Consider the following 55,575-nt stretch of genomic DNA (forward strand, 5'->3'; position numbering starts at 1 on the left):
CACCCTCTCCTCAAACCTACCCGAAGGCCGGAATGACGGAGCACGGCAATGGCGCATGTAATCACGCAGCCACGCCGTCGTTTCGCCTACGTCACCCTCGTCACCAACGCCGACTACGCCATGGGCGCCACCGCCCTGGCGCACTCGCTTCGCCGTACCGGAACCGATGCCGACATCGTCGTTCTCCACACCGGCGTCGTCGATGTGGACGCCCTCGCCCGCCTCAAAGCCCTCGATTGCCGCCTGATCGAGGTCGAGCACCTGCCTCTGTCTGCCGCCTTCAACGAACGCCATGCGCGCGGTCAGCTCCATTCGGTAGCCCCGTTCACCAAGGGCCGCAAGCCGGAGTTTCATTCGCCGCTCGACAATTTCTGCAAGCTCAGGCTGTGGCAGCTCGTCGAATACGAACGCTGCGTCTTCATCGACGCCGATGCCCTGGTGCTGAAGAACGTCGACAGGCTCTTCCTCTATCCCGAATTCTCCGCCGCCCCCAATGTCTACGAAAACCTCGCCGACTTCCGCCGCATGAATTCCGGCGTCTTCGTCGCCACGCCGTCGCATGACACATTCCAACACATGCTTAAACGTCTCGATAGGCCGGACGTTTTCTGGCGGCGCACCGATCAGACCTTTCTCGAGACTTTCTTCCCGGATTGGCACGGCCTGCCTGTTTATTTCAACATGCTGCAATATGTATGGTTCACCATGCCCGAGCTTTGGGACTGGAAGAGCATTTCGATCCTGCATTACCAATATGAAAAACCGTGGGAAAAGGATCATCCCAAGGCAGCGCGGCTACAACCTTTGATCGATCTGTGGCACCGTTTCCACGATGACGGCGATGTGCCCGAGATCACGGCGCTGGATAATCCGGAAGGGGCAGCATGAAAGTACTGGTATCTGGCGGAACGGGTCTCGTCGGCCGGTATGTCGTCGAGGAGCTGCTGGCTGCCGGATATCAGGTGATCGTCGGCGGGCGCCGTGCGCCCCTGCCCCGCCTCTTCTCTCGCCCGGTCGAGTTCGCAGCGCTTTCGCTCGATCCCGACAAGGATCAGATCGACGTCTTCGACGATGCCTATTTCTTCGTCCACGCCGCCTTCAGCCATGTCCCGGGCAAATATCGCGGCGGCGAGGGCAACGATCCGAAAACCTTCCACCGGCTGAACCTCGACGGCACCGTCCGGCTTTTCGAAGCCGCCAAACGCGCTGGCACACGCCGCTGCGTCTTCCTGTCCAGCCGCGCCGCCTATGGCGAACATCCCGCGGGAACCGAGCTTACGGAAACGATGCTGGCCAAGCCCGAAACGCTCTACGGCCAGATCAAGCTTGATGCCGAACGCGCGCTTGCCCACCTTTCCACGCCAGGTTTTGCCGGCGTGAGCCTGAGGGCGACCGGCATCTACGGCGATCTCTCGCCGAACAAATGGGACGGCCTCATCACCGATTACCTCGCCGGCCGGCCGGTTGTTTCGCGTGTAGGAACGGAAGTTCACGGCCGCGACCTCGGGCGTGCGGTACGGCTGCTGCTGGAGACGGAAAGCACCCGCATATCCGGCGAGGTCTTCAACGTCTCAGACATATCGGCCGACACCCGCGATATCCTTTCACCTATCCAGCGCGAGACCAGGTGTCGACACGCCCTGCCGCCCCCCGCCGACGAGGTGCCGCTCAATCCCATGAGCACGGCGAAAATCCGCGCGCTCGGCTGGATGCCGGGCGGAGCGTCGCTGTTTGAGGAAACGATGCACCGGCTCGCCACAGCGCTGCCGACACCTCCGGAACACAGGTCCACGCAAGTCTGACGTTGCAGGATGCGCCAAATTGCAATCGGGGACCCGAATCGTCGGGGGATTGTCCATGCAGGTCGCAACCACATCTGCCTCTATCATCTTGCGCGGTACGTCTTCAGCAGCGGTCATATCTGCCGCCGGAAACGAGACCGACTTGGGTGTGCTGAAGCTGCAGCGCAGCACCCAGACGCTGCAGCAGATGCGGCAGACCTTGGCGAATTCCGGGGACGAAGCCAAGACGAAGGCACAACGCAAGCTCGACGAGGCAAAGCAGCAGCTGGAGATGTTGAAGAACTCCAACATGCCGCCTGAAGTGGTCGCCCGGCTGGCCGCCGAACTGGCGCGCAAGCTCGGCACCGCCGCTTCCGAATTCGCATCATCAGTCGCGACTGGCAGCCCCGCAGCAGCCGCTCCAATGGATGCGACCACGGATGCAACGGCCGCCACGACGAGTGGGACCGAGGCTGCTCTGACGGATGCCTCAGCAAAAACCGCGACCGAAGCGACCGGATCGCAGGAACCGGTCGACGCCGCCCAGGCCCGCGAGGCCTATCAGAGCATAGCCGAGGACGCCCCAAAATCCTCGGGCATCTCGGCCGATGACCGGGAAACGATGGAAGAGTTCAAGGCGGTCGTGCGCGAACTCAAGCAATTGCTCGAAAAGGCGATGCACGACCTGCGGCAGCAGAGCCGGCAGCCCGGGGCCAATGCCGTTCCTGATATGGCAGGCTTCTCCATCGGCACTGCAACAAGACCGACAAGCATCGTCGTCTGACCATCGGTCGCATCCCGCCGATAGGACGTGAAACGGGCTCAGTCTTGTCGCATCCGGTATTTGCATCGGACATCCAGCCGTCTATGCTCGGTCAATCTCTCATGCCGGCAGATCGAATGACCGCGAAAGAACTGAAAGCGCAGCTGCGCAATGAACGATTGTCGGCACGCGACGCCATCCCCGGCGACAAACGCGCCTCCAAAAGTCTCGCAATGGCTGACCATGCAGGCGAGGCGGTTGGTTTTGCGTTGGGCACGATTGTCTCCGGCTTCCTGCCCATCCGTTCGGAAGCTGATCTCAGGCCGCTGATGGCGCGCTTTGCCGTGCGCGGTGCGCGGCTCTGCGTGCCGGCGATCCTCGACCGCCAAACCATCGTCTTTCGCGAGCTGGCGGAGGGTGCGCCGCTTGTCGATACCGGTTTCGGCACGGTCGGCCCTGGCGCGGATGCCGCCATTCTTGACCCGGAAATCATGCTGGTGCCGCTTTCGGCCTTCGATGCCCGCGGCCACCGCATCGGTTATGGCGCCGGCCACTACGACCGCGCCATCAGCCGGCTGAGGCAAAAAGGCCTGCATCCGAAGCTGATCGGCATTGCATTCGACTGCCAGGAAGTGGCACATGTGCCCGCTGAGCCGCACGACATAAGCCTGGATGCCATCCTGACAGAAAGCGGCCTTCGCTTTTTTGCTTCTTGGATTGGATAGGGAATGCGGCTGCTTTTTTTGGGTGACATGGTCGGCAAGACGGGACGCACGGCGGTCTGGGAGCGCCTACCCGGCCTGATCTCCGACCTCAAGCTCGATTTCGTCGTCGTCAACGGCGAGAATGCCGCCGGCGGCTTCGGCATCACCGAGGACATCTTTCTGGAGACGATCAATGCTGGCGCCGATGTGGTGACCACAGGCAATCACGTCTGGGACCAGAAGGAGGCCGTGGCTTTCGCCGGGCGGCACGATCAGTTCCTGCGGCCGGCCAACTATCCGCAAGGCACCCCCGGCCGAGGCTCCGGCCTGTTCTATGCCAGGAACGGCGCGCGCGTGCTCGTCGCCAACGTCATGGGCCGGGTCTTCATGCATCCGGAACTCGACGACCCATTCAAATCAGCGGAAGTGATCCTTGCCGCCTGCCCGCTCACGGAGCAGGCCGATGCGATCATCTTCGATTTTCATGCGGAGGCGACCAGCGAGAAGCAATGTTTCGGACATTTCGTCGACGGTCGCGCCAGTTTCGTCGTTGGCACCCACACGCATGTGCCGACCGCCGACGCACAGATCCTGAACGGCGGAACTGCCTACATGTCTGATGCCGGCATGTGCGGCGACTACGACTCCTCCCTCGGCATGGATAAGGAAGAGCCGCTCAACCGCTTCATCTCCAAGATGCCGAAAGGCCGCATGGAAGCCGCAAATGGCCCGGCGACGATCTGCGGCGTCGGCGTGGAGATTTCCGATAGAACGGGCCTGGCCGAAAAAATCGCGCCGCTCCGGCTCGGGCCGCGGCTGGCCGAGACGGTGCCGGAGTTCTGGCGCTAGAGTAATTCCAGCAAAATACGCAGCGGTTTGCGTCCTAAATCGTGTAAAAACAAAGAGATATAGCATGTCCGCGGTTCGGAGAAAAACGGAAATGCGCTAAACCCGACCCGCGCTCCCCAACACACAATCGTGAGCATCTCTAGTCTGGACCGCTGCGACCTCATACCGCATCCTTCCGCCGCCAATTCAAAGTGATAGAGCGCCGGAGGGCTGGCATGAAGCCGCAATATCTCGTCCTCGCTATCGCATGCGCGGGCGTCGCCGCGCCAGCGCCTGCCAGGGCACAGGATGATCGACCGCCCGTCAGCCAGTGCCAGGCGATCGCCCAGAATGTCCCGAAGGCAACCTTCGCAAGCTTTTCCGGCGCCGCGCCGCTGACACCTGCCGTCTCCGAGGGCGAAGACGTCAAATTCACCTTCCTCGGCCATTCCACCTTCGAGATCGAAACGCCCGGCGGCATCGTCATCGCGACAGACTATAATGGCTGGTATCGGCCGGCGACGACGCCCGATGTCGTGACCATGAACAAGGCGCATCCGACTCACTACACCCTAACGCCCGATCCTGAGATCAAGCATGTGCTGCATGGCTGGAGCGATGTTCCGGGCGAGAAGGCCAAAATCAATCTCGTCATTGGCGATGCCTACATCCGCAATGTCCCGACGGATATCCGCTTCAGCTATGGCCTCGGCGGCTCGCAGGAAAACGGCAATTCCGTTTTTATCTTCGAGATCGCCGGCCTCTGCATCGGCCATCTCGGCCACCTGCACTATGAGCTGACGGATGCCCATTACACCGAGATCGGTCGCCTCGACATCGTCATGGTTCCTGTCGACGGCGGCCTGACCATGGGCGCCGATAGCATGAGCCGCGTCATCAAGCGGCTACGCTCGTCGTTGATTTTGCCGATGCACCGCCGCGGCCCGCCGGTCGAAGCCTTCGTCTCGATGTTCGGCCAGGATTTCGACGTTGCCAATGCGCCTGGGGACAGTATCGCCGTCTCCATGCGCACTCTGCCGAAAAAACCGCTGATCTATGTCCTGAAGGGTGTGCAGTAAAAAGGCCCGGACGCTTCCGGGCCTTGCGCAATCAAGCGAACTGCAGATGCCGCTTGATGCCGACATCAGGCGTCTTGTCGTCATCAAGATTGGCCTTGGCGATCTCCCAGCCGAATTTCAGCTTGTTGCCTGTCGAAACCCAGATCTCGGCATCGTCCACATGGAGGGAAAGCATGGTGAGCTTCGGATCCTTCTTGCCGCCGTCATACCAGGCAGCGACGATCGAACTCCAATACTCCTCAATCTTGGAAGGGTCGGGGCGCACTTCGATCACACCGGCAAGGCAGGCGTGATAGTCGTGATCCTTACCAATGACGCAGAAATGCGCGCGGCTGCCGGGCTTGATGGCGCGCACGATATCGGCGTCGGTCTTGGTGTAGAACCAGATCGTATTGGTGGTGGGATCGGCATGCGGCGCCATTGGCTGCATGTGCATGTCGAGCCCGGAAATTCCGAGCATGCCGGCATGAACATCGTTGACTTGATCCCAGAGCTGACGTGCTGGCTGTTCCTGCGCATCGCTGAGACTTGCCATGACCGTTCCTTTCCGTTGGATGGAGTTCTTGAAACGTCATCCCCTCGCCTTTGTTCCAAACTGCTTTTTCCTTGAACGGGTGCCGTTTCGCTCTTATAAGGCGGCCCATTCCGAACAATATGACGTGGACAGGGGTGCCATGGCTGGCCATTCACAGTTTAAAAACATCATGCACCGCAAGGGCCGTCAGGATTCCGTGCGGTCGAAAATGTTCTCCAAGCTTGCACGCGAAATCACCGTTGCCGCCAAGGCCGGCCTGCCCGACCCGACGATGAATGCCCGCCTTCGCCTGGCGATCCAGAACGCCAAGGCTCAGTCAATGCCGAAGGACAATATCGACCGCGCCATCAAGAAGGCAGCCGGCGCCGACGGCGAAAACTACGATGAAGTCCGTTATGAGGGTTATGGCCCCGGCGGCACGGCGATCATCGTCGAAGCTCTGACCGATAACCGCAACCGCACCGCCTCCAACGTCCGTTCGATCTTCACCAAGGCTGGCGGAGCGCTTGGCGAAACCGGTTCCGTTTCCTTCTCCTTCGACCATGTCGGCGAAATCACCTACAAGCTTTCCGTCGGCGATGCCGACAAGGTGATGGAAGCCGCGATCGAAGCCGGCGCCGACGATGTCGAAACCGACGAAGACGGCCACTATATCACCTGCGGCTTCGAAACCCTTGGTGAAGTGGCAAAAGCACTGGAAGCAAGCCTCGGCGAAGCCGAGACTGTCAAAGCCGTCTGGCGCGCCCAGAACAACGTGCCGGTGGACGAAGAAAAGGCGCAGTCGTTGCTGAAGCTCATCGACAGCCTGGAAGACGATGACGACGTGCAGAACGTCTATTCGAACTTCGAGGTCTCGGAAGAAGTGCTGGCGAAACTCTCGGCCTGAATTTCCTCAGAATGATCGTCAATGAAAAACCCGGCTGCGATGCCGGGTTTTTGCTGCCGATGGGCGGTCAGCGCTCGCGATGTTCCGGCCTCGAGGGGCTGCTTGCCCAGCCTACGCGGCGGCCCGCATGAAATTTCCCAAGCCCGCAAACAGCTCCACCGACGTTAACCGCGCTTCGATGTCGTGGATCGGCATCGAGATGATCACCTCGTCGGCCTGTGTTTCCTTGAGAAACGCCCCCAGTTTCGCCTCCGCCGTCCTCGGCGATCCGACCACGGCGTAACGCAGCGTGTGTTCGACGTTCATCTTCTCCATCTGCGACCAGAAACTTTCCATATCGGCCAACGGGCGCGGGAACGGGCCGCGGACATTGCGGCGCAGGTTGACGAACTGCTGCTCAGCGGAGGTGAAATGGTACCGCGCCTCTTCGTCGGTCGCAGCCACCGCACCCATGACGCCGACCATCACATAAGGTTTGTCGAGCGTCGCCGAGGGTTGGAAGCGATCGCGGTAGATCGCAATCGCATCGAGCAGCATGTCGGGCGCAAAATGCGAAGCGAAGGCATAGGGAAGTCCGAGCATGGCAGCAAGCTGGGCACTGTAGAGGCTGGAGCCGAGCAGCCAGATCGGGATATGTGATGAATTGCCGGGGACCGCAAGGATCGCCTGGTTTTCGACCGGCGTATCGAGGAGCTGCTGCAGTTCAACCACGTCGTTCGGGAAGCTGTTGGCGCCAGCCTCGAGATTGCGCCGCAGCGCCTGGGCCGTGCGCATGTCCGTTCCCGGCGCGCGCCCGAGGCCGAGATCGATGCGGCCGGGGAAGAGCGCCTCGAGCGTGCCGAACTGCTCGGCAATGACGAGCGGCGAATGATTGGGCAGCATGATGCCGCCGGAGCCGATGCGGATGCGCGTTGTTGCGGCCCCGACATGGCCGATGACGACTGATGTGGCGGCGCTGGCGATCCCCGGCATGCCGTGATGCTCGGCGAGCCAGAAGCGCTTGTAGCCGAATTGTTCGGCCTTCCCGGCCATCCGCGCCGAGCTCTCGAGAGACTGGCGAATACTGCTGCCTTCGGCAACGGGGGAAAGGTCGAGTATGGAGAAGGGAACCATGGGAAACCTGCCGGGCAGTTGAACGATGCCGTCTATGTAGGTTGTCGCCCCAGCCATTCCAAACCATGCACCCAAACAAAAGGGCCGCGCGAGCGCGACCCCGTGTCAGCTCTCAGAAGCCACGGCTTACCGGTGACGGCGCAGCACATGCACCTCGGCGCTTGGGTGGTGGTTTCCGTGCGGCAGCGTGAAATTACCGAGCTGGCGGTCCATTTCCACGGCTTCCGTCGCCAGCCTGTGGATCGCCGCCGTCGTCTCCTCGACCATCGAGGCGTTCTGCTGCGTCATCGAGTCGAGTTCGGCGACGGCGCTGTTGATCTCGCGTAGCGTATTGGCTTCCTCACGGGTCGCACCCATGATCTCGTTGATCTGTCCGTTAATCGCCTCGACATGGGCGCCGATGCCGGTCAGCGCAACGCCGGCCTTTTCCACAAGCGCCACGCCGCTTTCGACTTCATGCGTCGATTTCTGCAGCAGGCTGGAGATTTCCTTTGCCGCACTCGACGAGCGCTGTGCCAGCTCGCGCACTTCCATGGCGACGACGGCGAAGCCCTTGCCCGATTCACCGGCGCGCGCCGCCTCGACGCCGGCATTGAGCGCCAGGAGGTTGGTCTGGAAAGCGATGTCGTCGATAACCGAGATGATCGTGTTGATCTGACGCGAAGACGTCTGGATTGCCTCCATCGCTGCAATCGTCTCGCGCATGATCTGTCCGGAGCCGGTCGTCTCCTTCTTGGCGTCGCGGGCGATGCGCTCGGCCTGTTCGGCTCGCTCGATCTGCCGGCGGACGGACTGGGTGATGGCGCTGATCGCATTCGCCGTCTCGGTGATCGAGCCGGCCTGACGCTCGGTGCGCCCGGCAAGCTCGTCGGCGCCGGTGCGCATCTCCTCGGAGCCGGCGCGCACCGCCATCGAGTTGCCGCCGATGGCCGTCATTGTTTCACTCAACGTCGCGAGCGCCTCGTTGAAATTGACGCGCAGGCTTTCGAGCTCGTTCGGGAAACGGGTATCGATCTGGTAGGCGAGATCGCCAGTCGCCAGATGGTGCAGACCGTCATCGATCGCTTCGACGACGTGCTGCAGGCTCTTCGCCTCGGCTTCGCGCTCGGCCAGGTTCTGCTGGCGGTCGTGATCGGCCTGCAGGCGCGTTTCTTCGCTGGCGGCTTCGAGTTCGCGGCTTTCGATCAGCGACTGCCGGAAGCGGGCGAGCGCATTCGCCATCGTGCCGATCTCGTCCTTGCGGTTCAGGCTGCCGATCTCGCTGTCGAGCTTGCCGTCGGCAACATCACGGGTGACGCCGGCAAGCCGCGCAAGCGGCGAAAACAGGAAATTGGTGACGAGGCCGGTCGCCACCGCCATGACGACAAGCACGCCGATGCCGATCATCGTCAGCAGCGTGGCGATCTCGATCGAGCCGGCATTGAGCTCGCTCAAAAGCACGCTCTCGACAACGAGGAAGCGGTCGCCGCGATAGTCGATGCCGCCGACATAGGCGCGGGCCGTGCCGTCCGCCCGGCTGAAGTCGGCCACCGTCATCGCCGAACTGGCAAGCGCGCCCTTGATGAAGGTGAAAGGAGCGGTATCGAGCGTCGCAAGCTTGCCGCTTGCGTCGAGGCCGACGGCGGAGCCATCGCTGGAGACGATCGCTGCCCGCGCTGTGCTGCCCTGGACGATCCCCTTGCCAAGGATCCCGGTGACGATGTCTTCGCGCACCTTGAAGAGAATGATGCCTTTGGCCGCCCCGAGTTTGATGATCGGCACGGCATAGAAGATCGCCGATCTGCCGCTGACGGTATCGACGCGAAGACCGGAAAAACCTGTCGGCGCGGCGTCATCGGTCGCCTTGGCGGTATTCTCGATCGCCTTGGCGAAGGCGATACCGGCGCCGGTGGTCTTCCAAGCGTCCGACTTCAGGTTTTCGGCGAAGTCGTCGTCCTTCTTGTAGGAATAGAGGACATTACCATCGAGGTCGGTGATCAACAGATCGCTGAAGGCGGTATCTTCGAGGTCGCGGGCAACTTCGCCCTGGGTCGTCTCGTGGTTCGAATAATAGAAGCCGCTCGGCCCTTCCGGCTTCATTAGTTTTTCACGCTGGTCTGCCGGATTGGGATTGCTCGATATGAATACCTTCTTCAATTCGGCGCGGGCATCGCCGGAGGTCTTCTCGATCGTCTTCCAACCGCTTTTCAGGCTGGTGATCGACATCTGCAGCGCTTCGATGCGCGCAATCGAATTCGCCTGGTTTTCAAGCTGCGTCAGCTGGTCCTGCAGCATGTCGCCGCGAAAGATCAGCACGCTTTCCTTGGCCTTCAGCGCCTGCTCGTCGGAGATCCGGCTGCTGGCGAAATAGGCAAGCACGTCGATCACGGCGATCGACAGCACGGTCAGCAGAATGAATGTGGCAATGACCTTGAAGGACAGGGATTGAAATCTCTGTGCCATGTACAACGAACCCCTTCTGAACGCGCCTGCAGCCTCGCCAGGCAGCGGATGCCTGATCGACTGACCTGTAAACAGAACGTCGGAGGCTTAATCTTCACGAGAAGACGCCCCTCTGGTATTTGCTGACTAGAATTCAGGCATCTGTTTTAATTCGCGGTAAATGGAGCGGCTTAAATCCGACAATGTTTTTGTTTTGTTCACATATCGATGGCAGTTATTTCGTAGTCGCTATAGGTTGAACCATGCAAAATACGATTCGCATCGTCGGCATCGACCCCGGCCTTCGCCGCACCGGCTGGGGAGTCATCGACACGCTGGGCAATTCCCTGCGGTTTGTGGCCTCCGGAACCGTGACCTCCGATGGAGACATGGACCTTGCCTCCCGCCTTTGCCAATTGCACGACGGCCTGGCGGAGGTCGTCCACGCTTACAAGCCGGATGAAGCCGCCGTCGAACAGACCTTCGTCAACAAGGATGCGGTAGCGACCCTGAAGCTTGGCCAGGCCCGCGGCATCGCCATGCTGGTGCCGGCCCGCGCCGGACTGGCGGTCTCCGAATATGCCCCGAACGCCGTGAAGAAGGCGGTCATCGGCGTCGGCCATGGCGAAAAACGCCAGATCCACATGATGTTGAAGATCCTGATGCCGAAAGCCGAATTCAAGGGCGATGACGCCGCCGACGCCCTGGCGATCGCCATTTGCCATGCCCACAACCGCGGCAGCAACCGGATGCGGCAGGCACTGGCTGGCTAACCTGTTCTTGACTTGTTCCGGTGGTAAGGATAATTCTTACTTCGAAGGAGCAGCACGATGCGCGTCACGTCCAAAGGCCAGGTCACCATTCCTCGCGATCTCAGGGAGCTTGCCGGCATCGAGGCCAACAGCGAGGTCATCTTCTCGATCGAGAACGGCAAGCTCGTTCTCTCGCCGAAGAACGGCAAGCAGGAGATCGAGGATCGGGGCCGGCTGGACCGTTTCATCCAGACGATCCGTCGTCTCGAAGGAACCGGCGATCAGGCGGTCGATGCCGAAGACCTCATGTCGATGACCCGTGATCGCTGATGGCGACGCTTGTCGATACAAACATCCTCGTCGATCTGGCTGTGGCCAGTTCGGACTGGCATGGGTGGTCGCGTCGGAAAATGCTCGACGTCTTCAAAGATGGGCCAGTGCTGATAAACCCGATCATCTATGCCGAATTTTCCGTTCGCTACGACGATATGGATGAAGTTGAGCAACTGCTTCCGCAGGATGAATTCCGCCGCGAGAACCTGCCTTGGCCGGCTGTATTTGCCGCGGCTCAAGCTTTCCGGCTTTACCGTCGCGCCGGCGGAGGACGCGAACGGATATTGCCCGACTTCCTTATCGGCGCCCATGCGACGATAAGGGGTTACAAAATTTTGACCCGCGATCCCGGCGGATACCAGTCTTATTTTCCCGCCGTTGAACTTATCACACCCGAAACGCACCCTTGAAAGACCGCGACCCATGATCGGCAAGCTGAAAGGCACCATAGACGAGATCGGCGAAGACTATGTGCTCGTCGATGTGCACGGCGTCTGCTACGTCGCCCATTGCTCGGCCCGCACCCTGTCCAAGCTCGGCTCGGCCGGCGAGGCCTGCGTGCTGTTCATCGAGACCTATGTGCGCGAGGATCAATTGAAGCTCTTCGGCTTCATGACCGCGCTGGAGCGAGAATGGTTCAATTTGCTCCAGAGCGTCCAGGGCGTCGGCGCCAAGGTGGCGCTTGCCGTGCTCTCGACCCTGACGCCGGGTGAACTCGCCAATGCAATAGCCCTGCAGGACCGCACCGCCGTCTCCCGCGCGCCGGGCGTCGGCCCGAAAGTGGCGATGCGTCTCGTCACCGAACTCAAAAATCGGGCGCCGGCTTTCGCCGGGGAAGCGATCAATATCGCCCTCAAGCAGGAACTTGGCGAAGGTGTCGCGGCCGCGCCGGTTGCCGACGCGGTTTCTGCACTGACAAACCTCGGCTATAGCAGAGACCAGGCGGCAAATGCGGTTGCCGCGGCGATGAAGGTGGCAGGCGACGGCGCTGACAGCGCCAAGCTGATTAGGCTGGGACTGAAGGAACTGGCGCGGTGAAGGCCGGAAAACCGTTGATTGGATGTCGAGACGGCCGACTTTTGGTGTATTGCTGTGACAGGTTTCAAAACGGAATGAGAGCATGAGCGAACCCGCCCGCCTGATATCGCCGGAAAAGCGGGGCGAAGATCTCGATATCACCCTGCGCCCGCAATCGCTGGACGAGTTCACCGGCCAGGCGGAAGCACGCGCCAATCTCAAGGTTTTCATCGAGGCGGCGAAGAATCGCGGCGAGGCGCTGGACCATGTTCTCTTCGTCGGCCCGCCCGGCCTCGGCAAGACGACGCTGGCGCAGATCATGGCGAAGGAGCTCGGCGTCAATTTCCGCTCGACATCCGGCCCTGTGATCGCCAAAGCCGGCGATCTCGCCGCCCTGCTTACCAATCTCGAGGAGCGCGATGTGCTCTTCATCGACGAGATCCATCGCCTCAATCCCGCCGTCGAGGAAATCCTCTATCCGGCCATGGAAGATTTCCAGCTCGACCTCATCATCGGCGAAGGCCCTGCCGCTCGCTCGGTGAAGATCGATCTCTCGAAATTCACCCTGGTGGCGGCCACCACTCGCCTCGGCCTGTTGACCACGCCGCTCCGCGACCGCTTTGGCATTCCGGTGCGTCTGAGCTTCTACACCGTCGAGGAGCTGGAGCTGATCGTGCGCCGCGGCGCGCGGCTGATGAACCTGCCGATTACCGAGGAAGGCGCCCGCGAGATTGCAAGACGCGCCCGCGGCACCCCGCGCATCGCCGGCCGGTTGCTGCGGCGCGTGCGCGACTTCGCCGAAGTGGCAAGGGCCGAAGCCGTCACCCGCGAGATTGCCGACGAGGCGCTGACCCGCCTGTCGGTCGACAATGTCGGCTTCGACCAACTCGACAAACGCTACCTCAACATGATCGCCGTCAATTTCGGCGGCGGCCCGGTCGGCATCGAGACCATCGCCGCCGGGCTTTCCGAGCCGCGCGACGCGATCGAAGACATCATCGAGCCCTACATGATCCAGCAGGGTTTCATTCAGCGCACGCCACGCGGCCGTGTTCTGACCGCAATCGCGTGGAAACATCTGGGAATGCAACCGCCAAAGGATATGGAGGCTGCGCAGTTCCGGCTGTTCCAGGAGGACAACTGAGTGATCACCCGCCGCGGATTTTTCAAGGTTCTTGGCGGCAGTGTCGCAGGCGTCATGTCTCTCGGCGGTTACGCCTTTGCCTATGAACCGCTGGCAAGGCTTGCCATCACCCGCTACCGGCTGACCCCGCCCGGATGGACGCCAGGGCTCAAGCTCCGCATCGTCGCACTCGCCGATCTTCATGCCTGCGAACCGTGGATGTCGGCAAACCGCATCACCGCGATCTGCCACAGAGCAAATGAACTCGAAGGCGATGTCACCGTCCTGCTCGGTGATTATGCTGCCGGCATGAACATGGTGACGCAATATGTGCATTCGAGCCAATGGTCGAAAGCGCTCGCCATCTTGCAGGCCCCTCTCGGCGTCCATGCGGTGATGGGCAATCACGACTGGTGGGAAGACAGGACCGCTCAAAAGAACGGCGGGATGGAAACATTCGGACACCGGGCCCTTACCGATGTGGGAATTCCAGTTTACGCCAACCGCGCCGCTCGGCTCGAAAAGGATGGCCGCGGCTTCTGGCTCGCGGGTCTCGAAGACCAACTGGCGCTGCTGCCCGGCAAAAAATGGGGCCGCACCCATATGCTCGGCCTCGACGATCTCGATGGAACGATGGCCGAGGTGACCGACGACGCACCCGTCATCCTGCTCGCCCATGAGCCCGATATCTTTCCGCGCGTGCCCGAGCGGGTCTCGCTGACGCTGTCCGGCCATACGCATGGCGGACAGATCCGGTTCCTTGGCCGTTCGCCGATCGTCCCTTCGCGTTACGGCAATCGTTACGCCTATGGCCATATGGTCGAGGAGGGTCGTAATATCATCGTGTCCGGCGGCCTCGGCTGCTCCATCGCACCGGTGCGCTTCGGGGTCCCGCCGGAAATTGTCGTCATCGATCTCGGATAAGAACAGCATGACCAAGCGCACTCTCATCCGCCTGAATGCGGGCGCCGAGCGCTTCAATTATCGCATCGCCGGCCTCGGCTTTCGCGATGGCCACGTCCTCGTCCATCGCGCCGTGCATGAACCCTTCTGGACCTTCCCAGGCGGCAGGGCGGAAATCGGCGAGACCTCGGAAGAAACCCTGGAACGGGAGATGGTGGAGGAGCTGGGCGTCGAAGTCAGCGTTTCCCGCCTGCTCTGGATCGTCGAGAACTTCTTCCGTTACGAAAAGCGCGACTGGCATGAACTCGGCTTCTATTATCTGATGGACATCCCGCCGGAATTCCCGTTTCAGCCACACGAAATCATTCACCGCGTCGACGACGGCGACAATCATCTCGAATTCAAATGGGTGGCAGCAACGCGCACGGCCCTGACGGCGCTGGACATTCCGCCCTATTTCATCGCCAATGAAATCGAGAACCTGCCCCCGGCGCCCCGTCATCTCGTCTGGCGCGACGGCAACCTCGACGACTGAGACTGAGGCAAATATTCAGAAGCGCTTGAAGAGGAAAGCTGCCGATGCCGACCTTCGATCCCGTCAGGGCATTTCGCAAACTTGCCTATAACAACGCCCTTGCCAATCACCGTCTGCTTCAGGCCTGCGCGGCACTGAAGCCCGGCGAATTCGAAGCGCCGCGCACGAGCTTCTTCCCCTCGATCAAGGCAACCTTGAACCATATCCTCACGGTCGACTGGTTCTATGTCGATGGCCTGGAGGGCGGCACGCTCGGACTCAAGGCCTTCGAGACAGACGAACCCTTCGGCGACATCTCATCGCTGGCAGAAGCGCAGGCGAAGGTTGATCGGCGCCTGACCGCACTTTGCGAGGCTCTGACGCCGGAGAGGCTGGTCTCAACCGCCAGCCTCCATCGCGGCGCCCGCATCCAGGAAGAGCGGCTGGACGACGTGCTCGGGCACCTTTTCCAGCACCAGACGCATCATCGCGGCCAAGTGCATGCGATGCTCTCCGGCACCAGCGTCGCTCCGCCGCAGCTCAACGAATTCATCGTCGCCGACGACGCGCGGTTTCGCGGCAGGGAACTCGCCGAGCTCGGCTGGAGCGAAAAGAAGCTGATGCGTTAATCCTGCAGGCGTCTTTTCAGCCCGTCGATGATCGTCTTGGTAAGAAGGTCGTAATTCTCGTCGAAATGGTGGTCGCCGGGCAGTTCGATGACCTCGGCGCCGCTATCCTTCAATGCCGGACAGGCGACATCGTCATCGTCGTCCTTGCCGTAAATGCATTGCACGAGTTTTGGATCGATGTTCTTCAGATCGCCGACGGGATCGCCGCCGGCCCCATCCGTCTTCTGGCCGAGCCAGCCGAGAACGGAGATGACGTAGTCGACTTGGTGCGAGAGCGACAGTAGCGACAATTGCGCCACCGCCGATTTTTCGGCTGGCTTGAGAAGCTGGTAGGTCGCAGGCACGACATCGGCGCCGAAGGAATATCCGACGAGCAGCACATGCTTGACCTTCCACTGCTTACGGTAGAAGTCGATGATCTTCGAAAGATCGGCGGCAGTTTCCTCCGGCTTGCGCTCCGACCAGAAATAGTGGAGCGAATCGACGCCGACGACCGGAATGCCTTCCTTCTGCAGCGTGCCGCCGACCTCCTTGTCGATGTCGCGCCAGCCGCCGTCGCCGGAATAGATCACCGCCATCGTATCGAGGGCGGGGGTAGCCTCAAGGATCGCCAGCGGCAGGCCGAGCGGATTACCGAAGGCGCCGGAAGCGGTGACGAGATCGTCGAGCGTATCGGCAAACACCGTCTGCGCATCATCGGTGGAATCGCGGATCTCGATCGCGGCATGGGCCTTTTTCAGCGCTTCGGCATGCGCCCTGCCATCCTTGGCGGCATTGGGCGTGAAGACGGTGACGATTGGATCCGGCAGGGCACCGACGCTGAGCCCATACATGGTGCGCTGGCCGACGACCTGCTTGGGAGCTGGCGTGCAAAGCTCCTTGGCAAGCGGAATGCCGGCGACCGGATCGACGGCAAGTGTCTGGCCGATCGTCGCATCCGGCGTCTGCGCGGCAATCGCCAGCGCTAAGGCCCCGCCCTCGCCGATGCCGGCGACGATCGGCAAGTGATAGGCATTGTTGCCGGTCGCGCGCTGGACCTGCTGGCTCAGAGATTCGATGTCCGAAACCATGTAGATGCAGCCGTCGTTGAGGCTGACATCATATTGGTTGAGCGCCTGGATATAGGAGGGAAAGTCGACGCCGATGACGACGGCGCCTTCGGCGACCAGCCTGTCGGCCTCCGCCTTCTCATAGTCGCCCCAACCGGCGGCATCCGAGATCAGCATCACCGTGCCCTTTACCTCCCCTTCCGGAAGGAAGATGTGCGGTGACGGGATGAGCCCGGTTTCAAAGCTCTGCGTGGTCTCCTCGGCGGCATCAGCCGGTGCGGCCGCAAGCATGCAGGCGCATGCTGCGGCAAGAAGCAATGTCCTGATCATTTTCTCACTACCCCTTTCAATCCGCCCCCGATCAGAAACGTCGCGTCCATCAACGCGATCATCGGATTGCCCCCTCCGGATACCGCAAGATAGCGCGGTTGCCAGTGCGGATGAAACTTTGATTTGAATGCCCGAAGGCCTTTGAAGTTGTAGAAGCGCTCGCCATGTTCGAAGACCGTGCTGCCGATGCGGTCCCAGACGGGCGCCGCCTCGCGTTTCGACATGCCGGAGAGAGGCGCCATGCCAAGATTGAAATGGGTGAAACCCTCGCCGCGCAGATATTCCATGATCTGCACGAAGAGAAAGTCCATCGAACCCTTCGGCGCATCCGGCGAGAAGCGCATGAGATCGATCGTGCCTTCCTGTCTGGATTCGGTGACGAGGATATTGGCGAAAGCGACGATCATGCCATCCTTTTTCAGGATGCCGACCGGCTGGGAGGCGACGTAGTCAGGGTCGAAGGCGCCGAGCGAAAAGCCCTTTTCCTTGGCGTTGTGATGCTCGAGCCAGGCCGTGGAAACGGCGGAGAGGTCATCGATGACCGAGGGCACATCCTCAGGTACGACGACGGCAAATTCCAATCCGTCGCGCTGGGCGCGGCTTGCCGTCTGGCGAAGATTTGCCCATTTGCCGCCCTTCATCTCGAAGGCCCTCAGATCGGTCACTGCCAGTTCGCCGAGCTTGAAGGCGCGAAGGCCGGCATCGGCGCAAGGAGAAAGCAGCGACGGCGAAATCTGATAGAACACGGCCCGGCAGCCGGCGGCGCGCGCCGCTTCGACGAAACGCCAGACGAGTTCCTGCACGGCGCGATGTTCGCCGACCGGATCGAACAGCGCGATCCAGGACCGGCCCTGCCGGCCATACATGATGAAGGCATCACCCTTTTCCGAGAACATGATGCTCTTGTCGCCCATGCGCACCAGATTGGCGTCGGCATTGCCCTGCTTGCCGACAATCTCGACGGCACGCGCCAGCGCCTCCTCCGTCGCCGGTTCCGGCCGGAAGGTCGCCGGCCGAAGCAGGCTGAAGACGGCGATCGCCGACGAGATGATGGTGATGCCGAGAACAGCGCGCAGTCCGCGCGGCGCTTCGGCTGTGAATTCGAACTGCCACCAGAGCTGGTTGCTGTATTCGACATCGCGATAGACGAAGAGCAGAATGACGACGGCGCCGACGACAATGACGGCAATCGCCATCAGCCAGGACGCCGTCAGCGCCTGGTTGAGCAGCGAGGCATGGCGGGTAAAAAGCCGCCGGCTGACGAACAACCCGAAGATGAGAAAGGCGAGAAACGCCGCTTCGACCAGCGCGATCGCCTTCAGCAGCGACAAGGTCAGTGCGGCAAGGGCGGAGAACACCGCGACCCACCAGGCGCCGTCGAGCCGCTGGCCGAGGCCGCGCGCAGCGACGACGAGCGCGAGCCCCAGCAGGCTGGAAAGGAAATGCGCGCCTTCCACCATCGGCAGCGGCAGATAGTTGGAGAGGAATTCGAGGTTCTGGTCCGGCGTCGGCGTGACACTCGAAAAGATCAGCATGACGCCGAGCAGCAGGGCGAGAGCCGACAGCAGCTGCGGCATCAGCCTTCCGCCGATGCGCCGCACGCTGGAGGCGGCCGGATGGTCGACGAAACGGCGCAGCTCCGTCGCCGACACCGCGAGCACGGCGATCAGCAGCGGCAGCACATGATAGATCAGCCGGTAGAGCACCAGCGATCCGAGCACAGCATCGATGTTCACCGCGCTGCCGAGCGACGCGATAATCACGGTCTCGAACACGCCGAGCCCGGCCGGAACATGGCTGAGCACCCCGAGACCGACGGCGATCGCATAGACGGCCAGGAAGACCGGCCAGCCGATTGCCGTCTGCGGCAGCAGCACGTAGAGCACCGACGCCGAGGCGGCGATATCGAAGGCGGTGACGAGGAACTGCCGTGACCAGGTGCGCGAATCCGGCAGGCGGATTGCCACGGGGCCGAGATCGAGCACGCGCCCATCACGGCCGATGATCATCACTGCGCCCAGAATGGCGACGATCGAACCGGCCATCAACCGCAACAGGAAGGCGCTGACGCCTATGAGCGGGCCGATCTCATCGGCGATGATGATGAGAGCGATCGCCCCGACGCCCGCAAGCCCGAGACCGAAGGAAAGCGTGACGAAGGCGATGATGCGGCCGATATCTTCGGGCGAAAGCCCCAGGCGTGTATAGGCGCGATAGCGAATCGCGCCACCGGAAAGCGCGCCGAAGCCGGCGGTATTGCCGACGGCATAGGCGCTGAACGCCGTCAGCGCCACATGCGGGAAAGGCAGCTTCTTGCCGATATATTCTATCGCATTGAGATCGTAGAAGATCAGCGAGAGGAAGCTTAGGGCCGTGAAGAAAAACGCCAGCATGATAGCGCTCGGTCTGGTCGCCGCCAGCGCATCGACAACGTCGTCATAGCGCACCTCGTTGGTGAGTTGCATGATCGCATAACCGACGAGGCAGAAGACCACGAGTGTCGCCGCTGCCGTCAGCGGTGTCCTATAACGTCTAAATAACCCGCGAAAAGAAAATCCGTCCGCGTCTTCCATCTCTTTCAAATTGTCGTGACCCGACATCTCTTATCCTGCTGCAATTGCCAGCTCGGCGGGAATCATTTTTGGAAGACGTAACATGACAGGCATATAAGCTCCATGAAGCCATGCCGCCGCTACCCCAGCCCGCCGCCTGGGCCTCCATCACCCTCAATTGGGGCGAATTTGCGCAGGCAAGCGTAACGGCACATTGCATTTTCGTAAGCTTTGGACAAGCTTGGCCTTTGCCGGAGATTTGAGACGCGGGAGAACAATTCGATATGCTGGATGGCCCGGCACTGATGATGATCGCCCTCGGCCGTCTGTTGCTGGGCGGCCTCTATGTCGCTGGCGGCATTCATCATTTTTTCGTCATCGTGCCGCTGACCGACGCGATCGAGGCCCGCGGCGTCCCTTTTGCGAAGTGGGTGCTGCTCTCGGGCAGCGTGTTCCAGATCGTCGCCGGCCTGCTGCTGATGCTGGGCCTCTTCGTCACGGCAGCGGCATTCGGTCTCATCCTCTTCACTCTGGCCGCCACGGTCATGCTGCTGAATTTCTGGGATATGCAGGGAACCGCCCGCGAAAGCGCGATCAACACCTGGAAAACCAATATGGCGATCATCGGCGGCCTGCTGATTGCAGCCGCCGGCGCGATGTGAGGCAGCTAGGCCGCCGGTTCCCCATTCGCTCGCGCGTGGGCGGCGTAGCGGGCGACGGCAGCATCGACCTCCGCGTCGCGATCACCCGCCACCTGCACCGTCGGCACGGCGAATTCGATGCCATTTTCCTTGAAGGCGTTGCGGATCATCGCCAGCGCATTGCGGCGGATGACGAATTGTTCGCCGGGTTTCGTCATCATCGACAGCCGGATTTCGATCGCGAATTCGCCGAACTGCTCGACACCCTTCATCTTCAGCGTCTCGATGATATGCGGGCCGAATTCCGGATTTTCGAGCAGCGTCTGGCCGATCTGCTTGATCACTTTCTTCGCCTTGACCAGATCGGTGTCGTATTTGACGTTGAGGCTGATCTTGTCGATCGTCCAGTCGCGGTTGAGGTTCTTCACTGCGCCGAGTTCGCCGAATGGCACCGTCGTCAGCGGCCCGCGATGATGTCTGAGTTTCACCGAGCGCAGGCTGAAAGCCTCGACCACGCCCTTGTGGCTGCCGCTTTCGATATATTCGCCGATACGGAAGGCATCGTCCCAGAGATAGAACATACCGCTGATGACGTCCTTGACGATCGTCTGCGCACCGAAGCCCACCGCGACGCCGACGACGCCGGCGCCGGCGATCAGCGGCCCGATCTCGATGCCGAGGCCGGAGAGCACCATCAAAACGGCGATGACGGCAATGACGACGGCAAGGATATTGCGGAAGATCGGCAACAGCGTCAATATCCGTGCGCGTTTGGCCTTCTCCTCATCCGAGGCTGCACCATCCACGGATGACTCGAGCAGCTTGCCGTCGATATAGGCCTTGATGACGTGCCAGAGCAGATCGGCGGCAAGCAGGATGACGATGCCGCCGATCACCCCGCGCGCGATCTTGTCGACCATGGTGTCGCCGGCGGCCATCGTATCGGCGCCGACGCCGAGCATATGCCCAAGCCAGATGGCGGCAACGGCAATGATCAGTGCCCGCACGCCGCGGTCGAGCAGCACGGCTGCAATGCGGCGCGCCGCCAGGAAGCTCGCTTCCGTCTGCTGCAGCGATTTTACCGCAAGCGTCGAGACGGCGAGCACGCGCGGCAGCAGCAGCACATAGATGCCGAGCCAGAGCAGCCAATTGAAGCCTGCGACCCACAGGCTCCAGAGCAACAGGAAATAAACAGTGAGCGCCCAAGAGGTCCCGTGACCGCGCCTCTCGTCCTTGTGCGGCCGCGACCAGACCGCTTCAATCGCAATGAACAGCAAGCCGATGCCGAGGATGTAGCCGACGAGAAGCCGCGCACTCGGGGAATAGCCGAGCGGTTCCATCGACTGGATCGCCGCCCAGCCAAGCATGAAATAGATGACGAAAGTCGCGCAACGGCGGTACCAGAAGAGCGCCACGGCGCGCCCCGGCATGGTCGGAGCGGTGATGCCTTGCCGTTCCTCCTCGGCCCGCGCCAACCCGATGAGATCGACCAACACGCCGCCGAGACAGATCGTAAAGCGTTGGACGATGAGCGCGACGACGCAGACGATCGCGATGCTCTGGCTGAGCGGTGGCCAGCTGAGGCTGAGAAGCGCAAGCATCGTTGCCGCCGCAAAGATCAGCGCTGGGATGACCCGCGGCGCCAAATGCATGCCGGCCATCTCGGCCAGCCGACGCCGGCGGCGGCGGAAGGCATAACGGGCAATGCTCTCGACAACCGCGCCGAGCAGGAAGATCGCCAGGAACTGCGCCACCATGCGCGGCCAGCCGTTTGCGGCGATTTCGCCGAAGAACAGCGAGGATGCATTGCCGATCTGAAAAGGTAGCGTCATCGCCGCATCGGAGACCATCGAGACGTGCCGGCGGACGTGCTGCAACAGGCCAGACAGCACCGACATCTGATCCGCAGCCGCGGAACCGCCCGCAGGTGCTGTCGCCATCTGCATCGACATCCACTGCTTGACCTCGGGCGTCTGCATGAGCTGCATCATCTCACGCACTTGCGCCGGCGGGGCGGACGTGGCCGGCGCTTGCGCCTGAGCTGCCCGGGCGAAGCTTGGCGAAACCACTCCCAAAAGCACGATGAACGCCAGCGCGCCTGATCTGACGGCCCTCAAGAGCCCTGCCCTGTCACGTTCCATAGCTGCCCTCAATGGAGTGTCGTCGCCCGGATGAACAGCCCCGACATTCCTCTTTCAGCCATGGATACGCGCGAGCGTGGCCGCCAGCAAGCAGTAGGAAAGCCATACCGATGGCTAGGAGAGGCCGATGTTGCCGCCGCCCTGGAGCCAAGCGTGCGCCCGCTATTTCAGGATGACGGCCTTGTCGTGCGGGTGGAAACCCGCTGGCCTTCAGGATTTCGGTGCGGGCTTCTCCACGTGGCCGCCGAAACCTGCACGCATTGCCGACAGCACCTTGTTGGCGAATTCGTCGTTGTCGCGCGAGGAAAAGCGGCCGTAGAGCGCCGCACTCAGCACCGGGGTCGGCACGCTTTCGTCGATCGCCGCCATGATCGTCCAGCGGCCTTCGCCGCTGTCGGAGACTCGACCGGCATATTTCGACAGCGCCGGATCGGCATGCAGCGCATCGGCTGTGAGGTCGAGCAGCCAGGAGGTGATGACGCTGCCGCGGCGCCAGACTTCGGCGACGTCCTGCAGGTTGAAGTCGTATTGAAAATGTTCGGGATGGGCGAGCGGCGCGGTTTCCGCGTCAGCCTCATGCGAGGCGGCGCCGATATTGGCGTGTTGCAGGATGTTGAGGCCCTCGGCATAGGCGGCCATCAGACCATATTCGATGCCGTTATGCACCATCTTGACGAAATGGCCGGCGCCATGCGGGCCGCAATGCAGGTAGCCCTGTTCGGCCGTGCTCACCGCAGCCGCTTCGGCGGTACGGTTCGGCGAGGCTTCCGTTTTGCCGGCGCCAGGCGCCAGCGTCGCGAAGATTGGGGAAAGATGCTGGACGGTGCTCTTCTCGCCGCCGATCATCAGGCAATAACCGCGCTCCAAGCCGAACACGCCGCCGCTGGTGCCGACATCGACATAGTGGATGCCCTTGGTGATGAGTTCGGCGCCGCGGCGGATATCGTCGTGGTAGTAGGAGTTGCCGCCGTCGATGACGATATCGCCATTCTCAAGCAGCGGCACCAGGCTCGCCAGCACCTTGTCGACGATCGCCGCCGGCAGCATCAGCCAGATCGCCCGCGGATGGGTGAGCTTCGAGACGAACTCTTCGAGCGAGGCACTGCCGGTCGCACCGAGGCCTGCGAGTTCGGCGACGCTTTCCGGCCTGGCGTCGTAAACGACGCATTCATGACCGCCCCGCATCAACCGCTGAACCATGTAATTGCCCATGCGGCCTAAACCGACCATACCAAGCTGCATAATGAATCTCCTGAAAATCGAGATGACGTATCGAATCCGGAAATTAGCACCCGCAGTGTGACAGGCAAGCGAAGTCTCGCCCCAATTGGCGAATGCGACGATTGCGCCGCCTGATCTCCTTGAGGTTCGTCAGACATCCGGCGCGCTGGCCGGCTCTCCCTTCATTTCGCTGAGGAACATGCCCTCGCGCAGATTGATGCCGTATTCGACAAACGCCTTCATGCAGCAGAGCATCTGCGTCCAGCCTTCGCAATTGAGGTAGGTGCCGCGTCGGCCGGCCTCATCCTCGCGCCAGCCGGTCTCGGCGATGGTCACCAAGGTGCCGCCATCCTCCAGCGGCTTGAAGTTCATCTCCACCGACGTCTTATAGGTTGTCTTGTCGTGGCCGGTGCCGCCGTCCCAGCGGAGCACGATGCGGCTTTCCGGCACGAGTTCGACCACCTCCACTTGGGCGTCCTTCCACCAGGTCACCGTCGTACCTTGCACCAGCGGCGCGCTCGCCCCGCCGATCGTGGTGAAATAGCTGCTGAGCTTCTTCGGGTTGACGACGGCGTCAAACACCTCTGCGACGGGGCGGGCGATGCGCCCCGAAACACGGATTCCGAGAGACATGATACTTCTCCTCTTCACCATTGTGCTCTTATTCGATTGTACGCAGGCCCATTATGTTATAAAAACATAACATGTCAAGCGAATCGACCGACGACCCCGTTTTCAAAGCGCTGGCGCATCATCGCCGCCGCGAAATCCTCGACCTGCTCAAGGATGCCCCCCGCACCACAGGGACGCTCTGCGAGATGTTTCCACAGATGGACCGCTGCACGGTGATGCAGCATCTGAAAGTGCTCGAAGAAGCCGATCTGGTCATTGCCAGGAAGGAGGGCCGCGAACGTTGGAACCACCTGAACAGCCTGCCGATAAAGCACATCCATGACCGTTGGATCAGCGCCTATGCCGGGCATGCTCTGTCGATCCTCGACCGGTTGAGAAGCGATCTCGAAGGCCAGTCGGAATAATGATCCGGCGGTCGAACCGCTTTGCCTCTTGGGCCACTCATCAGAGCATTTCTGCATGCCCATGCATCATTTATGCGTTGTCCGCAAACGTCAGTCTTTATAGCCTCCGTCGCCGAAGAACCTTATCCGGTTGGATTGAGCAGCAAGCGGGAGTGCGGACACGCAAGAGCCCGACATTCTCTCGCACGGCCTTTTCGCTGCAAAGCGTCATCCAGATATCATGATCCCATCATAGACCGTCTGACGGGGAGATGGGTGACGAAATCCAGGGCGCGTTTGCCATCGGGAAATCGAATCCCACTGCATAATTCCTTAGATCGGCATCGATTGAAGGACAAATTATGCAGCAGCTCAACGTGCTACAGCGTCCTTTGCGCGTCTGAACGGAGGCGCGGCGCTGTAGGCCGGGGGTTTCATTTGAAGCGGTGTCCGGCCTCACGGCGGAAGCCGTTTCGAGAGCGATTTTGATCGAGAGGGTATTTTCATGAAGCACGTCAGACCATATGCATCGCGGCTGCTCGCCGCGGTTCTTGCTGCATCCGCCGCTATTCCGACGGTCGCAATGGCCGAGAATTCCGCCACCGCCGGCGGCCTCACCTTCATCAACAAAGGCCTGGTCGGCATCGGCCGCATCCCGGCCAACCTGCGCGATAAATTCGGTGAGACCTTCGGTTCCGGCTCTGGCATGGCAATCGATCCCGCCGCCTGGAGCCGCGACGGCGCCGGCTACAAGGGCACGCTCTACCTGTTGCCCGACCGGGGTTACAATGCCGCCGGCACAGTCGACTATCGTCCGCGCCTCAACACCATCGCAATCGGCCTGACGCCGACCGCTCCGGGTACGGCGCCCGAGGCCGGCAAGGAGCAGTCCGGCGTCGACGCAAAGCTTGTCGATTCCACGCTCTTTGTCGATGACAAGGGCGCTGACATGACCGGTCTCGACCCGGAATCCGGCGTGCGTGCTGCTGCCGGCAATTTTCCGCCACTGCCGCAGGCGGTGAACGGCAAGATCGCGCTCGACAATGAAGCCGTCATCCGCATGGCCGACGGCAGCATGTTCGTCAGCGACGAATACGGCCCCTATATCTACCGCTTCGCAGCCGACGGCCACCTGCTCTCGGCGACCCAGCCGCCGAAGGCGCTTCTGCCGATGCGTAAAGGCGCGTTGAGCTTCGCCTCCAACAATCCCGGCCCCGGCGCATCCGCTCCTGATCCGAAGGATCCGGAGACCGGACGCCAGAACAACCAGGGTCTCGAAGGCATGGCGATGACGCCGGACGGCAAGTTCATCATATCGGTGCTGCAGTCGGCGGCCCGCCAGGACGGCGGCGATTCCAGCTCGACCCGTCAGAATACCCGCGCCATGATCTATGACGCCGCCGATCCCGATCATCTGAAGCTGGTGCACGAATATGTCGTACCGCTGTCGGTCTTCAAGGATGCCAAGGACAAGACGGTGATCGCCGCCGAGAGCGAAATCGTCGCCCTTTCCGACAAGACATTCCTGATGCTCGCCCGCGACAGCGGCAACGGTCAGGGCATGAAGGGCGACACCTCGCTCTACCGCAAGATCAATATCGTCGACGTTTCCAATGCGACCGATATTGCCGACACCGATTTCGATGCCGACAAGCCGATCGCGCCGAAGGGCGTTGTCGATCCTTCGCTGACGCCGGCGACGCTGACACCCTTCATCGACATCAACGACAAGGCCGAGCTTGCCCGCTTCGGCCTGCACAACGGCGCACCGAACGACAAGAACAATCTGTCGGAAAAATGGGAAGCCATGGGTCTTGCAAGCGTACTCGACCCGAACCTGCCGGACGACTACTTCCTGTTCGTCGCCAATGACAACGACTTCCTGACGCAGGACGGTTTCCAGGTGGGTGCGGTCTACAAGGCGGACGGCGGCGCCGACGTCGACACGCTGTTCCAGGTCTTCCAGCTCACCCTTCCGGGTCTGAAAAAGTAACGAACACACTGAAAGAGGCGGACGCAAAACCGCGCTCGCCCGCCAAGCCCGCGTCTTCGTCCATGATGAAAGGGAATTGCGATCCACGACGAAAGATGGATGTTTACGATCCTAGGCGCGCGCAAACTCAGAGTATAATTATTTGTTTTGACTGCAATTTATCTTAGAACCTGGATAAAAGCGCCGTAAATTCCAACCGCCGACAAAGCCTTCGTCCTCGTAAAAACTTGAAGTAGGCATCTTGGAAGCTACCGGCTTTCTTACTCGAACGGCATCAGATAAAGATGGTTGAAGAGCACAAATTGAATACGTGACGCAGCGATGAAAACTTATGACTGAAATTGTATGGGGTTCCACCAGGAAGCCGGTAGCTAGCCAAAGTCTTGCGGCTCACATCGAAGCGTCATTCGGTGAAGAAGGCGTGCTTTACGTCGGCTATCCCGTGCTGTCTGCCGCAGAGGGCGTGAACTCAATCGATGCACTTTGGGTCAGCCCGGCGCACGGCATCGTCATCTTCCATCTGGTCGAAGGCAGAGATGCAAGCGGCTTCGAAGACATTCAGGACGAATTCGCAAACAATCTTGAAACGAAGCTACGCCCGCACAAGACCTTGATGAAAGGCCGCTTGCTTCTAGCCCCACCTACGGTCGTGACCTATGGTCCTTCGATAAAAGCCGCTTCGAATGATGAGGCTTATTTGATTGCTGGTGATGCGAATCTGGTTGAGGTTTTATCGAATATTCATTGGGACAACCCGGAACTTTATTCTGCTGTTCATTCTGTAATTCAGTCAATCTCTTCCATTAGAAAAGGTAAGCGCCGCCGTCAGATTACAAACGTAACTTCGAGAGGCGCACGCCTCAAAGAACTCGAGGATTCGATCGCTACGCTAGATTCGCTCCAGAGCAGAGCGGTGATTGAAACCGTCTCAGGTGTGCAGCGGATTCGCGGACTCGCCGGTTCAGGCAAGACAATTATTTTAGCACTTAAAGCTGCTTATCTACATGCGCAACATCCCGAATGGAAAATTGCGGTCACGTTCAACACTCGGTCCCTGAAGGACCAGTTTCACAGGCTGATTGAAACGTTCGTTGTAGAACAAACTGGCGAGATGCCTGTCTGGGAAAACATCCAAGTTCTTAACGCATGGGGCGCACCCGGCGGAAATACCCGGACTGGGGTTTACTATCAGTTTTGCCAAGCGAATGGACTTGAATTTTTCGATTTCCAAACTGCGAAAGATCGCTTCTCGCTCGCACGTGCCTTCGAAGGTGTGGTGGACCTCGCCCTGAATTCTGTCACGAACGCAAAACCGATCTTTGACGTCGTCTTGGTTGACGAAGCTCAAGATTTCAATCCTAACTTCCTAAGATTGTGCTATTTGGCTCTCGGTGAGACGAAGCGTTTAGTTTATGCTTATGATGAATTGCAGTCACTTACCGAAAGTAGCCTACCACCTCCCGAAGAGATGTTTGGGCTCAAGCCGGACGGCACACCGAATGTGGTTTTTCAAGCCCCCCTCCCCGGCCAACCAAGTCAAGATATCATACTCGAAAAATGCTACCGCAACTCAAGGCCGGTACTAGCAACCGCACACGCACTTGGTTTCGGTATTTATCGTGACGTTGACCTTAAAACCGGCACCGGCTTAATCCAGATGTTTGATAGAGCCGGTCTGTGGGAGGATGTTGGATATGAGGTAAAGTCCGGTGCATTGCGAGACGGTCAGAGCGTAACACTAACGCGAACAACTCATTCAAGCCCGGAATTTCTAGAGAGACCCGGCGAAATCGATAGGCTGGTGGAATTCATTGTCTTCAAAACTGTCGCAGATCAGGCGACGTGGCTTGCTAACTCGATTGAAAACAATCTCAAGAATGAAGAACTAAATTATGACGACATCATAGTCATCAACCCTGACCCGGTGACCACTGTTAAACAAGTCGGCCTGCCTAGAAAGATATTGTTCGAACGTGGAATTCAGTCTCATGTTGCAGGCGTAGACACCTCTTCTGATGTTTTCTTTAAGAAGGACGAAGCCTCGGTGGCATTTACCGGCATTTTCCGCGCCAAGGGAAACGAAGCCGGTATGGTATACGTTATGAATGCTCACGACTGCTTCACCGCTTTTGGCAATCTAGGCCGAGTCAGAAATCAGCTCTTCACCGCGATCACTCGCAGCAAAGCTTGGGTGAAAGTGCTTGGGGTTGGGGCGGATATGGAAAAGCTAACGCAGGAATTTGGCCGCGTCGAGAAGAACAATTACGAGCTGACATTCGTCTATCCCAATGAAGAGACACGAAAACACTTGCGCGTCATCAATCGCGATCTGACACCTGAAGAGCAGAGAAAAATTAAAGGTGCAGCAACGAGTCTTTCCACTCTTGTTGAAGACATTGCTGCAGGGAAAGTTCTTGTGGAAGATCTGCCCAAGCATCAAGTTGACGAACTCCGCCGTCTTTTGAATTCCGGAGCCGGGAATGGCAACGGCTGAGCAAATCAGGACGCAAATCGAGGAGCTAACCGCCGACTTGATCTCGGTTGGCTTGTGTGTTGATCAAAACTTCCCAACACTTAAGGCGGAAAACAACGGCATCAAAACCATTGGCTTTGGTAATTTAGATGACCTATCCATCACGTTAAAAAACATTGCCTACATCGACGTTTATGAGAGTCTTCGAGAAAAACGCTCCTACAATATAAGGTTGATTGATGGAGGTGTGCTACAAATGCTTTATACTTTCGAGGGCGACGAGCTAACAAAACACAGGCTGGCCTTCTTCCCATCTCCTGATTTACTTGAATATCAGAATAATAGTGATGTTTACGAGAATGACGAAATGTATGGTGATGTCATTTTCAAAAACATCGTGACTTCTCCTGTTAGATTCGATTTCGATCGAGACGCCTTCATAGACTACGACCATCCAATGTCGCATGTTACTTTCGGACAATACAAAAATTGTCGCATACCCGTGACAGGTGCATTAAGTCCATTTCGATTTGTGCATTTTATACTTCGTGCATTTTACAACACTCCATTCAAGAAATTCTGCGGCGACATTCGCGAACACCAGTATTCGTTCCCTCTGACGATTACAGCCTCTGAGTCTAGGCACGTACATGTACAGGCTGGAGTTGCCGCTCAGCTTTGAACGAAGTGGGCACACCAAAGCCATTCAGCTCGCGGCCAAACTCTCTTGGTTACCCAGGCCCAAATCATTAAAATACAAGAGGGGGAAGGTGCGATCCACGACCACCGATGGATGTTTACGATCCTGGGTGCCTACAAACGTAGGTGGGCGCCGTGTGTCCAGGCCCACGGGCCTGGCCAGGGACAGCTCCCTTTGGATCGAGTATGGCCCCAGGGATTGTGGTTCCTGTCGAGAGGCGCAGACCGCATCGCGATATATAAGGTCGTTTGCGCCAGCGCGCCAGTGGTGGCGGCACGTCGTTCTTATTTAATTGAGATCAATTGAGTTCGGGTGCGGACCGGCCGTTCAGTTTGTCGGTGATGCCGCGAATGCGGCTTGAAACCTCACTGAGCGCCGCCGCAAGATTTTCCTCGGTGCGGGCGGTGGCCGCAAGCACCGTGTCGCGGTTGCCGCGCAGCGACTCGAGCTCGGATTCCAGCCCGGCCACGCGGCGCGTCAACTCGGAAATCTCGTCCATGATCATGATACCGGCCATGACGGTGATCCTGAGATCGCCGATTTCCCCGAACTGCCCCTTGAGATGGCCGACATAGCGGTCGAAACCAGTGGCGAGATCGGTCAAGTGATCCTCCTGCCCTTCTTCGCAGGCCATACGATAGGCCTTGCCGTCGATCGTCACCGTCACCTGCGCCATGCCAAACTCTTTCTGCGAGAGCATGATGCCGAAAAATATGCGCGGTTTTCCGACGACATCATGCTCAACTCTTAAATTAAAACAGGATTCAGATTTTGGGCCAACTTGGCCCAAAATCATCCTGTTCTAGCGATCCAGAACCGCGCGGATCGTCTCCATGGCCGTCACCAGCCGCCGCGATACCTCACGGTTGACTTCCTCAAGCCGGTTGGCGCGGAATTCGGCCTGGTCGAGCTCCTGCGCCAGCCGCGAACGGTCGGCGTGCACGCGCCGCACCTCGCCCTCGATCTCGCCCTGCTCGCGCTGCCGCTCGACCCGCATGTCGACGGCGTTTTCGAGGCCCGAAATCGCCTGTCTCAATTCGTTCAGAGCTGCTTCCATGGTTTTGCCTGTGGGCATCATGCCTTCCCGATTCCCGCGCAGGATCCGCGAATCGGCACGCCGCGCCGATCCTGCGATTTAAAAAGGATATGCAGCTCGCCGACGGCCCGTCAATAAATCCTGTCACTTGCCCACCGGCCTATCCTGTGGATGAGCGTTTTACATAGGCCGACGGAGGCGATTCGTCATTTGTACAATCGCGCGATCAAATGTCAAAAATCGCCATTGCCCGCCCGGATTTGGCTTGCCATTTATTGACTTGCCCGCCCCAACTGCTATGTCTCTGCCGCTTTCACTCGATGGTCTTGGAGGCTCGAGGCCATCCCCCGACACCCGGAACTTGCGGAAAAGCCATGACCTCTCCCGAACAACACGACCGGATGGCGAATGCAATCCGTTTTCTCGCCATGGACGCCGTTGAAAAGGCGAACTCCGGCCACCCCGGCATGCCGATGGGCATGGCTGATGTGGCAACGGTCCTGTTCACCAAATATCTGAAGTTCGATCCGAAGAAGCCGCACTGGCCGAACCGCGATCGCTTCGTACTCTCGGCCGGCCATGGCTCGATGCTGCTCTATTCGTTGCTGTATCTGACCGGCTATCCCGACATGACGATCGAAGACCTGAAGCAGTTCCGTCAGCTCGGCTCGAAGACCGCCGGTCATCCGGAATACGGTCACGCCACCGGCATTGAAACGACAACCGGTCCGCTCGGCCAGGGTATTGCCAATTCCGTCGGCATGGCGATTGCCGAACGCAAGCTGCGCGAGGAATTCGGCGCCGATCTTCAGGATCACTATACCTATGCAATTTGCGGCGACGGTTGCCTCATGGAGGGCATCAGCCACGAAGCCATCGCGCTCGCCGGCCACCTGAAGCTCAACAAGCTCGTTCTGTTCTGGGACAACAACTCGATCACCATCGACGGTGCCGTATCTCTCTCGGATTCCACCGATCAGATCGCCCGTTTCAAGGCCGTTCATTGGAACACGATCGAGATCGACGGTCACGATCAGGCCGCAATCGCCGACGCGATCGAAGCTGCTCACAACTCCGACCGCCCGACCTTCATCGCCTGCAAGACGATCATCGGCTTCGGCGCCCCGAACAAGCAGGGCACCCATAAGGTCCACGGCAATCCGCTCGGCGCCGAGGAAATCGCCGCCACGCGCAAGGCGCTGAACTGGGAAGCTGAACCCTTCGTCATCCCGTCGGACGTCTTGGACACTTGGCGTGCAGCTGGTGCCCGCTCCGTCGATCTCGTCAACGCCTGGGAACAGGGTCTGGCCAAGGCTCCGGCCAAAGCCGAATTCACTCGCCGTATGGCAGGCGAACTGCCGGAAGGCTTCGACGCCGCAATCAGCGCCTACAAGAAGAAGCTCGCCGAGACCAAGCCGACCGTTGCTACCCGCAAGGCTTCGGAAGATGCGCTCGAGGTCATCAACGGCTTCCTGCCGGAAACGCTCGGCGGTTCCGCCGATCTGACGCCGTCGAACAACACCAAGACCAGCCAGATGCACTCGATCACGCCGACGGATTTCGCCGGCCGTTACATGCATTGGGGCATCCGCGAGCACGGCATGGCGTCTGCGATGAACGGCATCGCGCTGCATGGCGGCCTCATTCCCTATAGCGGTGGCTTCCTGATCTTCTCGGATTATTGCCGTCCGCCGATCCGCCTTGCTTCGCTGATGGGCATCCGTGTCATCCATGTCCTGACGCATGACTCGATCGGCGTCGGCGAAGACGGCCCGACGCACCAGCCAGTCGAACAGCTCGCCGGTCTGCGCGCCATCCCTAACCTGATGGTCTTCCGTCCGGCCGACGCCACGGAAACGGCGGAGTGCTGGCAGATCGCCGTCAAGACGCACAACCGTCCTTCGGGCCTTGCTCTGACGCGCCAGAACCTGCTCGCAGCTCGCACCGAATACAGCGAAAAGAACCTCTGCGAACAGGGTGCCTACACGCTGGCCGGCAATGCCGACGCCAAGGTGACGATCTTCGCCTCCGGCTCGGAGGTCGAAATCGCCGTCGCCGCCCGCGCAGCCCTTGAAGCCAAGGGTGTCACGGTGCGCGTCGTATCAGTTCCCTGCACGGAACTGTTCTTCGAGCAGCCGGACGCCTATCGCAAGGAAATCCTCGGTAACTCGCCGGTCAAGATTGCCGTCGAAGCCGCCGTCCGCGAAGGCTGGGATGCCTTTATCGGACCGGAAGGCACTTTTGTCGGCATGAAGGGCTTCGGTGCTTCCGGCCCGGTGAAGGATGTTTACAAGCATTTCGGTATCACTGCCGACGCCGTCGTTGCGGCCGCTGAAGCAAAGCTCTAATGAGGGCGCCTTGAGGCGCTCTCCATCTCCTCAATTCCCGGCCCGGCTGTATCGGGCCTTACTCTATCGGGAGTGAATGAACATGACAGTCAAGGTTGCCATCAACGGCTTCGGCCGCATCGGCCGCAACGTCCTTCGCGCCATCGTCGAATCCGGCCGCACCGACATCGAAGTCGTCGCCATCAACGACCTCGGCCCCGTCGAAACCAATGCCCACCTGCTGCGCTACGACTCGATCCATGGCCGCTTCCCGGCCACCGTGAAAGTCGAGGGTGACTCGATCATCGTCGGCAACGGCAAGCCGATCAAGGTCACCGCCATGAAGGATCCGGCGACGCTTCCGCACCGCGAACTCGGCGTCGACATCGCGATGGAATGCACCGGCATCTTCACCTCCCGCGACAAGGCTGCCGCCCACCTGACGGCCGGCGCCAAGCGCGTCATCGTTTCGGCACCTGCAGACGGTGCCGACCTGACTGTCGTCTTCGGCGTCAATCATGACCAGCTCACCAAGGAGCATATGGTCATCTCCAATGCGTCCTGCACCACCAACTGCCTGGTGCCGGTCGTGAAGGTTCTCGACGACGCCGTCGGCATCGACCACGGCTTCATGACGACGATCCACTCCTACACCGGCGACCAGCCGACGCTCGACACGATGCACAAGGACCTGTATCGCGCCCGCGCCGCCGCACTTTCGATGATCCCGACCTCGACAGGCGCCGCCAAGGCAGTCGGCCTCGTTCTGCCGCATCTGAAGGGCAAGCTCGACGGCACCTCGATCCGCGTTCCGACTCCGAACGTTTCCGTCGTCGACTTCAAGTTCGTCGCCAAGAAAGCCACCAGCGTTGGCGAAATCAACGAGGCCATCATGGCTGCTGCAAACGGCAAGCTGAAAGGCGTCCTCGGCTACACCGACGAGCCGCTCGTCTCCCGTGACTTCAACCACGACAGCCATTCCTCGATCCTCGCAACCGATCAGACCAAGGTCATGGAAGGCAATTTCGTGCGCGTCCTGTCCTGGTACGACAATGAATGGGGCTTCTCCAGCCGCATGTCCGACACGGCTGTCGCTTTCGCCAAGCTCATCTGAGCGCTCTTAAGGCATCGACATGCAAGCGGCCCGGGAAACTGGGCCGCTTTTTGTTGCCGTGCCTCGAACGAACCCAGCCTCCCCCGCACTGGTATCTTTTCGTCCATTGCCGGGATGAGATCTGTTAGGATAACTCGCCTGGACATTCCAAAATGCCCAGTTTCCTCGCGCCGCATCGGCCCCCGGCCAGGCGCGGAACGCCAATACCGTGCGGCAGCACTGTCGCTAATATGAGAGAGATGGATGGATTACTTTACCGTAGAAATCGCCGGCCGTGCCGTTGCCAGCTTTCGCTCCGAAAATCACGAGGAAGCCACCCATTTCTTCGAGGCGGCGGACTTTCGCGACGATCTGACCATCCTGGAGTCCGAAGGCAAACCCCTGTGGGACCGTAAGGCGGCGCTCAGCCTGCGCAAGGCGACCGCCGAGGAAGCCAGCGAAGTCGAGCACGCCTATGAATTCGACGATGATCCCGAACGGACCATCGAGGACGAGTTCGTTGTTTTCCTGGTCCCGGTCGCGGATCTGACCGACGAGAGCGAGGACACCGAAGACTGACCGACGATACGCATCGTTTTCCGATTTCGAAAGCCACACCGAAGCGACGAGTTCGGTGTGGCGCTGCCGCTTGCAGGCAGGGATGGATCACGCGTTGGCCAATCCGCTGGCCAAGCATGATAGATTGCGGAGATGCATAGCAACGCATAATGGCGACGATGATCCAAGCGGAGGCGATAAATGGCAGAGGCACAGAAGCGCTTGTCCCACACCACGCTCAAGCGGCGGCAGCGGTTTCACCGCAAGCGGGACGTCAGACCTGCGGTGCTGGCAAAGGCCAATCGCCTGGTTATCTGGGTTGCCGCGTTCATCGGTCTCGCTTTTCTCGCCATCGTCATATTTCAGGCAGTGTTGGGATAGCAGAGCAGCGGCCGCCGCTCTCAACATGTGCGGCTGCGATCCCTTTTCCCGTCCTCGGACAAGGCAGACGCGCCGCGTGAACGCAGAAACGTGTCTTGGCCTATCGCCGTTCGCAGATACCGGCAGGAAAAATCCGTGCCTGTCCCTTTTGCCCTGCTCTCGCCTGATTTTCCTATACATTCTTTATAGACAATTTCTCCCGTAGCATTCCGGGTCGGTTGGCCGTCCGGCAACCGTTCAGCAGCATGATGCAGCGTCGCGACGAGGTTAAGCCGCAAGGCCTACCCTTCTCTGACGTTTTGCCGTTTACTGGTGGGCCGCCGCGCGTCAGGAGGGGTTGAACCAAGGCGGATCGGCCGGAGCGGCTGTATCCGTAAAGCAGGCGATGAAAAGGGGTGGGCATGGAAGCGTTTTATATCGTGGTGCTGGTCTCGACGGCGCTCGTGCTTCTTGCCGCTTTTTCGAGCCTGCTCGCCTTCCGCTTCGGCGCACCCCTGCTGCTGCTTTTCCTGATGATCGGCCTTGCCGCCGGCGTCGACGGCCTTGGCATCGAGTTCAGCAACAATTACCTCGCCTATATTCTCGGCTCCATCGCGCTGGCTGTCATCCTGTTTGATTCCGGCTTCGGCACGCCGATGCATGCCTTCCGGCTCGCGGCCGTGCCCTCTCTGGCACTCGCCTCGGTCGGCGTGCTGATTACCGCCTCGCTCTTTGCCTTCGCGGCCATGTGGCTTTTGAACTTCTCCTGGCTGGAAGGCCTGCTGCTCGGCTCGATCGTCGCATCGACGGATGCCGCCGCCGTCTTCTTCCTGCTGCGCATCGGCGGCATCAACATCCGCGACAAAGTGCGCTCGACGCTGGAGGTCGAATCCGGCACCAACGACCCAATGGCGATCTTCCTCACCATCGCCCTTGTCGAGGTGCTGGCGAGCGGCGAGCGATCCGCCGGCATCAATATCGGCATGCTCGCCATGTTCGTGCAGCAGATGGGCCTCGGCGTCATCCTCGGCTTGCTCGGCGGCATGATGATCGTGCTGATCGTCAGTAAGCTGGACACCGATCGCGGCCTGACGCCGATCTTCGTGCTGGCGCTCGCCCTTCTCGTCTTCTCCTTCACCGGCGCGGTCGGCGGCAGCGGCTTCCTTGCCGTCTATGTCGCCGGCATTTACGCCGGAAACCGCAAGATGCAGGCGATCGGCACCATCAAACGCTTCCAGGACGGTATGACCTGGCTGGCGCAGATCATTATGTTCCTGGTGCTCGGCCTGCTTGCGACGCCGTCGCAATTCCCGGTCATCATCGTGCCCGCCATTCTGCTTGCCCTCTTCCTGATCTTTATCGCCCGCCCGCTGGCGGTCTGGCTGTCGCTGCTCCCGTTTGATTACACGCAGCAGGAAATCGGCTTCGTTGCCTGGGTCGGTCTGCGCGGCGCCGTCTCCATTCTGCTTGCCATCATGCCCATCCTCGGCGGGCTCGAGAACGGACAGATCTATTTCAACACGGCCTTTATCATCGTGCTGGTCTCGTTGCTCCTCCAGGGCTGGACGATCAAGCCGGTCGCCAAGAAGCTTGGCCTGATCATTCCGCCGCGCATCGGTGCCGTCGACAAGGTCGAGGTCGACCTGCCGGGCGCCGCCAACCACGAACTGCTCTCCTATCGCGTCATCAAGGATAGTCCCGTGCTGCGCGGCGAGCGCATCCCGCGCTGGGCGACGCCTTCGCTGGTGATCCGCGACGGCAAGTCGATGCGCTACCAGTATGCCGGGCGGCTGCGCGAGAACGATCTCGTCTATCTCTTCATCGTGCCGAGCTACTCCCGCCTGCTCGACCGGCTCTTCGCCAGCCGTGCGCCGGTGGATGAGGACGATGCCGATTTTTTCGGAGCCTTCGCGCTCTCACCCGCCCGCCCCGCCGCCGATCTCGACGCCGCCTATGGCCCCGGCCTGCTCAACGAATCCGAAAAGGGCCTGACGATCGCCGAATTGATGCGGCAACGCCTCGGCGGCAAGGCCGACTATGCCGACCGCGTCCGTCTCGGTTCGATCATTCTCATCGTCCGCGATCTCGACGAGCACGACCACATCACCTCCGTCGGAATGTCGCTCGAAGCCGTCGAACCGGCGATCACGCTGCCGATCTTCATTAATCTCAAGGACATTATCCAGCGCATCCGCGACCGGCTGAAAGGGCGCCGAAGCCGCGAAACCGCAGCCTCCGAAACCGCAGCGAAAGCACCGCCCGGACGCGACGAAGGCACACGCGAAAACGGCCGTTGAACGCCTTGCGTCTCAAATGATCCTTGCTATGGTCGCCGCAACTTCCGCCAACCAAGACTGGATTTCCTCCATGCCTTCTTTCAAGACCCTCGACGATCTTTCCGACATCCGCGGCAAGCGCGTTCTCGTCCGCGTCGATCTCAATGTTCCGGTCAAGGACGGCAAGGTCACCGATACGACCCGCATCGAGCGTGTGGCGCCGACGATCCTCGAACTGTCCGAGAAGGGCGCCAAGGTGATCCTGCTTGCCCATTTCGGCCGGCCGAAGGACGGCCCTTCGCCGGACCTTTCGCTGTCGCTGATCGCCCCTTCGGTCGAGGAAGTGCTCGATCATGCCGTGCTGACGGCGTCCGATTGCATCGGCGAGGCCGCGGCCTCCGCCGTCGCGGCAATGAATGACGGCGATATCCTGCTTCTTGAAAACACCCGCTTCCACAAGGGCGAAGAAAAGAACGACCCCGACTTCACCAAGGCGCTTGCTGCGAATGGCGACATCTATGTCAACGACGCTTTCTCCGCAGCCCATCGCGCTCATGCCTCGACCGAGGGCCTTGCCCACCACCTGCCGGCCTATGCCGGCCGCACCATGCAGGCCGAGCTGGTGGCGCTGGAAAAGGGCCTGGGTGATCCCGCCCGCCCTGTCGTCGCGATCGTCGGCGGCGCCAAGGTCTCGACCAAGATCGACCTCCTGATGAACTTGGTGAAGAAGGTCGATGCGCTCGTCATCGGCGGCGGCATGGCCAATACCTTCATCGCCGCTCGCGGCACCAATGTCGGCAAGTCGCTCTGCGAACATGACCTCGCCGAAACCGCCAAGCAGATCATGATCGAGGCGGCGACCGCCGGCTGCGCCATCATCCTGCCGGAAGACGGCGTGATCGCCCGCGAGTTCAAGGCGGGTGCCGCCAATGAAACGGTCGATATCAACGCCATCCCCGCCGATGCCATGGTGCTTGATGTCGGGCCGAAATCCGTCGAGGCCATCAATGCCTGGATCGAGCGCGCTTCGACTCTCGTCTGGAACGGCCCGCTCGGCGCCTTCGAGATCGAGCCCTTCGATGCCGCCACGGTCGCCGCGGCGAAATACGCCGCGCAACGCACCGCAACCGGCAAGCTTACCTCGGTTGCCGGCGGCGGCGACACGGTTTCGGCGCTGAACCATGCCGGCGTTTCCGACGCGTTCACCTATGTCTCCACGGCCGGCGGCGCTTTCCTCGAATGGATGGAAGGCAAGGAGCTTCCAGGCGTCGCCGTCCTCAACGCCGCCAAATAATCGCAAGCCGATTCGACTGGTTTTACATGTGGATAGACCGCGGCGGCGAGAGTGCCTTCCGCGGTCTTTTGCTCAGCCGGTGGAAAAAATCCCATGTTTTCAAACGATTGAATTGATTTCAATCGTTTCAATGACTTAGCCTTCCATTTTCCTCGCTATCAACTTCTGTTATCGCCGTCCTATATTCTTAAATCGCCGATGTTTAATGCTGTGGAGAGAACGAGATGAGCGAACGACTGGAAGACATTGCAGTGCAGATGGTTGCAGGCGGCCGGGGACTGCTTGCGGCAGATGAATCGACCTCCACCATCAAGAAGCGTTTCGACACGATCAACCTCGACTCGACCGAAACCAGCCGTCGCGACTACCGGGAGATGCTCTTGCGCTCCGACGAGGCGATGAAGAAATATATCTCCGGCGTCATCCTCTTCGAAGAGACCCTCTTCCAGAAGGCCGCGGACGGCACGCCTTTCGTCGACATCATTCGCGCCGCAGGCTCGATTCCCGGCATCAAGGTCGACACCGGCGCCAAGCCGATGGCGAAATATCCTGCTGAAACCGTCACCGAAGGCCTCGATGGCCTCGGCGAACGCCTTGCGCGCTATTATGAAGCCGGCGCCCGCTTCGCCAAGTGGCGTGGTGTCATCGCCATCTCGTCGACATTGCCGACCCGCGGTTCCGTCCGCGCCAACGCTCAGGCGCTTGCTCGTTATGCCGCACTCTGCCAAGAGGCCGGGATCGTTCCGATCGTTGAGCCGGAATGCCTGATGGACGGGAAACCGGGCGACCACACGATCGACCGCTGCGCTGAAGTCACCGAATCCACGCTGCGCATCGTTTTTGAGGAACTGGCCGACGCGCGCGTCAACCTCGAAGGCATGATCCTGAAGCCGAACATGGTCATCGACGGCAAGAACGCCCGCAAGGCTTCGGTCGCGGAAGTTGCCGAGCGCACGGTCAAGGTTCTGAAGGCGACCGTTCCGCCCGCCGTTCCTGGCATCGCCTTCCTGTCGGGCGGCCAGACGACCGAAGAAGCGACCGCGCATCTTTCCGCCATCAATTCCAGCACCGACCTGCCCTGGCTCGTCACCTTCTCCTACGGCCGCGCCCTGCAGGACAGCGCCCTCAAGGCCTGGAATGGCAAGCCGGAAAACGTTGCCGCCGGCCAGCGCGAATTCACCCACCGCGCAGAGATGAACAGCCTCGCCGCCAAGGGCAGCTGGAAGAAGGATCTTGAAAAGGCGGCCTGATTTTTCGGACGCTTGCAATTGGGCAGAGAGCGGTAACCACAGCGTTGCGGCTCTTGCCCTCTCCCTTCGCCTCCGTCATTCCTGTGCTCGTCACAGGAATCCAGTGCGCCCAAGTCCTTGGGCGCGAAAAACTCTTTCGCTGACGTATTGATTCATTCACGGCGCCGACGCGGCGTGGCTGGATTCCTGTGACAGGCACAGGAATGAGGGAGTCCGGAGAGATGTTCTCCTCCCAACGAATCGGTAGAAATAAGTCACGTGCTTAAACCCCCTACTACTCCCATTGTCACGGCGACAAGAAACCACTTCGTTCCTTGAAAAACCGTGCTTATCCATAGCCGCAGCTGCAACAGGAGCCGCCATGGACACCCTTTCCTACGTCACCGTCGATGTCTTCACCTCCACCCGCTTCGAGGGCAATCCGCTTGCCGTCATCTCCGATGCGCGCGGCCTCAGCGACGCGGCGATGCAGAAGATCGCCACCGAGTTCAACTATTCCGAAGTCACCTTCGTCCTGCCGCCCGAAGACCCTGAGAATTCCGCCCGCGTGCGCATCTTCACCCCGACGATGGAAGTGCCCTTCGCCGGCCATCCGAATGTCGGCACCGCTTATGTGCTCGCCCAGCGGACGGAGATCTTCGGCAAGCTGGTCGGCGAGAAGCTGCGTTTCGAGGAAAAGGCCGGCATCGTCGAAGTCAGCCTGAAACGCACCAACGGACAGATCGAGGCCACCGCCATCCGCGCGCCGCAGCCGTTGGCGATCGGCGAGACCATTACCGAAGAAACCATCGCCCGCTGCGTCTCGCTCGAACCGGGCGTCGTCGTCAGCACCGTCCATGCGCCGGTCTTTGTCTCGGTCGGGCTGAACTTCGCCGTCGCGGAGCTGAACGGGCTCGAGGCGCTGGCCGCCGCCCGCCCCAACCTTGCCGGTTTCCAGGCGGCTGCCGGCCGCCAAACGACGAGCGGCCATGACTTCTCGCTGTTCCTCTATGTCCGCACACCCGACGATCCGTGGACTATCCGCGCCCGCATGTTCGCACCGCTCGACAATGTGCCCGAAGATCCGGCAACCGGCAGCGCTTCGGCCGCGCTTGGCGCCTATCTCGTTTCGCTTGCGCCGGCCGCCGATATGAACGTCCGCATCAACATCGAACAGGGCGTCGAAATGGGCCGCCGCAGCGTCATCGCTCTTGATGTCGTAAAATCCAAAGGCATCGTCACCGATGTCGTCATCTCGGGAAGCTGCGTTTTCGTCATGCGTGGAGAAATGACCTTGCGGGATTGACGACCGCATATCGGTTTACATCAGGAAGTCGCGCAAGAGCAGGTCCAGTGCCCAGATACCGAAAGCGATCAGCGCGATCTTCCAGAAATCCATCCGCCGCCTGAGGCCGGGAAACCCGAGCGGCTTGATAACCTGTATCGCCATGGCAAGGATGAGCAGCAAGGCTATCAGCTTTGTCATGCTTTATTTTTTCCATTTTTCGGAATGTCACAGGACGGACATTTTTCCGCGCGAACACAGGATCTCCACACGCCGTAAAGACATTCCGGGGCACAATCAATCACCTTGAGGCTGGGCTGACGCAGGTCCTGCCTTATGTCTATTTCAAAATCACTGAGACCGAGTCTGGGGAAATGAAGAGAAACCTTCTGTCCGTCGCCGCGCTGCTTTTTGGCACGCTCTTCCTTTTCATGGGCAACGGCCTGCAGGGCATCCTGCTTCCCGTGCGCGGCAATCTCGAAGGCTACGCCACCACGACCCTTGGCCTGCTCGGCACCTCATGGGCCGGAGGCTTCGTCATCGGCTGCCTGGTGGCGCCGAAGCTGGTGCGCCGCGTCGGCCATGTGCGTGCCTTCTCCGGCTTCATCTCGATCATCGCCATTATTGCTCTGGTGAGCGGCATCCTCATCCATCCGGTCTGGTGGGTCGTGTTGCGCGCCGTTACCGGCTTCTCCACCGCCGGCACCTCGATGATTATCGAAAGCTGGCTGAACGAGCGCGCCAGCAACGAAAGCCGTGGCGCGATCTTCTCGCTCTATATCGGCATCACGCTACTCGGTGTCGTCGGCGGCCAGATGATGATCCCGCTCGAGGATGTGCGCACGCCGGTGCTGTTCATGATCTGCGGCATCTTCTATTGCATTGCCATGCTGCCGACGACGCTTTCGACCGCCGCTTCGCCGCAGCCGCTGAAAGAGGTGCGCCTCGACTTGCCGGCGCTCTATCGCAATTCGCCGGTCTCCTGCCTCGGCATCCTGCTCGTCGGCATCGCCAACGGTGCCTATGGCACGCTCGGCGCCGTCTTCGGCGCCGGCGCCGGCCTTTCCGACACCAGCATCGCCATCATGATGAGTTCCACCATCTTTGCCGGCGCCGTGATGCAACTGCCGGCCGGCCGGCTTTCCGATCGCATCGACCGGCGCTATGTGCTCGCCGCCATGTCCGGGGTCGCCGCCCTTGCCGGCCTGCTGATCTTTTTGCTCCACCCAACGTCGCCCGCCTTGCTGATAGGGCTCGTTGTCCTTTACGGCGCGGTGGCCAATACGCTCTATCCAATCGCCGTCGCCCACGCGAACGACTTCGCGTCATCGGAGGATTTCGTCAAGGTCTCCGGGGGTCTGCTGCTGCTCTACGGGATCGGCACGGTGATCGGACCGACGATCGGCGGCCCCGTCATGTCGGTGATCACGCCTCATGCGCTTTTCCTCGTCACCGCCATCGCCCACGTGCTGATCACCGTTTACGCGATCATCAGGAGCCGCATCCGCGCCGCCGTCCCGGCCAGCGATCGTGACGCCTACACGACGATCCCGACCGGCACCTCGCCGATACTGACACCGCAAAGCATGTCGCTTGCCGATCGCGGCAGCGGCAAACCGCTCGAAACCGGCAAATCTCCTGAAACGGGGAAGTCTCCTGAAAGCAGCGATCCTGCTGTAAAGTTCGGCTAAAGCGCGTCGCGATCTTTCAGGTTCGCTCCTCACGCATTAAGTTTTATTTTCGAGGCAGCAACGGAGGAGAACCCATGAGCTTCATCGACGACGACCGGCCGCAGAAGAAGGTCGCCCACGAGATCGGCGCCGATCTCTCCATGCTTTCGGCGGACGAGCTGACGGCGAGGGTGGAATTGCTGAAGGCGGAGATCGCCCGTCTCGAGGCCGAAGCCACCCGCAAGGCTTCCGGGCGGCAGGCGGCGGAAAGCTTCTTCCGCTCGTAGTCCCAGAAAACACCGAAAATCAAGGCTGTAGGTGGACAAACGAGTTCGCCTCAAGTCTTACTTCGGCACAATGTTAATAAATTATTAAGCTTTATAAGGTATTACTGTACTCATCCGGATTTTCTCTGGATCTCAGCCAGTTTTCCAAGCGGTAAATTGGTCTGATTTTTCTCCCTGTTTTACCTTGAGAGCCGCTTTTGCGGCTCTTCTTTTTCCTATCGCCGGCGCTTCTCCACGAAACTGTGGAGATTAACCCTTTCTTAAGAAACGGCTTGCGCATTTGGGCTAATGATACCATCTTAAAGTCATAAAGACCGGGCTCGGAAACTTTTCCGTCGGTGCCCGCGTTACCTGAATATATGTAGCTGCGTGCAACAGGGACTATTGCGATGTCGGAAGTTGGATTGAACACGATCAGTTTTGCAGGTCGCGCCGCTGCATCCTCGCAGTTCAAGGCACTTTATGCGGAAGGCATGTCGCTGGTCGAAGAGACCGCCGCCTATCTAGATGGCCAAGGCCGCGCCGCTTCCAAGGTACTGCCGCGGATGGCTTCGGTTCTGTACGCCGCAGAATCGATGCGTCTCACGACGCGTCTCATGCAGATGGCCTCCTGGCTGCTGTTGCAACGTGCCGTCAACAATGGCGAAATGTCCCGCGATCAGGTGCTGGCCGAGAAGAACAAGGTTCGCCTCGATGGCTTCAACGTCGACCGCGCCGCGCCCGGCTGGGGCGACCTGCCGGAATCTTTCCGTGATCTCGTTGAGCGCTCCCTGCGCCTGCAGAACCGCATCGCTTTGCTCGACCGCGAGATCTACCGCCCGTCCGAAGCCGTGATCGTTCATGATAATCAGAACAGCGTCCAGGCCCAGCTTTCCCTGCTGCAGACCGCCTTCGGCAACAACTGACCGTATCTGCGAGAGTTCGATAGAAACCGGCTGCGTCTGACGCGGCCGGTTTTTATTTGCTCGCTAAGCTGTTTCCGAACATCGAGAACACAAAAAAGCCCGGCAAAACCGGGCTTTCTTCGAATTCCATCGAGCAGAAGCGATTAGAGGCCGAGGCCGCCGAAACGCTTGTTGAACTTGGAAACGCGGCCACCGCGGTCCATGAGCTGCTGGTTGCCGCCGGTCCAGGCCGGATGCGATTTGGAATCGATTTCGAGGTTCATGACAGCACCCTCCGAACCCCAGGTCGAGCGGGTTTCGTATTCGGTGCCATCGGTCATGACCACCTTGATCATGTGATATTCGGGATGGATGCCTGCCTTCATAACAATCTTCCTGCGCTACCGGAGTTCAATTTGCCGCATGCAGTTGCGGCCGACGAACCGATTGAATAAATGAAGCCGCAGTCATGATGGCTACGGCTTCCCATTAGGATGCGGTGCCTATACATGAAGGACGCCTAGATAACAAGAGCCAACAGGCCGCATTGAGCGGGCCCTGCGGGCGATCGGAGACGAGTTGGCAGAGCAGGCACGGGCTGAGGAAAACAAGAGGCGGTCGCTACGGCCGCTCGGCAGGCTGACGCCCTACGTCATGCGGTATCGCGGCCTGGTGGCCGGCGCGCTGATCTCGTTGGCGCTTGCCGCCATCACCTCGCTGGCGCTGCCGCTCGCCGTGCGTCGCATGATCGACCACGGCTTCACCCAATCGGACGGCCGCTTCATCAACAGCTACTTCGCCATGCTGATGATCATGGCTGTCGTGCTCGCGGTCGCAAGCGCGTTACGCTATTACTTCGTCATCACCATCGGCGAGCGCATTGTCGCCGATCTTCGCCGCGATGTCTTTTCTCATGTGACGAGGCTGTCGCCCTCCTTCTTCGACGTCAACCAGTCCGGCGAGATCGTCTCGCGCCTGACCGCCGACACGACGCAGATCAAATCCGCCGTCGGCGCCACAGCCTCGGTGGCACTCAGAAACCTCATCCTTTGCCTCGGCGCGATGGGCATGATGATCGTCACCTCGCCGAAGCTTTCCAGCCTCGTCATCGGTGCGATCCCACTGATCGTCTTCCCGCTCGTCGCCTTCGGCCGCTCGGTGCGCAAGCGCTCACGCGCCGCCCAGGATACGCTCGCCGGCGCCTCCGCCTTCGCCAACGAGACGATCGCCGCGACCCGCACTGTCCAGGCCTTCAACGGCGAGGATGCCGCAGCGACGCACTACGGTACAGCCGTCGAATCCGCCTACGAGGCTGCCCGCGCCGCCATCCGCTCGCGTGCGCTGCTGACCGGGATTGCCATCACGCTGATCTTCGGCAGCGTCGTCGCCGTGCTCTGGGTCGGCGCCCACAGCGTGCTCGCCGGCACGCTTTCGGCCGGCACGCTCGGCCAGTTCCTGCTCTATGCCGTCATCTCCGCCGGTTCGCTGGGCGCGCTGTCGGAGGTCTGGGGCGAACTTTCGCAGGCAGCCGGTGCTGCCGACCGGCTGACCGAGCTTCTCGATGAAGTCTCGCCGATCGCCGCGCCCGCCAGCCCGCAGGCTCTTCCTTCGCCCGGCCGCGGCCGCGTCGAATTTGCCGATGTGCACTTTGCCTATCCCTCGCGCCCCGGCAAATCGGCACTGCATGGGTTGAGCTTCGCCATCATGCCGGGTGAGACGGTCGCCATCGTCGGCCCTTCCGGTGCCGGCAAGAGCACAATCTTCTCGCTGCTGCTGCGCTTCTACGATCCGCAGCGGGGCAGCGTGAAAATCGACGATGTCGATGCGCGGCTGACGACGCCCGATGAGCTGCGCCAGCGCATTGCCATCGTGCCGCAGGATGTCACCATCTTTGCCGCCTCGATCCATGACAACATCGCCTTCGGCCGTCCCGGAGCCTCGCGTGACGAGATCCGCGCCGCAGCCCTGGCGGCCCAGGCCGATGAATTCATCACGCGGCTGGATCAGGGTTACGAGACAGAGGTCGGCGAACGTGGCATCACGCTCTCCGGCGGCCAGCGCCAGCGCATCGCCATCGCTCGCGCCATCCTGAAGAACGCGCCGGTGCTGCTGCTCGACGAGGCGACGTCCGCGCTTGACGCCGAAAGCGAGACGCTGGTGCAAAAGGCGCTCGACGGCCTGGTGGACGGTCGCACGACGCTCGTCATCGCCCATCGTCTGGCAACTGTATTGAAGGCCGACCGCATCCTCGTGGTGGATCAGGGCCGCATCGTCGAGGAGGGCACGCATCAGAGTCTGATCCGCCACGGCGGCATCTATGCGCGGCTGGCCCGGCTGCAGTTCGACGCCGCCAACGAGGATGTGCTCGCTGCCACGAAATAGGCCGCCAGCCGATTCTCCGCCGATAGCGACTAAAGTCTGACTTCCCCCGCACCTCCCTGCGGTTGTCTTTCGCGTCTCCTGCCCTACCCTCTTCATGCCCCGGGGTGGGGATATCGCTATCAAAATTCTTGGGAGGAGATAGGAATGGCGCCTTTCGATGTGACGCGACGTGTAAGGCTTGCGCTCGGTTTCGGCGTGCTTGCCGCCTTTGCCTCAGGCGCGCCTGCCACGGCTGCCGATTTTCCCGATCGCGCGATCACCATGGTCGTGCCCTTCGCGGCCGGCGGCTCGACCGATGTCGTTGCCCGCATCGTCGCGCAGAAGATGTCGGAGGATCTCGGCCAGCAGGTGATCGTCCAAAACGTCGCCGGCGCCGGCGGCAATCTCGGCGCCGATAACGTCGCCCGCGCCGAACCTGACGGCTACACCATTCTGATGGGCACCGTCGCCACCCACGCGCTCAATCCGCTCATCCTCAAGGCGACACCCTATGATCCCGAGAAGGATTTCGCGCCGGTCTCGCTGCTTGTCGTCGTGCCGAACGTGCTGGTCGTCAACCCGGAATTGCCGGCCAAGACCGTGCCGGAGCTGATCGCGCTACTGAAGGCCGAGCCCGACAAATACAGCTATGCCTCATCGGGCAACGGCACGCCCCTGCATCTTTCCGGCGAGCTCTTCAAGTCCATGGCCGGTGTCAGCATGCAGCACATTCCCTATAAGGGCGCCGGCCCGGCATTGAACGACGTTATCGGCAATCAGGTGCCGATCATGTTCGACAACCTCCCCTCTTCGTCGAGCCACATCAAGGCCGGCACTTTGCGGGCGCTGGCAGTGACCACGGCCGAGCGCGCGCCCTCCTTCCCCGACGTGCCGACGATCGCCGAGTCAGGCATAGCAGGTTACGAGACCTATACCTGGAATGCGCTTTTCGCGCCGGCCAAGACGCCGAACGAGGTGGTGATGCGCCTCAATGCCTCGGCTAAGAAGGCACTCGCCGACCCCGCCGTTGCTGAACGGATGAAGGAATTCAGCGCCACCATCGTCGGCTCGACGCCCGAGGAACTTGGCGCCCATGTGAAGGCTGAGCTCGCCAAATGGGGACCGGTGGTCAAGGGCGCGAACATCCAGATGGAGTGACGGCGGCAGCGCAGACGCTTTCGCCTGCGTCCGATGGAAATCGTGGCAATTGGACGCTAGAACAGGATGATTTTAGGCTCGTTGGCCTAAAATCTGAATCCTGTTCTACAGCAAAGATTAGAGCATGATGTCGTCCGAAAAACCGCGCACACTTTTCGGCATCATGCTCTAAGCAGCCAATTCTAATTAAGGCAGTGGAAAAGCTCGCCATTTTGATCTAGCCTCCCTGATGCTGATGGTTGCAATTCAGCGTTTCGGGAGACATCCATGTATAAATTCGAAGTTTATAAGGATAAGGCCGGCGAGTTCCGCTTCCGCTTCAAGGCATCGAACGGGGAAGCCATGTTCTCGTCCGAAGGCTACAAGGCGAAGGCGTCCGCCATGAGTGCTATCGAATCGATCAAGAAGAACACGCCAGGTGCCGACGTCATCGACCAGACGAAGGCCGAAGCCTGAGCAGGATGGCAGCGGCGGCGTGAAACGCCGCCCTGCCTCTCCGCGCGGCCGATAAGCAGCGCTGGCGCCTCGAGCCCGGCCTGTTTGCTTGTGATCTCCGCGCCATTTCTTTTTTTTTAGATTTATTGAAAACCATGTCGAAATGGCCGCTGGTCGCGCCTCATTGTCTCGGAACGGCTGAACCGCTCCGCCGGGGTCACGGCTGTCGGGATGTTCCCGATATCGCGATGCCCGGATCAACGCCACAACGAGATCAGGAGTTTGCCATGCAATATGCTCTCATAATTCGCGAAGCCGCCGAGGATTTCGCCAACCGCAGCGATCCCGCCTATCGCGACGGCTGGGTCGCCTACAGCAAGGCGCTCGCCCAGGCGGGGATCATGACCGGCGGCGCTGGGCTGACGGCCCCGGAGACCGGCACGGTCGTGCGGCGCAAAGGCGATGACCACGACGTTCAGGACGGCCCCTATCCGGAAGGCAAGGAACAACTTGGCGGCTTTTATCTGATCGACGTTCCCGACATCGACACCGCACTCGAATGGGCGACCCGCGTGCCGATCTCCGACAAGGGGTCGGTCGAGGTGCGTCCGCGCCTGCAGATGTGAGGCGGCAATGCTGCCCAATGCCGGTCGCGCTGCCGAAAAAGTAGCGCGACAGTCTTACGGCAAGCTCATCGCCTTCCTCGCCGCCCGCTCGCGCGACGTGCCGGCGGCGGAAGACGCACTGTCGGAAGCGCTGGCTTCCGCCCTTCGTGTTTGGCCGGAGCGGGGCGTGCCCGGCAACCCGGAAGCCTGGTTGCTGGTGGCCGCACGCCGCAACCTCATGCAGGCCGCCCGCCACCGCATCGTCGAGACCAATGCGCAGACGACGATATCGGTCGCCTTCGAGGAGGCGGAGGAACGCATGAACGAAGCCGGCCACACCGTCTTTCCCGATGAGCGGCTGAAGCTGCTGTTTGCCTGCACCCATCCCGCCATCGACAGCTCCGTGCATACGGCGCTGATGCTGCAGACCGTTCTCGGCATCGAGGCGAGAACCATTGCACGGGCCTTCGTCGTTTCGCCGGAGGCGATGAGCCAGCGGCTGGTGCGGGCCAAGGTGAAAATCCGCGATGCCGGCATTCCCTTCGCCGTCCCGTCTCGCCCGGCCCTGGCAGGGCGGCTCGCCGCCGTGCTTTCGGCGATCTACGCCGCCTACGGCGTCGGATGGGACGGTCTCGACGGCATCGAAGAGCACCATTCGCTTGCCGGCGAAGCGATCTGGCTCGGCCGCGCGCTTCTGGCGATGCTGCCGGACGAACCGGAGGCAATCGGCCTCCTGTCGCTGATGCTCCACTGCGAGGCCCGCCACAAGGCCCGGCGCGACAGCGATGGCCGATATGTGCCGCTGGACGAGCAGGATATGGTTGCGTGGAACGCGATCATGATAGCCGAGGCGGATGCCCTGCTGCGCAAGGCCGGAGGTTTCGACCGGTTCGGCCCCTTCCAGTGCCAGGCCGCGATCCAGTCCGCGCACGCGGCGCGCCGGCTTTCGGGAACGACCGATTGGCCGGCGCTGACGACACTCTACGCAGCGCTGGTGATGATGAAACCGACGCTCGGCGCACGCGTCAACCAGGCTGCGGTGATCGGCAGGGCCTCAAACGCCGCCGCAGGCCTGGAACAACTCGACAAACTCGACCGGCGCGACGTTGCAGCATATCAACCCTATTGGGCCGTGCGAGGCTTTCTTCTGGCACGGACCGGCGACGATGCCGCCGCAGCCGACGCCTATATGGCGGCGATCGGCCTCAGCGACAGCCCCGCGGTGCGCGATTTTCTCGCCGACCGGCTGAAGGAGGCGCGGCAGGCTATCAAGAGCCTTTCCTGGTCAGATTGAAGCATTCTGTTGGCTCAAACGGAGTCGGATGGTCGACCGGCCGGCGCGCGTCGTAGCCCAGTTCTACGGCCAAGCCGGCCGGTCGATCAGCCGGCCCGTTTCAGCCAACCCGAAGGGCCGGGCATCTTTCCGCCAGGATCAGAGGCGATCGGCTCGGACGTATCTGGAGGTATGCCCGTCGCCAATCGCCTCTGCCCTGACGAAAACCTGCTCCGGCAGAATGCTTCAATCTGACCAGGAAAGGCTCTTAAGGCTGATCACTTCTCGGTCAGCTTCAGCTCGATGCGACGGTTGGTGGCGCGCGCATCTGGCGTTTCGCCCGGTGTGATCGGCTGGAACTCACCGAAGCCGGCGGCAGCCAACCGGTCGGCGGGTACACCCTGCGCGATCAGGAACTTGACGACCGAAATCGCGCGGGCCGAGGAGAGCTCCCAATTGTCGCGATAGCGGCCCGTTCCTCCAAGCGGCACATTGTCCGTGTGGCCGTCGACGCGCAGCACCCAGTTGATCTCCGGCGGAATTTCCTTGGCGACATCGAGAAGGGCGGCGGCAAGCTTTGCCATCTCGGTCTGCCCCTCAGGATTGAGATCGGCGCCGCCTGAGGGAAACAGCACTTCCGACTGGAAAACGAAACGATCGCCGACGATGCGGATATTCTCGCGATCCGAAAGGATCTCACGCAGGCGGCCGAAGAAGTCCGAACGGTAGCGGTTCAGCTCTTGTACGCGCGCTGCGAGCGCAACGTTGAGGCGGCTGCCGAGATCGGCGATCTTGGTCTGCGAGACCCGGTCTTTATCCTCCGATGCCTGAAGGGCCGCTTCGACGGCGGCGATCTGGCTGCGAAGCGCTGATATCTGCTGGTTCAGCAGTTCGACTTGGCTGAGCGCCCGCTCGCTCACCTGCTTCTGCTCGTCGAGCTCCTGGGTCATCGAGCCGATCCGCTTCTGCGCCGCATCCTGACCGCCTGAACCGGCACTCAGCAACGCCTGCAGCCGCGAACGATCGCCCTCGGCACTGGCAAGCGAGGCCTGCAGGTTGGCGACCGAATCCTGGAGGTCCTGGTTGCTGCCCTTTTCGAGCGCCAGAAGCTGCGTCAGCTCGTTGATCTGGCTGTTGAGGCGACTGAGCACCTCATCGCGTCCGGTGATCTCCCGGCTGAGAATGAACTGCCCGACGACGAACACCGTCAGCAGGAACATGATTGAGATGAGCAACGTCGACAGCGCATCGACGAAGCCCGGCCAATAATCCACCGTGCGTTCGCGGCGCCGGTTACGGGCAAGAGCCATGGATTACTTGCCCTCGCTCTTTTCTGCCTGGGTGGCACGATCGCGCATGCGCTCGCCCCGGTCGCCCGCGCGCTCCTGAACGCCGATGCGTTCGGCCAGTCGGTCGAGCGTGCGGCGCATTGCCTTAGCCTCGTCCTGCTGTGCCTCGATCCAGTCGCGCAGCATCTGCTGCTCGTTGCGCATGTTCTTGACGAGACCCTGAATGCCTTCGGCAAGGCTTGCCATGGCGGCGACGGAGCGCTGGCCGCCGGCGCCGCCCTCTTCGGAGACCTTGCGCAGATAATCGGAGAGCGCGCGCATGTCCTCCGAGGAAGCGCCGGAAACGGCCTCGAGGGCCGGGGCAAGATCGGAGCCGACATCGGTGACCGAAGAAAGCCAGTTTTCCAGCTCCATGTAGAAGCGGTTCTGCGCGCGGCCGGCCTGCAGGTCGAGGAAGCCGAGAATGAGCGAGCCGGAGAGGCCGAGCAGCGAGGAGGAAAACGCCTGGCCCATGCCCGAAAGCGGCGTGGAAAGCCCTTCCTTCAGCGCCGACAGCACATCTCCCGTGCCGTTCGAACCGGCATCGAGCGATTGGATGACGATGCTGATCGAACCGATCGTGCCAATGAGGCCCCAGAAGGTGCCGAGCAGGCCGAGGAAGACAAGCAGGCCGATCAGGTAGCGCGAGACATCGCGCGATTCGTCGAGGCGGGTGGCGATCGAATCGAGGATCGAGCGCAGCGCCGTCGTCGACAGCGCCACCGAGGTCTTGCGGCTGCCGATCAGCGCCCGCATCGGCGCAAGCAGCCGCGGATTGCGGTTGACCTTGTCGGCACTGCCGGCGGCACGGAACGAGTTGAACCAGCGCACTTCGGGGCGAAGCGCCAGTACGTGGTTGAAAACAAGAATGATTCCGACTGCGAGAACGCCGACGATCAGCCCGTTGAGGCCGGGATTGTGCATGAAGGCGGTCTGCGTCTGGCGAAATAGGATGGCGGCGATAAAGCCGACGATGACGAGGAAAAGCAGCATCGTCCAGAGGAAGGGCATCGGGCTCGAAAGCCTGTAGGCATAACCGCCGGCCGTCTTTTCGGTGGAGCCGATCTCCGCCACATTCACATTTTCCATAGGGTCTGCTGCCTCCGGAGTCATTGCTGGCGGAGACTAGAGCAACATTGTGCCGAATTGAAGTATGCCGCGGCGAAAACCCTGACTTTACAACAGCCGGATTTTCGTTCGCTCACTTGGCGGGAATAGGCCGCTTGACGACTTCGATCAACGCCTTGTGGATATGTTCGTTGCCGGCGACGATCGCGCCGCTCTCCAGAATGGCCGTCCCGCCGTCCCAATCGGTGGCGAACCCGCCGGCTTCGCGGATGAGCAGGATGCCGGCCGCCATGTCCCACGGCGCAAGCTCCGCTTCCCAGAAGCCGTCGAAACGCCCTGCCGCGACATAGGCGAGGTCGAGCGTCGGCGATCCCAAGCGGCGGATGCCCGCCACTTCGCCCATGACGTGGCGAAGCTCGACCAGGAACTTGCCGTGATTGCGCTTGCCGAGCGCCGGCACGCCGCAGCCGATGACGCAATCCGACAGCGCGCGGCGCGCTGCGACGCGCAGGCGCCGGTCGTTGAGGAAGGCGCCGCCGCCGCGCTCAGCGGTGTAGAGCTCGTCGGTGGCCGGATTGAAGACCACGGCGGCAACAATCTCACCGTTGCGTTCGAGCGAAATCGAGATAGCGAAGGCCGGGATGCCGTGCAGGAAGTTCGTCGTGCCGTCGAGCGGGTCGACGATCCAGCGATGCGCGCCGTCCGTGCCCTTGATCTCCTCGCTCTCCTCGCCGAGGAAACCATAGGTCGGACGCGCCTTGAGCAGCTCTTCCCTGACAATCTTTTCGGCCTTGCGGTCGGCCGTCGAAACAAAGTCGCCCGGTCCCTTCACGGAAACCTGCAGGTTTTGCACTTCGCCGAAATCACGTCCCAGTGATTTTCCTGCCTTGAGGGCAGCCTGAACCATGACATTGAGAAGAGCTGAACGGGCCATTGGCGCATTTCCTTGGGACTGATACGGGGTGCGCGCTGCCAGGGGCGGGAAGTGTCCCTGAACATACATGACAGGCAGCGCTGCAAAGATTGGCGGCCTCAAGACCACAAAATCAGGCAAATTTCAAGGGGACACACGCATGGCTGCCCTGCGGCACCAAAAACCGTCAATTTTATTCTGGACAGATCAGTCCAATAACGATAGAAGCTTTGACATGGCACGACACAAGGAATTCGATCGCGACACCGCCCTCCATGCTGCCATCGGCGTATTTTCCGAGCACGGCTATGAAGGCACCTCAACCGAGGAACTACTGACGGCGATGAAGATCAGCCGGCAAAGCATGTACGACACCTTCGGCGACAAGCGCGGCCTCTATCTGGAAGCGCTGAAGCGCTACAATGTGGAGAGCATCGACAACATCATCGCCGATCTTCACCGCGACGGCCGGCCGATCGAGGCACTGGAAGGCGCGCTCGTCGCCTTTGCTTCGCGTCCCGCTGCTGAGGCGCGGCGTGGCTGCCTCGGCGTCAGCGCCATCTGCGAATTCGGCCGCACCGATGCCGAGATTGCAGCTCTTACCGACAGCGCCGGCCACGCGCTTCACTCGGCAATCGAAAGTCTTCTCGGCGAGGCTCGCAAGGCCGGAGAACTCGCAACCTATATCGATATCGCCGACGCCATTCAATTTCTCGGCGCTGCTCTATCGGGCATGAAAGTCAGCGCCCGAAACGGCGCCCCGCCCGAGACGCTCCGCAGTATCGCACGCATGGCAATCAGAAGCCTCCGCTGACGAAGGGTAGCACCGAGCTGGCTTTTTTGTGTTTAATTCTAGACTGATCGATCCAAAAACCAAGGAAACCCGCATGTCTCAATCTCTTTCGACCAAGATCGCCCTCGTTACCGGCGGCGCACGCGGCATCGGTGCCGCCATCGTCCGAAGGCTCGCCGCCGACGGCGCCGCTGTCGCCTTCACCTATTCGAGTTCCGAGCACAAGGCGAAGGCAATCGTCGCCGAGTTGGAGGCTGCCGGCGGCAGGGCGCTGTCGATCCGGGCCGACAGTGCCGATGTCAAAGCCGTGCAGGGCGCTGTCGCGCTGACGGCCGAGCATTTTGGTGGGCTCGACATTTTCGTCAGCAATGCCGGCATCCTCATCCTCAACCCGCTCGATCAATATTCGCTCGAGGATTTCGACCGCATGTTCGCCGTCAATGTCCGGGCTGCTTTCGTCGGCATCCAGGCCGCGGCTAAACACATGAAGGAGGGCGGCCGCATCATCACCATTGGCAGCGTCACTGCCGATCGCAGCGGCTTTCCGACGTCCTCGGTCTACAGCATGACGAAGGGCGCGATCGCCTCGATGACCCGCGGCCTTGCCCGCGATCTTGGCCCACGCGGCATCACTGTCAACAATATCCAACCCGGCCCGACCGCGACCGATATGAACCCCCACGAGGACGATCACGAGCGCCTCAAACCGCTGATGGCGCTTGGCAGACTGGGCGAGGACCGCGAGATCGCCGGTCTTGCCGCCTATCTCGCAAGCGCCGAGGCGGCTTTCGTCACTGGCGCTAGCCTGACGATCGATGGAGGATATCTCGCCTGATCCGGACGGAACACATAAAGCCGGCGGCATGGCGATATCGCCGGCTTCCTCGTTCGGTCGAAACCGATTTCAAAACTTCTGCTGCGTCATCAGCACTTCACGGGCGATTTGATCGAGCGGCAGAATACGGTCGACGCCGCCCTTGGCGATCGCCTCCTTTGGCATGCCGAAAACAACGGAGCTCGCCTCGTCCTGCGCCACCGTGTAGGCGCCGGCCTGATGCATTTCCAGCATGCCGCGAGCACCATCGTCGCCCATGCCGGTCATGATGATCCCCATGGCGTTCGAGCCGGCCGAGCGCGCTGCCGAGCGGAAGAGCACGTCGACGGAAGGCCGGTGTCGCGACACCAGCGGCCCGGTCTTCACGCTCACATAATAACGCGCACCCTGGCGTTCGAGCAGCACGTGTTTGTCGCCTGGTGCGATCAGCACATGGCCGCGCAGCACCGGATCGCCATCGACGGCTTCCTTGACCTCGACCTCGCAGAGACCATTCAGCCGTTTGGCGAAGGCGGCGGTGAATTTCTCCGGCATATGCTGGACGATTACCATGCCAGGCGCATTGGCCGGCAGTTCCTCCAGGAACTCGCGCAGCGCCTCCGTGCCACCGGTGGAGGCGCCGACGCAGACCACCATCTCCGTCGTCTTCGCCATCGCCCGCCCCGTCGGCGGCGGCAGCATCACATCCGCCGTCAGCTTCTTGGCCGGCCCCTCAGCGGCAGCCGAGCGGATGGTTCCTGCTGCCCTTCGTACGTTGGAAAGCCGCGCATGCGAGGCGCTCTTGACGACTTCGCGAATACGCATGGCATCTTCGGCGAGGCTGTCGGCGGCCCCGATCTTCGATTTCAGAATGACGTCGACGGCACCGGCCTCCAGCGCCTGGATCAGCGTTTCCGAACCCGCTTCCGTCAGCGACGAGCACATCACCACCGGAATCGGCCGCTGCGCCATCAGCTTGCGCAGGAAAGTGATGCCGTCCATGCGCGGCATCTCCACATCGAGCGTGATGA

54 protein-coding genes and 1 other RNA gene (1 of these 55 only partly in view) are annotated in these 55,575 nt (G+C 60.9%); 38 read left to right on the plus strand and 17 right to left on the minus strand.

The window, feature by feature from the left end:
* Positions 1-48: 48 nt before the first annotated feature.
* The 6 genes from RCCGE510_RS15810 (at position 49) to RCCGE510_RS15835 (ending at position 5,155) form a co-directional block, all read left to right on the plus strand.
* A complete protein-coding gene (locus RCCGE510_RS15810) occupies positions 49-888 on the plus strand; it encodes a glycosyltransferase (RefSeq protein WP_007631407.1) in 840 nt (279 codons plus the stop codon).
* Positions 885-1,802: an NAD(P)-dependent oxidoreductase gene (locus RCCGE510_RS15815; protein ID WP_007631408.1), complete on the plus strand. Its 918-nt coding sequence runs from the start codon at positions 885-887 to the stop codon at positions 1,800-1,802. The genes RCCGE510_RS15810 and RCCGE510_RS15815 overlap by 4 nt, the downstream gene beginning before the upstream one ends.
* A 55-nt stretch (positions 1,803-1,857) precedes the next feature.
* A complete protein-coding gene (locus RCCGE510_RS15820) occupies positions 1,858-2,565 on the plus strand; it encodes a hypothetical protein (RefSeq protein ID WP_007631409.1) in 708 nt (235 codons plus the stop codon).
* A 116-nt stretch (positions 2,566-2,681) separates the two neighbouring features.
* Positions 2,682-3,269: a 5-formyltetrahydrofolate cyclo-ligase gene (locus tag RCCGE510_RS15825; RefSeq protein WP_007631411.1), complete on the plus strand. Its 588-nt coding sequence runs from the start codon at positions 2,682-2,684 to the stop codon at positions 3,267-3,269.
* 3 nt (positions 3,270-3,272) lie between these two features.
* A complete protein-coding gene (locus tag RCCGE510_RS15830) occupies positions 3,273-4,097 on the plus strand; it encodes a TIGR00282 family metallophosphoesterase (protein WP_007631412.1) in 825 nt (274 codons plus the stop codon).
* Between the two features lie 215 nt (positions 4,098-4,312).
* Complete coding sequence (locus RCCGE510_RS15835) at positions 4,313-5,155, plus strand: MBL fold metallo-hydrolase (RefSeq protein ID WP_007631414.1); 843 nt, start codon at positions 4,313-4,315, stop codon at positions 5,153-5,155.
* Positions 5,156-5,186: 31 nt separating this feature from the next.
* Here RCCGE510_RS15835 and RCCGE510_RS15840 read toward each other — a convergent pair whose 3' ends face one another.
* Positions 5,187-5,690, minus strand: coding sequence for a pyridoxamine 5'-phosphate oxidase family protein (locus RCCGE510_RS15840; protein WP_007631422.1), 504 nt, complete (start codon positions 5,688-5,690; stop codon positions 5,187-5,189).
* A gap of 139 nt (positions 5,691-5,829) precedes the next feature.
* Here RCCGE510_RS15840 and RCCGE510_RS15845 point away from each other — a divergent pair, with 139 nt between their 5' ends.
* On the plus strand, positions 5,830-6,576 hold the full coding sequence (locus RCCGE510_RS15845; RefSeq protein ID WP_007631424.1) for a YebC/PmpR family DNA-binding transcriptional regulator: 747 nt from the start codon (positions 5,830-5,832) through the stop codon (positions 6,574-6,576).
* Between the two features lie 111 nt (positions 6,577-6,687).
* Here the strand turns inward: RCCGE510_RS15845 and RCCGE510_RS15850 are convergent, their stop codons facing one another.
* Together RCCGE510_RS15850 and RCCGE510_RS15855 are read right to left on the minus strand one after the other, a co-directional pair.
* Entirely contained in the window at positions 6,688-7,689 is a 1,002-nt protein-coding gene (locus RCCGE510_RS15850) for an LLM class flavin-dependent oxidoreductase (protein WP_007631426.1), read from the minus strand.
* 126 nt (positions 7,690-7,815) lie between these two features.
* A complete protein-coding gene (locus RCCGE510_RS15855) occupies positions 7,816-10,131 on the minus strand; it encodes a methyl-accepting chemotaxis protein (RefSeq protein ID WP_007631428.1) in 2,316 nt (771 codons plus the stop codon).
* A gap of 242 nt (positions 10,132-10,373) precedes the next feature.
* Between RCCGE510_RS15855 and ruvC the strand changes: the two genes are divergently transcribed.
* The 8 genes from ruvC (at position 10,374) to RCCGE510_RS15895 (ending at position 15,381) form a co-directional block, all read left to right on the plus strand.
* Positions 10,374-10,883 (plus strand): crossover junction endodeoxyribonuclease RuvC, encoded by a 510-nt coding sequence (gene ruvC / locus RCCGE510_RS15860; protein ID WP_007631430.1) that lies wholly within the window; start codon positions 10,374-10,376, stop codon positions 10,881-10,883.
* Positions 10,884-10,940: 57 nt separating this feature from the next.
* Complete coding sequence (locus tag RCCGE510_RS15865) at positions 10,941-11,192, plus strand: AbrB/MazE/SpoVT family DNA-binding domain-containing protein (RefSeq protein WP_007631436.1); 252 nt, start codon at positions 10,941-10,943, stop codon at positions 11,190-11,192.
* Positions 11,192-11,605, plus strand: coding sequence for a type II toxin-antitoxin system VapC family toxin (locus RCCGE510_RS15870; protein ID WP_007631437.1), 414 nt, complete (start codon positions 11,192-11,194; stop codon positions 11,603-11,605). The genes RCCGE510_RS15865 and RCCGE510_RS15870 overlap by 1 nt, the downstream gene beginning before the upstream one ends.
* A 13-nt stretch (positions 11,606-11,618) precedes the next feature.
* Entirely contained in the window at positions 11,619-12,233 is a 615-nt protein-coding gene (gene ruvA / locus RCCGE510_RS15875; protein ID WP_007631438.1) for a Holliday junction branch migration protein RuvA, read from the plus strand.
* Positions 12,234-12,315: 82 nt separating this feature from the next.
* Positions 12,316-13,356 carry a Holliday junction branch migration DNA helicase RuvB gene (gene ruvB, locus RCCGE510_RS15880; protein WP_007631439.1) on the plus strand — a complete coding sequence of 347 codons (1,041 nt, stop codon included), beginning with the start codon at positions 12,316-12,318 and terminating at the stop codon, positions 13,354-13,356.
* Positions 13,357-14,259, plus strand: coding sequence for a metallophosphoesterase (locus RCCGE510_RS15885; protein WP_007631440.1), 903 nt, complete (start codon positions 13,357-13,359; stop codon positions 14,257-14,259).
* 7 nt (positions 14,260-14,266) lie between these two features.
* Positions 14,267-14,773 carry an NUDIX hydrolase gene (locus RCCGE510_RS15890; RefSeq protein WP_007631441.1) on the plus strand — a complete coding sequence of 169 codons (507 nt, stop codon included), beginning with the start codon at positions 14,267-14,269 and terminating at the stop codon, positions 14,771-14,773.
* A 44-nt stretch (positions 14,774-14,817) separates the two neighbouring features.
* The gene (locus tag RCCGE510_RS15895; protein ID WP_007631442.1) at positions 14,818-15,381 is read left to right on the plus strand and encodes a DinB family protein; all 564 of its coding nucleotides are present in this window, start codon (positions 14,818-14,820) and stop codon (positions 15,379-15,381) included.
* On the opposite strand, the gene RCCGE510_RS15900 is transcribed toward RCCGE510_RS15895, so the two are convergent.
* Together RCCGE510_RS15900 and mprF are read right to left on the minus strand one after the other, a co-directional pair.
* Positions 15,378-16,760, minus strand: coding sequence for an AcvB/VirJ family lysyl-phosphatidylglycerol hydrolase (locus tag RCCGE510_RS15900; RefSeq protein WP_007631444.1), 1,383 nt, complete (start codon positions 16,758-16,760; stop codon positions 15,378-15,380). The two genes, RCCGE510_RS15895 and RCCGE510_RS15900, sit on opposite strands and share 4 nt — an antisense overlap.
* Positions 16,757-19,360: a bifunctional lysylphosphatidylglycerol flippase/synthetase MprF gene (gene mprF / locus RCCGE510_RS15905; RefSeq protein WP_007631445.1), complete on the minus strand. Its 2,604-nt coding sequence runs from the start codon at positions 19,358-19,360 to the stop codon at positions 16,757-16,759. Before mprF ends, RCCGE510_RS15900 begins: the two co-directional genes overlap by 4 nt.
* A 236-nt stretch (positions 19,361-19,596) precedes the next feature.
* Between mprF and RCCGE510_RS15910 the strand changes: the two genes are divergently transcribed.
* Positions 19,597-19,974: a DoxX family protein gene (locus tag RCCGE510_RS15910; protein ID WP_007631446.1), complete on the plus strand. Its 378-nt coding sequence runs from the start codon at positions 19,597-19,599 to the stop codon at positions 19,972-19,974.
* 5 nt (positions 19,975-19,979) lie between these two features.
* On the opposite strand, the gene RCCGE510_RS15915 is transcribed toward RCCGE510_RS15910, so the two are convergent.
* From RCCGE510_RS15915 to RCCGE510_RS15925, 3 genes are all read right to left on the minus strand, one after another.
* The gene (locus RCCGE510_RS15915; RefSeq protein WP_037078916.1) at positions 19,980-22,094 is read right to left on the minus strand and encodes a mechanosensitive ion channel family protein; all 2,115 of its coding nucleotides are present in this window, start codon (positions 22,092-22,094) and stop codon (positions 19,980-19,982) included.
* A gap of 210 nt (positions 22,095-22,304) precedes the next feature.
* Entirely contained in the window at positions 22,305-23,336 is a 1,032-nt protein-coding gene (gene gnd / locus RCCGE510_RS15920; protein ID WP_007631448.1) for a phosphogluconate dehydrogenase (NAD(+)-dependent, decarboxylating), read from the minus strand.
* Positions 23,337-23,465: 129 nt separating this feature from the next.
* Positions 23,466-23,948 (minus strand): SRPBCC domain-containing protein, encoded by a 483-nt coding sequence (locus RCCGE510_RS15925; protein WP_007631450.1) that lies wholly within the window; start codon positions 23,946-23,948, stop codon positions 23,466-23,468.
* A gap of 71 nt (positions 23,949-24,019) precedes the next feature.
* Between RCCGE510_RS15925 and RCCGE510_RS15930 the strand changes: the two genes are divergently transcribed.
* From RCCGE510_RS15930 to RCCGE510_RS15945, 4 genes are all read left to right on the plus strand, one after another.
* The gene (locus RCCGE510_RS15930; RefSeq protein ID WP_007631452.1) at positions 24,020-24,352 is read left to right on the plus strand and encodes a metalloregulator ArsR/SmtB family transcription factor; all 333 of its coding nucleotides are present in this window, start codon (positions 24,020-24,022) and stop codon (positions 24,350-24,352) included.
* 484 nt (positions 24,353-24,836) lie between these two features.
* Positions 24,837-26,324 carry an esterase-like activity of phytase family protein gene (locus RCCGE510_RS15935; RefSeq protein WP_007631455.1) on the plus strand — a complete coding sequence of 496 codons (1,488 nt, stop codon included), beginning with the start codon at positions 24,837-24,839 and terminating at the stop codon, positions 26,322-26,324.
* A gap of 331 nt (positions 26,325-26,655) precedes the next feature.
* On the plus strand, positions 26,656-28,818 hold the full coding sequence (locus RCCGE510_RS15940) for an ATP-binding domain-containing protein (protein ID WP_007631458.1): 2,163 nt from the start codon (positions 26,656-26,658) through the stop codon (positions 28,816-28,818).
* Positions 28,805-29,479: a DUF2290 domain-containing protein gene (locus RCCGE510_RS15945; RefSeq protein ID WP_007631459.1), complete on the plus strand. Its 675-nt coding sequence runs from the start codon at positions 28,805-28,807 to the stop codon at positions 29,477-29,479. The genes RCCGE510_RS15940 and RCCGE510_RS15945 overlap by 14 nt, the downstream gene beginning before the upstream one ends.
* Before the next feature lie 88 nt (positions 29,480-29,567).
* Here the strand turns inward: RCCGE510_RS15945 and ssrS are convergent.
* The 3 genes from ssrS to RCCGE510_RS15955 all read right to left on the minus strand — a co-directional run bounded on the left by ssrS (position 29,568) and on the right by RCCGE510_RS15955 (position 30,575).
* A non-coding RNA gene (gene ssrS / locus RCCGE510_RS33470) (6S RNA) lies at positions 29,568-29,726 on the minus strand.
* A 69-nt stretch (positions 29,727-29,795) separates the two neighbouring features.
* Positions 29,796-30,173: a cell division protein ZapA gene (locus RCCGE510_RS15950; protein WP_007631460.1), complete on the minus strand. Its 378-nt coding sequence runs from the start codon at positions 30,171-30,173 to the stop codon at positions 29,796-29,798.
* A gap of 126 nt (positions 30,174-30,299) precedes the next feature.
* Positions 30,300-30,575, minus strand: a complete 276-nt coding sequence (locus RCCGE510_RS15955) for a DUF4164 domain-containing protein (RefSeq protein ID WP_037078920.1) — start codon at positions 30,573-30,575, stop codon at positions 30,300-30,302.
* A 332-nt stretch (positions 30,576-30,907) separates the two neighbouring features.
* On the opposite strand from RCCGE510_RS15955, the gene tkt reads away from it, so the two are divergent.
* The 8 genes from tkt to RCCGE510_RS15995 all read left to right on the plus strand — a co-directional run bounded on the left by tkt (position 30,908) and on the right by RCCGE510_RS15995 (position 40,976).
* Positions 30,908-32,881: a transketolase gene (gene tkt / locus RCCGE510_RS15960; protein WP_007631462.1), complete on the plus strand. Its 1,974-nt coding sequence runs from the start codon at positions 30,908-30,910 to the stop codon at positions 32,879-32,881.
* 82 nt (positions 32,882-32,963) lie between these two features.
* Positions 32,964-33,974, plus strand: a complete 1,011-nt coding sequence (gene gap / locus RCCGE510_RS15965) for a type I glyceraldehyde-3-phosphate dehydrogenase (RefSeq protein WP_007631463.1) — start codon at positions 32,964-32,966, stop codon at positions 33,972-33,974.
* Between the two features lie 243 nt (positions 33,975-34,217).
* Positions 34,218-34,532, plus strand: a complete 315-nt coding sequence (locus RCCGE510_RS15970) for a hypothetical protein (RefSeq protein WP_007631464.1) — start codon at positions 34,218-34,220, stop codon at positions 34,530-34,532.
* Between the two features lie 180 nt (positions 34,533-34,712).
* Complete coding sequence (locus RCCGE510_RS15975) at positions 34,713-34,892, plus strand: hypothetical protein (RefSeq protein WP_007631465.1); 180 nt, start codon at positions 34,713-34,715, stop codon at positions 34,890-34,892.
* A gap of 401 nt (positions 34,893-35,293) precedes the next feature.
* The gene (locus tag RCCGE510_RS15980) at positions 35,294-37,168 is read left to right on the plus strand and encodes a potassium/proton antiporter (protein WP_007631467.1); all 1,875 of its coding nucleotides are present in this window, start codon (positions 35,294-35,296) and stop codon (positions 37,166-37,168) included.
* Between the two features lie 70 nt (positions 37,169-37,238).
* On the plus strand, positions 37,239-38,441 hold the full coding sequence (locus tag RCCGE510_RS15985; protein WP_007631469.1) for a phosphoglycerate kinase: 1,203 nt from the start codon (positions 37,239-37,241) through the stop codon (positions 38,439-38,441).
* Between the two features lie 224 nt (positions 38,442-38,665).
* Positions 38,666-39,691, plus strand: a complete 1,026-nt coding sequence (locus tag RCCGE510_RS15990; protein ID WP_007631471.1) for a class I fructose-bisphosphate aldolase — start codon at positions 38,666-38,668, stop codon at positions 39,689-39,691.
* 361 nt (positions 39,692-40,052) lie between these two features.
* A complete protein-coding gene (locus RCCGE510_RS15995; RefSeq protein ID WP_007631474.1) occupies positions 40,053-40,976 on the plus strand; it encodes a PhzF family phenazine biosynthesis protein in 924 nt (307 codons plus the stop codon).
* Positions 40,977-40,991: 15 nt separating this feature from the next.
* On the opposite strand, the gene RCCGE510_RS35190 is transcribed toward RCCGE510_RS15995, so the two are convergent.
* Complete coding sequence (locus tag RCCGE510_RS35190) at positions 40,992-41,156, minus strand: hypothetical protein (RefSeq protein ID WP_007631475.1); 165 nt, start codon at positions 41,154-41,156, stop codon at positions 40,992-40,994.
* A 173-nt stretch (positions 41,157-41,329) separates the two neighbouring features.
* Here RCCGE510_RS35190 and RCCGE510_RS16000 point away from each other — a divergent pair, with 173 nt between their 5' ends.
* From RCCGE510_RS16000 to RCCGE510_RS16010, 3 genes are all read left to right on the plus strand, one after another.
* On the plus strand, positions 41,330-42,646 hold the full coding sequence (locus RCCGE510_RS16000) for an MFS transporter (RefSeq protein ID WP_007631476.1): 1,317 nt from the start codon (positions 41,330-41,332) through the stop codon (positions 42,644-42,646).
* A gap of 74 nt (positions 42,647-42,720) precedes the next feature.
* On the plus strand, positions 42,721-42,912 hold the full coding sequence (locus RCCGE510_RS16005; RefSeq protein ID WP_007631477.1) for a DUF1192 domain-containing protein: 192 nt from the start codon (positions 42,721-42,723) through the stop codon (positions 42,910-42,912).
* Positions 42,913-43,301: 389 nt separating this feature from the next.
* Positions 43,302-43,817 carry a DUF1465 family protein gene (locus RCCGE510_RS16010; protein WP_003542804.1) on the plus strand — a complete coding sequence of 172 codons (516 nt, stop codon included), beginning with the start codon at positions 43,302-43,304 and terminating at the stop codon, positions 43,815-43,817.
* Between the two features lie 143 nt (positions 43,818-43,960).
* Here the strand turns inward: RCCGE510_RS16010 and rpmE are convergent, their stop codons facing one another.
* A complete protein-coding gene (rpmE, locus tag RCCGE510_RS16015) occupies positions 43,961-44,182 on the minus strand; it encodes a 50S ribosomal protein L31 (protein WP_003542805.1) in 222 nt (73 codons plus the stop codon).
* Positions 44,183-44,375: 193 nt separating this feature from the next.
* On the opposite strand from rpmE, the gene RCCGE510_RS16020 reads away from it, so the two are divergent.
* From RCCGE510_RS16020 to RCCGE510_RS16040, 5 genes are all read left to right on the plus strand, one after another.
* The gene (locus RCCGE510_RS16020; RefSeq protein ID WP_007631482.1) at positions 44,376-46,178 is read left to right on the plus strand and encodes an ABC transporter transmembrane domain-containing protein; all 1,803 of its coding nucleotides are present in this window, start codon (positions 44,376-44,378) and stop codon (positions 46,176-46,178) included.
* A gap of 144 nt (positions 46,179-46,322) precedes the next feature.
* Entirely contained in the window at positions 46,323-47,315 is a 993-nt protein-coding gene (locus RCCGE510_RS16025; protein WP_007631483.1) for a tripartite tricarboxylate transporter substrate binding protein, read from the plus strand.
* Between the two features lie 267 nt (positions 47,316-47,582).
* Positions 47,583-47,771 carry a YegP family protein gene (locus RCCGE510_RS16030; protein WP_007631484.1) on the plus strand — a complete coding sequence of 63 codons (189 nt, stop codon included), beginning with the start codon at positions 47,583-47,585 and terminating at the stop codon, positions 47,769-47,771.
* A 266-nt stretch (positions 47,772-48,037) separates the two neighbouring features.
* Entirely contained in the window at positions 48,038-48,376 is a 339-nt protein-coding gene (locus RCCGE510_RS16035; RefSeq protein WP_007631485.1) for a YciI family protein, read from the plus strand.
* A gap of 7 nt (positions 48,377-48,383) precedes the next feature.
* Positions 48,384-49,649: a DUF6596 domain-containing protein gene (locus RCCGE510_RS16040; protein WP_007631486.1), complete on the plus strand. Its 1,266-nt coding sequence runs from the start codon at positions 48,384-48,386 to the stop codon at positions 49,647-49,649.
* 257 nt (positions 49,650-49,906) lie between these two features.
* Here RCCGE510_RS16040 and RCCGE510_RS16045 read toward each other — a convergent pair whose 3' ends face one another.
* From RCCGE510_RS16045 to RCCGE510_RS16055, 3 genes are all read right to left on the minus strand, one after another.
* Entirely contained in the window at positions 49,907-50,938 is a 1,032-nt protein-coding gene (locus tag RCCGE510_RS16045; RefSeq protein WP_007631487.1) for a peptidoglycan -binding protein, read from the minus strand.
* A 3-nt stretch (positions 50,939-50,941) separates the two neighbouring features.
* The gene (locus tag RCCGE510_RS16050) at positions 50,942-52,045 is read right to left on the minus strand and encodes a MotA/TolQ/ExbB proton channel family protein (RefSeq protein WP_007631488.1); all 1,104 of its coding nucleotides are present in this window, start codon (positions 52,043-52,045) and stop codon (positions 50,942-50,944) included.
* 112 nt (positions 52,046-52,157) lie between these two features.
* Positions 52,158-52,958: an inositol monophosphatase family protein gene (locus RCCGE510_RS16055; RefSeq protein ID WP_007631495.1), complete on the minus strand. Its 801-nt coding sequence runs from the start codon at positions 52,956-52,958 to the stop codon at positions 52,158-52,160.
* Positions 52,959-53,172: 214 nt separating this feature from the next.
* Here RCCGE510_RS16055 and RCCGE510_RS16060 point away from each other — a divergent pair, with 214 nt between their 5' ends.
* Entirely contained in the window at positions 53,173-53,751 is a 579-nt protein-coding gene (locus RCCGE510_RS16060) for a TetR/AcrR family transcriptional regulator (protein ID WP_007631502.1), read from the plus strand.
* Between the two features lie 73 nt (positions 53,752-53,824).
* Complete coding sequence (locus RCCGE510_RS16065; RefSeq protein ID WP_007631504.1) at positions 53,825-54,565, plus strand: 3-oxoacyl-ACP reductase family protein; 741 nt, start codon at positions 53,825-53,827, stop codon at positions 54,563-54,565.
* 69 nt (positions 54,566-54,634) lie between these two features.
* Here RCCGE510_RS16065 and RCCGE510_RS16070 read toward each other — a convergent pair whose 3' ends face one another.
* Positions 54,635-55,575, minus strand: partial view of a chemotaxis response regulator protein-glutamate methylesterase gene (locus tag RCCGE510_RS16070; protein WP_007631506.1) — the 3' portion only. 157 nt of this gene lie beyond the right edge of the window; only the last 941 of its 1,098 coding nucleotides appear in the window; its start codon lies beyond the right edge, outside the window — the gene reads right to left on this strand; it ends in the stop codon at positions 54,635-54,637.

The sequence above is a fragment of the Rhizobium sp. CCGE 510 genome (genome assembly GCF_000292525.1).
Lineage (GTDB): Bacteria > Pseudomonadota > Alphaproteobacteria > Rhizobiales > Rhizobiaceae > Rhizobium.

Coding starts and splice junctions, on each gene's coding strand:
- RCCGE510_RS16060 (WP_007631502.1), top strand. CDS start 53,173: ATGGCACGACACAAGGAATTCGATCGCGACACCGCCCTCCATGCTGCC.
- RCCGE510_RS15940 (WP_007631458.1), top strand. CDS start 26,656: ATGACTGAAATTGTATGGGGTTCCACCAGGAAGCCGGTAGCTAGCCAA.
- rpmE (WP_003542805.1), bottom strand. CDS start 44,182: ATGAAGGCAGGCATCCATCCCGAATATCACATGATCAAGGTGGTCATG.
- RCCGE510_RS15890 (WP_007631441.1), top strand. CDS start 14,267: ATGACCAAGCGCACTCTCATCCGCCTGAATGCGGGCGCCGAGCGCTTC.
- RCCGE510_RS15915 (WP_037078916.1), bottom strand. CDS start 22,094: ATGGAACGTGACAGGGCAGGGCTCTTGAGGGCCGTCAGATCAGGCGCG.
- RCCGE510_RS15815 (WP_007631408.1), top strand. CDS start 885: ATGAAAGTACTGGTATCTGGCGGAACGGGTCTCGTCGGCCGGTATGTC.
- RCCGE510_RS16010 (WP_003542804.1), top strand. CDS start 43,302: ATGTCGGAAGTTGGATTGAACACGATCAGTTTTGCAGGTCGCGCCGCT.
- RCCGE510_RS15950 (WP_007631460.1), bottom strand. CDS start 30,173: ATGGCGCAGGTGACGGTGACGATCGACGGCAAGGCCTATCGTATGGCC.
- RCCGE510_RS16030 (WP_007631484.1), top strand. CDS start 47,583: ATGTATAAATTCGAAGTTTATAAGGATAAGGCCGGCGAGTTCCGCTTC.
- RCCGE510_RS15865 (WP_007631436.1), top strand. CDS start 10,941: ATGCGCGTCACGTCCAAAGGCCAGGTCACCATTCCTCGCGATCTCAGG.
- RCCGE510_RS15850 (WP_007631426.1), bottom strand. CDS start 7,689: ATGGTTCCCTTCTCCATACTCGACCTTTCCCCCGTTGCCGAAGGCAGC.
- RCCGE510_RS15900 (WP_007631444.1), bottom strand. CDS start 16,760: ATGATCAGGACATTGCTTCTTGCCGCAGCATGCGCCTGCATGCTTGCG.
- RCCGE510_RS15855 (WP_007631428.1), bottom strand. CDS start 10,131: ATGGCACAGAGATTTCAATCCCTGTCCTTCAAGGTCATTGCCACATTC.
- RCCGE510_RS16000 (WP_007631476.1), top strand. CDS start 41,330: ATGAAGAGAAACCTTCTGTCCGTCGCCGCGCTGCTTTTTGGCACGCTC.
- RCCGE510_RS16045 (WP_007631487.1), bottom strand. CDS start 50,938: ATGGCTCTTGCCCGTAACCGGCGCCGCGAACGCACGGTGGATTATTGG.
- RCCGE510_RS15955 (WP_037078920.1), bottom strand. CDS start 30,575: ATGATGCCCACAGGCAAAACCATGGAAGCAGCTCTGAACGAATTGAGA.
- RCCGE510_RS16025 (WP_007631483.1), top strand. CDS start 46,323: ATGGCGCCTTTCGATGTGACGCGACGTGTAAGGCTTGCGCTCGGTTTC.
- RCCGE510_RS16035 (WP_007631485.1), top strand. CDS start 48,038: ATGCAATATGCTCTCATAATTCGCGAAGCCGCCGAGGATTTCGCCAAC.
- RCCGE510_RS15830 (WP_007631412.1), top strand. CDS start 3,273: ATGCGGCTGCTTTTTTTGGGTGACATGGTCGGCAAGACGGGACGCACG.
- RCCGE510_RS35190 (WP_007631475.1), bottom strand. CDS start 41,156: ATGACAAAGCTGATAGCCTTGCTGCTCATCCTTGCCATGGCGATACAG.
- RCCGE510_RS16040 (WP_007631486.1), top strand. CDS start 48,384: ATGCTGCCCAATGCCGGTCGCGCTGCCGAAAAAGTAGCGCGACAGTCT.
- RCCGE510_RS15840 (WP_007631422.1), bottom strand. CDS start 5,690: ATGGCAAGTCTCAGCGATGCGCAGGAACAGCCAGCACGTCAGCTCTGG.
- ruvB (WP_007631439.1), top strand. CDS start 12,316: ATGAGCGAACCCGCCCGCCTGATATCGCCGGAAAAGCGGGGCGAAGAT.
- RCCGE510_RS15935 (WP_007631455.1), top strand. CDS start 24,837: ATGAAGCACGTCAGACCATATGCATCGCGGCTGCTCGCCGCGGTTCTT.
- RCCGE510_RS15835 (WP_007631414.1), top strand. CDS start 4,313: ATGAAGCCGCAATATCTCGTCCTCGCTATCGCATGCGCGGGCGTCGCC.
- RCCGE510_RS16005 (WP_007631477.1), top strand. CDS start 42,721: ATGAGCTTCATCGACGACGACCGGCCGCAGAAGAAGGTCGCCCACGAG.
- RCCGE510_RS16050 (WP_007631488.1), bottom strand. CDS start 52,045: ATGGAAAATGTGAATGTGGCGGAGATCGGCTCCACCGAAAAGACGGCC.
- RCCGE510_RS15930 (WP_007631452.1), top strand. CDS start 24,020: ATGTCAAGCGAATCGACCGACGACCCCGTTTTCAAAGCGCTGGCGCAT.
- ruvA (WP_007631438.1), top strand. CDS start 11,619: ATGATCGGCAAGCTGAAAGGCACCATAGACGAGATCGGCGAAGACTAT.
- RCCGE510_RS15845 (WP_007631424.1), top strand. CDS start 5,830: ATGGCTGGCCATTCACAGTTTAAAAACATCATGCACCGCAAGGGCCGT.
- RCCGE510_RS15995 (WP_007631474.1), top strand. CDS start 40,053: ATGGACACCCTTTCCTACGTCACCGTCGATGTCTTCACCTCCACCCGC.
- RCCGE510_RS15945 (WP_007631459.1), top strand. CDS start 28,805: ATGGCAACGGCTGAGCAAATCAGGACGCAAATCGAGGAGCTAACCGCC.
- RCCGE510_RS15820 (WP_007631409.1), top strand. CDS start 1,858: ATGCAGGTCGCAACCACATCTGCCTCTATCATCTTGCGCGGTACGTCT.
- RCCGE510_RS15975 (WP_007631465.1), top strand. CDS start 34,713: ATGGCAGAGGCACAGAAGCGCTTGTCCCACACCACGCTCAAGCGGCGG.
- RCCGE510_RS16065 (WP_007631504.1), top strand. CDS start 53,825: ATGTCTCAATCTCTTTCGACCAAGATCGCCCTCGTTACCGGCGGCGCA.
- RCCGE510_RS15980 (WP_007631467.1), top strand. CDS start 35,294: ATGGAAGCGTTTTATATCGTGGTGCTGGTCTCGACGGCGCTCGTGCTT.
- RCCGE510_RS15870 (WP_007631437.1), top strand. CDS start 11,192: ATGGCGACGCTTGTCGATACAAACATCCTCGTCGATCTGGCTGTGGCC.
- RCCGE510_RS15910 (WP_007631446.1), top strand. CDS start 19,597: ATGCTGGATGGCCCGGCACTGATGATGATCGCCCTCGGCCGTCTGTTG.
- ruvC (WP_007631430.1), top strand. CDS start 10,374: ATGCAAAATACGATTCGCATCGTCGGCATCGACCCCGGCCTTCGCCGC.
- RCCGE510_RS15810 (WP_007631407.1), top strand. CDS start 49: ATGGCGCATGTAATCACGCAGCCACGCCGTCGTTTCGCCTACGTCACC.
- RCCGE510_RS15925 (WP_007631450.1), bottom strand. CDS start 23,948: ATGTCTCTCGGAATCCGTGTTTCGGGGCGCATCGCCCGCCCCGTCGCA.
- RCCGE510_RS15895 (WP_007631442.1), top strand. CDS start 14,818: ATGCCGACCTTCGATCCCGTCAGGGCATTTCGCAAACTTGCCTATAAC.
- gnd (WP_007631448.1), bottom strand. CDS start 23,336: ATGCAGCTTGGTATGGTCGGTTTAGGCCGCATGGGCAATTACATGGTT.
- RCCGE510_RS16055 (WP_007631495.1), bottom strand. CDS start 52,958: ATGGCCCGTTCAGCTCTTCTCAATGTCATGGTTCAGGCTGCCCTCAAG.
- gap (WP_007631463.1), top strand. CDS start 32,964: ATGACAGTCAAGGTTGCCATCAACGGCTTCGGCCGCATCGGCCGCAAC.
- RCCGE510_RS15990 (WP_007631471.1), top strand. CDS start 38,666: ATGAGCGAACGACTGGAAGACATTGCAGTGCAGATGGTTGCAGGCGGC.
- mprF (WP_007631445.1), bottom strand. CDS start 19,360: ATGTCGGGTCACGACAATTTGAAAGAGATGGAAGACGCGGACGGATTT.
- RCCGE510_RS15970 (WP_007631464.1), top strand. CDS start 34,218: ATGGATTACTTTACCGTAGAAATCGCCGGCCGTGCCGTTGCCAGCTTT.
- RCCGE510_RS15985 (WP_007631469.1), top strand. CDS start 37,239: ATGCCTTCTTTCAAGACCCTCGACGATCTTTCCGACATCCGCGGCAAG.
- RCCGE510_RS15825 (WP_007631411.1), top strand. CDS start 2,682: ATGACCGCGAAAGAACTGAAAGCGCAGCTGCGCAATGAACGATTGTCG.
- tkt (WP_007631462.1), top strand. CDS start 30,908: ATGACCTCTCCCGAACAACACGACCGGATGGCGAATGCAATCCGTTTT.